55 protein-coding genes and 1 pseudogene (2 of these 56 only partly in view) are annotated in these 55271 nt (G+C 64.0%); 28 read left to right on the forward strand and 28 right to left on the reverse strand.

Features of this window, described 5'->3' with window-relative positions:
- Nucleotides 1-548: the final stretch of a calcium-binding protein gene (locus tag RRX38_RS22895; RefSeq protein ID WP_315960766.1), read on the forward strand. Its footprint begins 3178 nt before the window's first position; 548 of the gene's 3726 nt are visible here — the last part of the coding sequence; the start codon falls outside the window, past its left edge; it ends in the stop codon at nt 546-548.
- Between the two features lie 101 nt (nt 549-649).
- Here the strand turns inward: RRX38_RS22895 and RRX38_RS22900 are convergent, their stop codons facing one another.
- The 3 genes from RRX38_RS22900 to RRX38_RS22910 all read right to left on the reverse strand — a co-directional run bounded on the left by RRX38_RS22900 (nt 650) and on the right by RRX38_RS22910 (nt 4292).
- A complete protein-coding gene (locus RRX38_RS22900; protein WP_315960767.1) occupies nt 650-1618 on the reverse strand; it encodes a hypothetical protein in 969 nt (322 codons plus the stop codon).
- Nucleotides 1619-1739: 121 nt separating this feature from the next.
- Nucleotides 1740-3659 (reverse strand): hypothetical protein, encoded by a 1920-nt coding sequence (locus RRX38_RS22905; RefSeq protein WP_315960768.1) that lies wholly within the window; start codon nt 3657-3659, stop codon nt 1740-1742.
- 84 nt (nt 3660-3743) lie between these two features.
- On the reverse strand, nt 3744-4292 hold the full coding sequence (locus RRX38_RS22910) for a hypothetical protein (protein WP_315960770.1): 549 nt from the start codon (nt 4290-4292) through the stop codon (nt 3744-3746).
- A gap of 273 nt (nt 4293-4565) precedes the next feature.
- On the opposite strand from RRX38_RS22910, the gene RRX38_RS22915 reads away from it, so the two are divergent.
- Entirely contained in the window at nt 4566-5759 is a 1194-nt protein-coding gene (locus RRX38_RS22915; RefSeq protein ID WP_295475608.1) for a DUF2252 family protein, read from the forward strand.
- A gap of 9 nt (nt 5760-5768) precedes the next feature.
- Here RRX38_RS22915 and RRX38_RS22920 read toward each other — a convergent pair whose 3' ends face one another.
- Entirely contained in the window at nt 5769-6944 is a 1176-nt protein-coding gene (locus RRX38_RS22920) for an MFS transporter (RefSeq protein WP_315960771.1), read from the reverse strand.
- A gap of 94 nt (nt 6945-7038) precedes the next feature.
- Between RRX38_RS22920 and RRX38_RS22925 the strand changes: the two genes are divergently transcribed.
- Entirely contained in the window at nt 7039-7941 is a 903-nt protein-coding gene (locus tag RRX38_RS22925; RefSeq protein ID WP_295475613.1) for a LysR family transcriptional regulator, read from the forward strand.
- A 246-nt stretch (nt 7942-8187) separates the two neighbouring features.
- Here RRX38_RS22925 and arsH read toward each other — a convergent pair whose 3' ends face one another.
- From arsH to RRX38_RS22945, 4 genes are read right to left on the reverse strand one after another with little or no spacing between them, the layout of a single operon-like run.
- Nucleotides 8188-8889: an arsenical resistance protein ArsH gene (arsH, locus tag RRX38_RS22930; protein WP_315960772.1), complete on the reverse strand. Its 702-nt coding sequence runs from the start codon at nt 8887-8889 to the stop codon at nt 8188-8190.
- An 11-nt stretch (nt 8890-8900) separates the two neighbouring features.
- Entirely contained in the window at nt 8901-9371 is a 471-nt protein-coding gene (locus RRX38_RS22935; protein ID WP_315960773.1) for an arsenate reductase ArsC, read from the reverse strand.
- Nucleotides 9372-9398: 27 nt separating this feature from the next.
- Nucleotides 9399-10682 (reverse strand): arsenic transporter, encoded by a 1284-nt coding sequence (locus tag RRX38_RS22940; RefSeq protein WP_315960774.1) that lies wholly within the window; start codon nt 10680-10682, stop codon nt 9399-9401.
- Nucleotides 10683-10702: 20 nt separating this feature from the next.
- The gene (locus RRX38_RS22945; RefSeq protein WP_315960776.1) at nt 10703-11050 is read right to left on the reverse strand and encodes a metalloregulator ArsR/SmtB family transcription factor; all 348 of its coding nucleotides are present in this window, start codon (nt 11048-11050) and stop codon (nt 10703-10705) included.
- A gap of 100 nt (nt 11051-11150) precedes the next feature.
- On the opposite strand from RRX38_RS22945, the gene RRX38_RS22950 reads away from it, so the two are divergent.
- The 3 genes from RRX38_RS22950 to RRX38_RS22960 all read left to right on the forward strand — a co-directional run bounded on the left by RRX38_RS22950 (nt 11151) and on the right by RRX38_RS22960 (nt 13879).
- On the forward strand, nt 11151-11504 hold the full coding sequence (locus tag RRX38_RS22950; RefSeq protein WP_315960777.1) for a hypothetical protein: 354 nt from the start codon (nt 11151-11153) through the stop codon (nt 11502-11504).
- Nucleotides 11505-11531: 27 nt separating this feature from the next.
- Complete coding sequence (locus RRX38_RS22955) at nt 11532-12779, forward strand: DUF4303 domain-containing protein (RefSeq protein ID WP_315960778.1); 1248 nt, start codon at nt 11532-11534, stop codon at nt 12777-12779.
- A 122-nt stretch (nt 12780-12901) separates the two neighbouring features.
- Nucleotides 12902-13879 carry a LysR family transcriptional regulator gene (locus RRX38_RS22960; RefSeq protein WP_315960779.1) on the forward strand — a complete coding sequence of 326 codons (978 nt, stop codon included), beginning with the start codon at nt 12902-12904 and terminating at the stop codon, nt 13877-13879.
- Between the two features lie 16 nt (nt 13880-13895).
- Here the strand turns inward: RRX38_RS22960 and RRX38_RS22965 are convergent, their stop codons facing one another.
- Complete coding sequence (locus RRX38_RS22965) at nt 13896-14357, reverse strand: RidA family protein (RefSeq protein WP_295475636.1); 462 nt, start codon at nt 14355-14357, stop codon at nt 13896-13898.
- 273 nt (nt 14358-14630) lie between these two features.
- Here RRX38_RS22965 and RRX38_RS22970 point away from each other — a divergent pair, with 273 nt between their 5' ends.
- The gene (locus tag RRX38_RS22970) at nt 14631-15317 is read left to right on the forward strand and encodes a hydrolase (protein ID WP_315960780.1); all 687 of its coding nucleotides are present in this window, start codon (nt 14631-14633) and stop codon (nt 15315-15317) included.
- A gap of 184 nt (nt 15318-15501) precedes the next feature.
- Nucleotides 15502-15891, forward strand: a complete 390-nt coding sequence (locus RRX38_RS22975; protein ID WP_315960781.1) for an AraC family transcriptional regulator — start codon at nt 15502-15504, stop codon at nt 15889-15891.
- A gap of 237 nt (nt 15892-16128) precedes the next feature.
- Here RRX38_RS22975 and RRX38_RS22980 read toward each other — a convergent pair.
- The 5 genes and pseudogenes from RRX38_RS22980 to RRX38_RS23000 form a co-directional block, all read right to left on the reverse strand.
- A pseudogene (locus RRX38_RS22980) lies at nt 16129-16657 on the reverse strand (Bro-N domain-containing protein).
- Between the two features lie 531 nt (nt 16658-17188).
- Complete coding sequence (gene rarD / locus RRX38_RS22985; RefSeq protein ID WP_315960783.1) at nt 17189-18079, reverse strand: EamA family transporter RarD; 891 nt, start codon at nt 18077-18079, stop codon at nt 17189-17191.
- Between the two features lie 193 nt (nt 18080-18272).
- Nucleotides 18273-19208, reverse strand: a complete 936-nt coding sequence (locus tag RRX38_RS22990; protein ID WP_315960784.1) for a LysR family transcriptional regulator — start codon at nt 19206-19208, stop codon at nt 18273-18275.
- Nucleotides 19209-19416: 208 nt separating this feature from the next.
- Nucleotides 19417-20037: a hypothetical protein gene (locus RRX38_RS22995; RefSeq protein ID WP_315960785.1), complete on the reverse strand. Its 621-nt coding sequence runs from the start codon at nt 20035-20037 to the stop codon at nt 19417-19419.
- A gap of 186 nt (nt 20038-20223) precedes the next feature.
- Nucleotides 20224-20547 (reverse strand): hypothetical protein, encoded by a 324-nt coding sequence (locus RRX38_RS23000; RefSeq protein WP_315960786.1) that lies wholly within the window; start codon nt 20545-20547, stop codon nt 20224-20226.
- 209 nt (nt 20548-20756) lie between these two features.
- Here RRX38_RS23000 and RRX38_RS23005 point away from each other — a divergent pair, with 209 nt between their 5' ends.
- Entirely contained in the window at nt 20757-20993 is a 237-nt protein-coding gene (locus tag RRX38_RS23005; protein WP_315960787.1) for a hypothetical protein, read from the forward strand.
- A gap of 280 nt (nt 20994-21273) precedes the next feature.
- Here RRX38_RS23005 and gstA read toward each other — a convergent pair whose 3' ends face one another.
- Nucleotides 21274-21885: a glutathione transferase GstA gene (gstA, locus tag RRX38_RS23010; protein ID WP_315960789.1), complete on the reverse strand. Its 612-nt coding sequence runs from the start codon at nt 21883-21885 to the stop codon at nt 21274-21276.
- A gap of 322 nt (nt 21886-22207) precedes the next feature.
- On the reverse strand, nt 22208-22816 hold the full coding sequence (locus RRX38_RS23015) for a LysE family translocator (RefSeq protein ID WP_315960790.1): 609 nt from the start codon (nt 22814-22816) through the stop codon (nt 22208-22210).
- A gap of 237 nt (nt 22817-23053) precedes the next feature.
- Between RRX38_RS23015 and RRX38_RS23020 the strand changes: the two genes are divergently transcribed.
- Both RRX38_RS23020 and RRX38_RS23025 read left to right on the forward strand, forming a co-directional pair.
- A complete protein-coding gene (locus RRX38_RS23020; RefSeq protein WP_315960791.1) occupies nt 23054-23923 on the forward strand; it encodes a LysR substrate-binding domain-containing protein in 870 nt (289 codons plus the stop codon).
- 471 nt (nt 23924-24394) lie between these two features.
- The gene (locus RRX38_RS23025) at nt 24395-24862 is read left to right on the forward strand and encodes a hypothetical protein (protein ID WP_315960792.1); all 468 of its coding nucleotides are present in this window, start codon (nt 24395-24397) and stop codon (nt 24860-24862) included.
- A gap of 332 nt (nt 24863-25194) precedes the next feature.
- Here RRX38_RS23025 and RRX38_RS23030 read toward each other — a convergent pair whose 3' ends face one another.
- On the reverse strand, nt 25195-25734 hold the full coding sequence (locus RRX38_RS23030; protein ID WP_315960793.1) for an AAA family ATPase: 540 nt from the start codon (nt 25732-25734) through the stop codon (nt 25195-25197).
- Nucleotides 25734-26345: an alpha/beta fold hydrolase gene (locus RRX38_RS23035; RefSeq protein WP_315960794.1), complete on the reverse strand. Its 612-nt coding sequence runs from the start codon at nt 26343-26345 to the stop codon at nt 25734-25736. The genes RRX38_RS23030 and RRX38_RS23035 overlap by 1 nt, the downstream gene beginning before the upstream one ends.
- Nucleotides 26346-26483: 138 nt before the next feature.
- Here RRX38_RS23035 and RRX38_RS23040 point away from each other — a divergent pair, with 138 nt between their 5' ends.
- From RRX38_RS23040 to RRX38_RS23055, 4 genes are all read left to right on the forward strand, one after another.
- Nucleotides 26484-27194, forward strand: coding sequence for a YafY family protein (locus RRX38_RS23040; protein WP_315960795.1), 711 nt, complete (start codon nt 26484-26486; stop codon nt 27192-27194).
- 45 nt (nt 27195-27239) lie between these two features.
- Entirely contained in the window at nt 27240-27548 is a 309-nt protein-coding gene (locus RRX38_RS23045; RefSeq protein ID WP_315960796.1) for a hypothetical protein, read from the forward strand.
- Nucleotides 27549-27617: 69 nt separating this feature from the next.
- Nucleotides 27618-28133, forward strand: a complete 516-nt coding sequence (locus RRX38_RS23050; RefSeq protein ID WP_295475688.1) for an AAA family ATPase — start codon at nt 27618-27620, stop codon at nt 28131-28133.
- A gap of 26 nt (nt 28134-28159) precedes the next feature.
- Nucleotides 28160-28783 (forward strand): SMI1/KNR4 family protein, encoded by a 624-nt coding sequence (locus tag RRX38_RS23055; protein WP_315960797.1) that lies wholly within the window; start codon nt 28160-28162, stop codon nt 28781-28783.
- Between the two features lie 23 nt (nt 28784-28806).
- Here the strand turns inward: RRX38_RS23055 and uraH are convergent, their stop codons facing one another.
- Nucleotides 28807-29217: a hydroxyisourate hydrolase gene (gene uraH, locus RRX38_RS23060; protein WP_315960798.1), complete on the reverse strand. Its 411-nt coding sequence runs from the start codon at nt 29215-29217 to the stop codon at nt 28807-28809.
- Between the two features lie 14 nt (nt 29218-29231).
- Complete coding sequence (locus tag RRX38_RS23065; RefSeq protein ID WP_315960799.1) at nt 29232-29723, reverse strand: heme-binding protein; 492 nt, start codon at nt 29721-29723, stop codon at nt 29232-29234.
- Nucleotides 29724-29870: 147 nt separating this feature from the next.
- Here RRX38_RS23065 and RRX38_RS23070 point away from each other — a divergent pair, with 147 nt between their 5' ends.
- Together RRX38_RS23070 and RRX38_RS23075 are read left to right on the forward strand one after the other, a co-directional pair.
- Nucleotides 29871-30542: a heavy metal response regulator transcription factor gene (locus RRX38_RS23070; protein WP_295475709.1), complete on the forward strand. Its 672-nt coding sequence runs from the start codon at nt 29871-29873 to the stop codon at nt 30540-30542.
- Nucleotides 30539-31906, forward strand: a complete 1368-nt coding sequence (locus tag RRX38_RS23075; protein WP_315960800.1) for a heavy metal sensor histidine kinase — start codon at nt 30539-30541, stop codon at nt 31904-31906. Before RRX38_RS23070 ends, RRX38_RS23075 begins: the two co-directional genes overlap by 4 nt.
- A 15-nt stretch (nt 31907-31921) precedes the next feature.
- On the opposite strand, the gene RRX38_RS23080 is transcribed toward RRX38_RS23075, so the two are convergent.
- Nucleotides 31922-32629: a CPBP family intramembrane glutamic endopeptidase gene (locus tag RRX38_RS23080; RefSeq protein ID WP_315960801.1), complete on the reverse strand. Its 708-nt coding sequence runs from the start codon at nt 32627-32629 to the stop codon at nt 31922-31924.
- Between the two features lie 158 nt (nt 32630-32787).
- Here RRX38_RS23080 and RRX38_RS23085 point away from each other — a divergent pair, with 158 nt between their 5' ends.
- The 4 genes from RRX38_RS23085 to RRX38_RS23100 all read left to right on the forward strand — a co-directional run bounded on the left by RRX38_RS23085 (nt 32788) and on the right by RRX38_RS23100 (nt 35240).
- The gene (locus RRX38_RS23085) at nt 32788-33243 is read left to right on the forward strand and encodes an NUDIX hydrolase (RefSeq protein ID WP_315960803.1); all 456 of its coding nucleotides are present in this window, start codon (nt 32788-32790) and stop codon (nt 33241-33243) included.
- Nucleotides 33228-33752, forward strand: a complete 525-nt coding sequence (locus RRX38_RS23090) for an AAA family ATPase (RefSeq protein ID WP_315960804.1) — start codon at nt 33228-33230, stop codon at nt 33750-33752. Before RRX38_RS23085 ends, RRX38_RS23090 begins: the two co-directional genes overlap by 16 nt.
- Nucleotides 33753-33993: 241 nt before the next feature.
- The gene (locus tag RRX38_RS23095; protein ID WP_315960805.1) at nt 33994-34383 is read left to right on the forward strand and encodes a GFA family protein; all 390 of its coding nucleotides are present in this window, start codon (nt 33994-33996) and stop codon (nt 34381-34383) included.
- 89 nt (nt 34384-34472) lie between these two features.
- Nucleotides 34473-35240, forward strand: coding sequence for a hypothetical protein (locus RRX38_RS23100; protein WP_315960806.1), 768 nt, complete (start codon nt 34473-34475; stop codon nt 35238-35240).
- Nucleotides 35241-35297: 57 nt separating this feature from the next.
- On the opposite strand, the gene RRX38_RS23105 is transcribed toward RRX38_RS23100, so the two are convergent.
- Nucleotides 35298-36773, reverse strand: a complete 1476-nt coding sequence (locus tag RRX38_RS23105) for an efflux transporter outer membrane subunit (protein ID WP_315960807.1) — start codon at nt 36771-36773, stop codon at nt 35298-35300.
- Between the two features lie 88 nt (nt 36774-36861).
- Between RRX38_RS23105 and RRX38_RS23110 the strand changes: the two genes are divergently transcribed.
- The 5 genes from RRX38_RS23110 (at nt 36862) to RRX38_RS23130 (ending at nt 44285) form a co-directional block, all read left to right on the forward strand.
- Nucleotides 36862-37479 carry a TetR/AcrR family transcriptional regulator gene (locus tag RRX38_RS23110; protein WP_315960808.1) on the forward strand — a complete coding sequence of 206 codons (618 nt, stop codon included), beginning with the start codon at nt 36862-36864 and terminating at the stop codon, nt 37477-37479.
- Nucleotides 37480-37569: 90 nt separating this feature from the next.
- A complete protein-coding gene (locus tag RRX38_RS23115) occupies nt 37570-38676 on the forward strand; it encodes an efflux RND transporter periplasmic adaptor subunit (protein ID WP_315960809.1) in 1107 nt (368 codons plus the stop codon).
- On the forward strand, nt 38673-41765 hold the full coding sequence (locus tag RRX38_RS23120) for an efflux RND transporter permease subunit (protein WP_315960810.1): 3093 nt from the start codon (nt 38673-38675) through the stop codon (nt 41763-41765). The genes RRX38_RS23115 and RRX38_RS23120 overlap by 4 nt, the downstream gene beginning before the upstream one ends.
- 16 nt (nt 41766-41781) lie before the next feature.
- Complete coding sequence (fabF, locus tag RRX38_RS23125) at nt 41782-43062, forward strand: beta-ketoacyl-ACP synthase II (protein ID WP_315960812.1); 1281 nt, start codon at nt 41782-41784, stop codon at nt 43060-43062.
- Nucleotides 43062-44285, forward strand: coding sequence for a multidrug effflux MFS transporter (locus tag RRX38_RS23130; protein WP_315960813.1), 1224 nt, complete (start codon nt 43062-43064; stop codon nt 44283-44285). The genes fabF and RRX38_RS23130 overlap by 1 nt, the downstream gene beginning before the upstream one ends.
- On the opposite strand, the gene RRX38_RS23135 is transcribed toward RRX38_RS23130, so the two are convergent.
- From RRX38_RS23135 to RRX38_RS23160, 6 genes are all read right to left on the reverse strand, one after another.
- Nucleotides 44286-44951 carry a hypothetical protein gene (locus RRX38_RS23135; protein WP_315960814.1) on the reverse strand — a complete coding sequence of 222 codons (666 nt, stop codon included), beginning with the start codon at nt 44949-44951 and terminating at the stop codon, nt 44286-44288.
- Nucleotides 44948-46234, reverse strand: a complete 1287-nt coding sequence (locus RRX38_RS23140) for a M48 family metallopeptidase (RefSeq protein ID WP_315960815.1) — start codon at nt 46232-46234, stop codon at nt 44948-44950. The genes RRX38_RS23135 and RRX38_RS23140 overlap by 4 nt, the downstream gene beginning before the upstream one ends.
- A 208-nt stretch (nt 46235-46442) precedes the next feature.
- Nucleotides 46443-48218: a S8/S53 family peptidase gene (locus RRX38_RS23145; RefSeq protein ID WP_315960816.1), complete on the reverse strand. Its 1776-nt coding sequence runs from the start codon at nt 48216-48218 to the stop codon at nt 46443-46445.
- 69 nt (nt 48219-48287) lie between these two features.
- Nucleotides 48288-49541: an arsenic transporter gene (locus RRX38_RS23150; protein WP_315960817.1), complete on the reverse strand. Its 1254-nt coding sequence runs from the start codon at nt 49539-49541 to the stop codon at nt 48288-48290.
- Nucleotides 49542-50029: 488 nt separating this feature from the next.
- Nucleotides 50030-52204 (reverse strand): TonB-dependent siderophore receptor, encoded by a 2175-nt coding sequence (locus RRX38_RS23155; RefSeq protein WP_315960818.1) that lies wholly within the window; start codon nt 52202-52204, stop codon nt 50030-50032.
- A 211-nt stretch (nt 52205-52415) separates the two neighbouring features.
- The gene (locus tag RRX38_RS23160; RefSeq protein ID WP_295475753.1) at nt 52416-53138 is read right to left on the reverse strand and encodes a pirin family protein; all 723 of its coding nucleotides are present in this window, start codon (nt 53136-53138) and stop codon (nt 52416-52418) included.
- Nucleotides 53139-53364: 226 nt separating this feature from the next.
- Between RRX38_RS23160 and RRX38_RS23165 the strand changes: the two genes are divergently transcribed.
- Nucleotides 53365-54315 carry a GlxA family transcriptional regulator gene (locus RRX38_RS23165; protein ID WP_295475756.1) on the forward strand — a complete coding sequence of 317 codons (951 nt, stop codon included), beginning with the start codon at nt 53365-53367 and terminating at the stop codon, nt 54313-54315.
- Between the two features lie 180 nt (nt 54316-54495).
- A protein-coding gene (locus RRX38_RS23170; protein WP_315960820.1) for an ATP-binding protein crosses the window boundary here: on the forward strand, nt 54496-55271 show its 5' portion. 673 nt of this gene lie beyond the right edge of the window; only the first 776 of its 1449 coding nucleotides appear in the window; the start codon lies at nt 54496-54498; the stop codon falls past the right edge of the window.

A 55271-nucleotide genomic window follows, 5' to 3' on the forward strand; every position in this document is an offset into this window, starting at 1 on the left:
GCCAGACCAACGGCCCGCAGGCAGACACGCTTTATGGCGGTAGCGGTAACGACAATATCGTGACTGCCGCAGATGACCGAGGCAGCCGAGCGTATGGTGAGGCAGGTGCTGATGTTATCACTGTCGTACACGGCACGGCCGACGGCGGCGATGGCAATGATGTGTTGACTGGTACTGGACTTGATTTTTCACTATTCGGCGGCGCGGGTGATGACAAGCTAGTGCTCAAGGCCAGCGGCAGGGCAGAGGGCGGGGAAGGTGATGACACCTATACGGTCGATACCAGTGCTTTGGTAACAATCCAGGACACAGGCGCAAGCCGGGGCGATAAGCTCGTTCTATCTTATATCCGCAGCGTTGATCTTCTAATGGATCGTATCGGTGCCGACCTCTATCTGCACAGGTCTAAATACACAGCAGGGGAGGAGCCTAAGGAGGGCGTATTGCTCAAGGACTGGTTCGCGGGTTACAACACCATCGAACAAATTCAGACCTCTGATATCCAGTTGATCAGCCTGCCGACCAGCTCAAGCGCGATGTTCGCGTGACGGTGTAATCAAGGCTCCCATAGTCAAGAGATGAGCCTGAAAAGATGAAAGGGGCGGCCTAATAGGCCGTCCTTTTTTATGAACGAGCCATGTGGCGTTGCCTATCTCAGTGAACTAGTCCCATACACCCACCGCAGACTCAGTTGAGTCATGAACCACAGCAGCGCCAGCAGCACCAGCCAGAAGATCAGCAGCAGCGACAGCACCAGCATCTGCGAGCCACTGAGCAGCGCGGTGAACAGCACGAAGCACAGTGCCAAGGCCACCGACAGCCAGATGGACACGCACAGCAGCATGCTCACCAGCAGACGGCCGATGGCCAGGTACGACAGCTGTGGCGGCAGCGCCTTGTGTGCGGCCAGCAGCGCGACCAGGCCGTACAGCAGGCCCACGGCGCTGCCGACCGGGATCAGCCAGTCACCGTTGTAGGCGCTGCTGTTGGCCATGGGCACCAGGGTCAGCAGCTTGACGTAGATGGCGCTGAACAACAGCGCACAGGCGAGTGCCGCTTCACCTCGATTGACCACGCCTTGCCCCGGCTGGACCAGGCCCTTGATGCGCATCAGGTGCAGGCTCAGCCACAGCGGCAGCAGGGTGGTCAGTACGAACGACAGCAGGTTCAGGGGTTGCATCAGCACCGTGAAGTCGGGCGCGTCGGCCTGGTTTTCGGCCCAGCCTGCCAGCAGCCACCACAGCATGTTGTAGAGCACCGCCACCAGCACGGCGGCGGTGACATAAAGCCCCAGGAACATCATGATGAGCCGCTTCGGCCGGGTGACGTCGACAAGGTTGTGGCGTTGCAGGTACCAGCGTGTCATCAGCAAGGCACAGCAGCCATCGACGGCCAGGCCGCCGGGCAGGTAGGCGGCGACCTGCCACAGGTTGTTCAGGTAGGCCGTGAAATGCTCGTGCGGCAGGGTGAACCACATCACCACCCAACGCAGCACCAGCGCGACCATGCTGAACGCCATGATGGCGAGCAGCATCTGCACGGGCAGCCGCGAAGGTGCAGCAGGTTTGAGCGTGGCGTTGGGGGCAGCTTGGGTAGCGGTTGGCGGCGTGTCGTACATGCTGAGTGCTTTCACAATGTTTAGCGGATGCCGGCAGATATACCGGCATCGCGCTCGCCTGTGAAGCGTGTCGAGCCTGTGGCGCTATCCCGTGTGAATGGCAACACGGTTCCCTGAATGCTCAGGCCGTAGTGGGGCGGTAGACCAAACGCAGGCTCAGTTGCGTCAATGGCCACAGCAGCCCGAGCAGAATGAACCCGAACGGCAGGGTGTAGAACTCCGCGTCACCGTAACGGCGACTGTCGATCAGGACGAACAGAAAGGACCCCATCTGTGCCAAGACCACCAGCCAGACCACCATGCACACGGCCAGGCTGCCCAGTAGACGTCGTACCTGCAGGCGCGGCAACGGCTGCGCGAAGAACCGGTAGGCAGCGGCCATTGCGACTGCTCCATACAGGAGCCCGGCCAGTTGGCTGACCGCGATGGCGCCCCTTAACTCGTAGGTCGAATCAATGAACGTCAGCGCCAGCGTCAACAGGGTCTGGTAGGCCAGATGGAACATCAGCCCGAACAGCAGGGCGGCTTCAGCCCGCGTGACCGGGCTTGGTCCGGACTCTACCTGACCATGGGTGCGCGTCAGGTGCAGGCTGAGCCACAGTGGCAGCAGCGCGAGGAGCAGGAAATGGCCTTGATTGAGCAGGATGCGAGGCAGACGCGCTATATGTCGAGTCTCGCGGTCGTCCAGCCAGGGCCGCAAGAGTTGCTCCAGCAGTTGGTAGAGCGTGCCGAGACCGAAGTAGAGGATCAGATAGAGGATTAAATAGAGGATAAAGAACAGTGCCAGCCAACGCCCGGGCCGTATGAGTTGCTTCAGGCCATGGCGTTGCATGTACCAGAGGACCAGCAGCAGGGCGCAGCCTGTTTTAGTGGCCAATTCCGCAGGCCAGGTCGCCGCCCACTTCCACAGGTCGTGCAGGTAGTACTGGAACATTTCGGGGGGCATCTGCAGCCAGCGGCGAAACCAGCGGGAGGCAATCGACAGCGCAGAGCAGATCATCAATGCGATCATCGCCTGAACAGGCAGTTGGCGCAGCAGGCCTGGTTCGCCCGGCACCCGTGGCGCGCGCTGACAGGGCTCGCCCGGAGCAGGCGAATTGAAATGTTGCAGCGCGTGCTTTGTCAGCGCCCAGAGCAACATCGCCAGCGTCAGCGCAGAGAGTGGAACGAAGCCCTTTATCAAGAATTCAAGGCCGAGATGACCCAGCATGGCCAGCCCCCAATAGAGCTGCGCAACTGCCGCCAGCCAAAGCCCGGCGCACAGTGTGACGCGGTAAAGCAGGCGGCCGACAGGCAGTGCCGCTGTATACGGTGCGCAGTGCCTGAGTGCGGCGATGCACGCCACCAGGGCGTATAGGGCGCAGATCATATGAGCGAGCGCCCACGCATCGCTCGAGTGGTAGCCGTTGGTGATCCATTTCAGCCAGTCGAGAAATTTGGTGCAGAACAGGCTGAACGTCAGGCCGAAGGCCAGCGCCAGTTCAGTGCGTCCGACGGCGCTACGTCCGGCTTCGAAGTGCCCCGAAATGCGTGCAACGTGCAGGCTCAGCCACAACGGCAGCAGGGTGGTGAGCACGTAGAACAGTATGTTCATAGGCTCTTGGAGCAAACCGATGAGCGTTCTGCTGAGTACTGGGTCCTGCATGTCGATCACAGTCTGCCAGAACATTCTGTAAAGCCGGTTGAGGACGATACTGCTCAGCAGGTTGAGGCTTGCGAGTAGCGCGATGGTTCTGGTGTAGCCAGTGAGATCCAGCAGGCCATGATGCTGCAGATACCAGCGTGTCAGCAGCAGGGCAAGGCAGCCCTCAAGGGCCAGGGCGCCCGGCCAGGACATGGCCGCGTTCCAGATATCCTCCACGGAGCGCTGAAAGTCTTCAGGGGAGTCGTTCAACCATCCGCAGAGGTAGCGGACCGCGATGTTCAGGAGGCAGCAGATCATCATCACCACCATCAAACGCAGCGGTAGCGGTGACAGTGTTCGGCTTTGCGTGGGTAAGCCGGATACGTTCCGGCCGGCGAGGGCAGAAGGGCAATGCATGTTGGAGGTCTTCCGTGAGGCGTGCGTCAGCGCGCCATCAGGTGGCGGCGCTTGGAGCGGGGTTATGAAAGTTGTCTGTGCGCGTTAGCGCGAAGGCGGCGGCAGCCATTGCGAGCCGCCGAGGCGGGGGCGCAGCCAGGTGATGACCGACAGGGCGGCCGAGAGAATCAGCAGGTACTCGAAAAAGCGGAAAGGCACCACCAGCCAGCTGCTCAGTTCACGCACCACCTGGCCTTCGGCATCGACGAAACGGAAATCGTAATTGACCCCGGTGCTGCTGCTGCCGTGGCTGATGTCTTCATGGGTTTGCAGGTGCGTGCCGGCGGGGGCGAACAGCCATTCCAGCGGCTGGTTGTAGAGGTAGTTGCCACGGGCATCGAGCAGCATCGCCACGAAGGCGACGAAAGCGATCAGGATCGCCGCCGCAGCGGGCTTGGCCCAGGTGATGCGGAATTTCCACATGGCCGCACTGAACGCCACCAGAATGCCGATGCTGGCCACGCCATCGATGAAGATGGCACCGTGGAAGAACAGTGCGACCAGCAGGCCGAAGACGCCAAAGGCGGCGATGAGGGCAGTGGCGATGCCGAAGATGTAGAGGACGGTAGCGAGGCTTGAGCGTGGCTTTTTCATGGGGGCGATTCTAACCCACGCCTGCACTGGGATCCCAGGCGCACGCTGCGCCGGGTCGTTACGCTTTTAGACGGACCGAGGACCTCGGTGGCCCTGTCAGCCGGCGGAAAGCGACGCGGGTGATCGGCTTGTCAGGGCAGGCTGGCGCGAGTGGCGGCCTGAATGGCAGCGACTCCTCTGGCGTGAGAAAAACCACTCTGTTGCTGACACACCTTGAAACATTCGTGACGGTTCTGCGGTCAACCGCCTGTCTCGTCCACTGCCTGGCCTTTCATGAAAACACCCGACCCCGCCCGCCGCCTGCCGCAGCTCAACCAATTGCGTAATCTGAAAATGGCCCGCTCCGCCCACGCCTATGTGCGCGGCAGTACCGTGCAGTTCTACGAGTGGCTGCAAAGCCAGCCGGGCCGACGTTTGCCACGCGGCCCGGCGGTGTGGATCTGCGGGGATTGCCATGCCGGCAACCTCGGCCCCACCGGCGACCTCAAGGGCGGTATCGACGTGCACATCCGGGACCTGGACCAGACCGTGGTCGGCAACCCGGCCCATGACCTCGTACGCCTGGCGCTGTCGCTGGCCACCGCTGCGCGGGGCTCCGACCTGCCAGGGGTGACCACTGCGCGCATGCTCGAAGAAATGATGCGTGGCTACGAGCTGGCGTTCCAGACCAGCCTCGACCACGAGCCGCCGCGCCCGCAGCAGGTCAAGGCCGGCATGCGCAGCGCGGTGCGCCGTACCTGGAAGCACCTGGCCCGTGAACGCATGCAGGCCAGCCGCCTGACCCTGCCGCTGGGCAAGCACTTCTGGCGCCTGAGCAAGGCCGAGCGCCAGGCCATCGAGGTGCTGTGCCAGACCCCGGAAATCCACGCACTGGTCACCGCACTCAAGGGCCGCAGTCATGACGACGAAGTCGCGCTGCTCGACTGCGCCTACTGGGTAAAGGGCTGCAGCTCTTTGGGGCTGCGTCGCTATGCGGTGCTGCTCAGCGTCAGCGATGGCGAGGATGAAGACTACTGCCTGCTGGACATCAAACAGGCGGTGGCCGCCGCTGCACCGCGTGCCGCCCGCGCCGGTATGCCGCGCGACAATGGTCGGCGCGTAGTGGAAGGCGCCCGGCAACTGTCACCCGGCCTGGGCAACCGCATGCTCGCCGTGCGCCTGCTGGAGCATTCGTTCTTCATCCGTGAACTGCTGCCTCAGGACCTCAAGCTGGAGCTGGACCAGCTCGACCCGCGCCAAGCCATGGAAGCGGCCAGCTACCTGGCCCGAGTGGTCGGCCAGGCCCATGCCCGGCAAATGGACCTGGAAACCCGCCTGGACTGGATCAACGACCTGCAGAACAACCGCACCCGCACCCTGGATGCGCCGTCGTGGCTGTGGAGCAGCGTGGTGGAACTGGTCGGCGCCCACGAGATGGGCTACCTCGCGCACTGTCGGCGCTATGCGCTGGAGCAGGACGCCGACTGACCCACTGCCTCAAACAGCATCCAGCCCGTTGCAAGGCGCCTGCCGGCCACGGGCACTGAAGGCCCAGACCATCAGCAAGCCCAGCGTTGCCATGGCGGCACCGGCCAGGGATATCGCCGGGTAGCCAAGCCCGGCGTTGATCACCGCGCCGCCCAGCGCCGCACCGATGGCGTTACCCAGGTTGAAGGCGCCGATGTTCACCGCCGAGGCCAGGTTCGGCGCGTCGTGGGCGGCTTGCATCACGCGCATCTGCAGCGGCGGCACCAAGGCAAAACTGGCGATGCCCCAGAGCAGAATCGCCAGCGCTGCCGGCAGTGGCCAGCGCATCAGCACGGTGAAGGCCAGCAGCACCGCAATGAGCACTGTCAGCGACACCACCAAGGTGCGCTCCACCGAACGGTCCGCGGCCTTGCCGCCCCAGATGTTGCCCAAGGTCAGGCCGATGCCGAACAGCACCAGCATGCCGGTAATGAACGGTGTATCCGCATGGGTCTCGCTGTGCAGGATCGGCGCGATGTAGGTGAACACGGTGAACATCGCACTGGAGCCCACCACCGTCAGCGCCAGTGCGGCGAGCACCGGGCCACGGCCCAGCACGCGGATCTCGGCCAGCACGCCGTCGCTCTTGCCCAGCGGAATATTCGGCAGCGCGAACCACAGCGCGGTCATCGCCACCAGGCCCAGCCCGGCGATACCCCAGAAGGTGGTGCGCCAGCCGAGCATTTCGCCCAGCCAGGTGGCCAGCGGCACGCCGCCGATGGTCGCCAGGGTCAGGCCCATGAACATCGCCGCCACTGCCCCGGCACGTTTGTCCGGCGCCACCACGCTGGCGGCCACGATCGAGCCGACGCCGAAGAACGCACCGTGGTTGAGCGAGGTCACCACCCGAGCGATCAGCAGGCTCTGGTAGTCGGTGGCCAGGGCCGACATCAGGTTGCCCAGGGTGAAAATCGCCATCAGGCCGATGAGCAAAAGCCGGCGCGGAATGCGCCCGGTGGCCAGGGTCATCAGCGGGGCACCGATCAGCACGCCCAGGGCATAGGCACTGACCAGCAGGCCAGCCGCCGGAATCGACACGCCGAGGTCATCGGCGATGCCCGGCAGCATGCCCATGGGCGCGAACTCGGTCACGCCGATGCCGAAGGCACCCATGGCGAGTGCGGCAAGGGGAGGGTTGATACGCATGGAAGTCTCCTTATCTGTGCTGCAAATGCTACGATCCGCGTTTTGCAGGCGGTAGACCGTTCTGCGGACAATCACCTTTGCGTGGGAGGCACAAATGGACCTCAATGGCCGATCTGGCGAGCTGCTCGTGTTTGCCCAGGTGGCCCAGGCCGGCAGCCTCTCCGCTGCCGCCCGGGCCCTGGGTCTGACCCCTTCGGCGGTCAGCCGCATCATCGCCCGCACCGAACAGCGCCTCGGCACCCGGCTGCTGCTGCGCACCACCCGCGCCATCACCCTGACCTGCGAAGGCGAAGCCTACCTGCGCGGCGCCCGGCGCATTCTCGCCGACCTCGACGAAGTGGAAGACGCCATCGCCGACCAGAGCGTGCCCAAAGGCCGCCTGCGGGTCAGCGCCGCCCTGGGCCACGGCCGCGTGACAGTGGTGCCGCTGATCGCCGCCTTCAGCGCCCGCTACCCGCAGATCACCGTCGACCTGAGCCTGAGCGACGAAGTGGTTGATATCCTTGCCGGTGAAGCCGACGTCGCCCTGCGCTTCGGCCACCTGCCCGACAGCCCACTCACCGCCCGCCCCATCGGCAGCAACGGCCAGGTCATCGTCGCCTCGCCGGCTTACCTAGAACGCCACGGCACCCCGCGCCAACCCGAAGACCTCGCCAACCATAACTGCCTGCGCTTCAACTTCCGTCGCAGCGAACCCGACTGGCCCTTCATCCGCGACGGCCAGATCTTTCGGCTCAAGGTGCGCGGCAACATCGAATGCAGCAGCGGCGAGGCGCTGGCGCAACTGGCCAGGCTGGGGGCAGGTATCGCGCGGATCGGCGCTTTTACCGTGGTAGACGAGTTGCAGCGCGGGGAGCTGGTGGCGCTGCTGGAGGACTTCAATCCGGGGGATCGGGAGCCGATTCATGCGGTGTTCGTGGGCGGGGAGGCGATGCCGGCGCGGGTGAGGGTGTTTGTGGATTTTTTGCTGGAGATGAGTGCTGCGAGCGCTGGGTAGATGGGGTTCGGCACCGGTTTAGTGTTGAGCACCCCAAGGCGCCATCAGCGGCCTGAAGCGGTTATCCGCTATCGGGCAGATGCCTGTGCTCATGGAGGGGGACGCAATGCTGTCATTCGTGGGCGCGGGCTGAGGACCGACACGTACGCCAGATTTTCTGGGGGGGCTGGATACAGACGCCTTGTCATCGCCGGCTCAAACCGCCTCGCTGCGAAGCCAACCCCACATTGATCACGAGCCGGCTCCTCAGATTGAACCTTGGTTTACGCGGGCAGAAAGTTGCTCCGCCGTTTCCTTGCGCTCCGAATAGCGATCCACGAGGAAGTCCTTCTGATCGCGCAGCAGCAGGGTGAACCTCATCAGTTCTTCCATGACATCGACCACACGATCGTAGTAGGCAGAGGGTTTCATGCGATTGTCCGTGTCGAATTCCATGAAGGCCTTGGGCACCGACGACTGATTGGGGATGGTGAACATCCTCATCCAGCGACCCAGAACCCGCAATTGATTGACCACGTTGAACGACTGCGAACCGCCGCATACCTGCATGACGGCAAGCGTTTTGCCCTGGCTGGGCCTGACCGCATCCAGCGCCAGGGGAATCCAGTCGATCTGCGCCTTGAATACGGCGGACATGGCGCCGTGCCGCTCCGGTGAGCACCAGACCTGTCCCTCCGACCACAGCACAAGATCACGCAGTTCCTGCACCTTGGGGTGTTCGACAGGTGCATCATCGGGCAGGGGCAGGCCGGAGGGATCGAAGATACGGGTCTCGGCACCGAAGTGTTGAAGCAGTCGTGCGGCTTCTTCGACCAACAGGCGGCTGAAGCTGCGCTCACGGGTGGAGCCGTGGAGCAACAGGATCCGCGGCGGGTGCTGACTGGGTTCGACGCGGCAGGAGAACTGGCCGATCAGGTCGTGTTCAACGTTCGGAAGTTCAGCGGTCATGGAGAAGTCCCTCAAAGTTGGCCAATACGCTCCAGCTCGCGATGCAGCTGGTCACGGCTCAAGCGGCCGAATGGCAGCGCCAGGAAGGCGCGGCAACGGCGTTCGATCTGCGCGAGCGTGGCATTGAAAGCAGCTGAAATCTCGGCGTCGTCGCCCTGCACATCGGAAGGGTCTTGCAGCCCCCAGTGCGCCTTGAGTGCCGGGCCGAGGTACACCGGGCATGCTTCACCCGCTGCTTTGTCGCACACGGTGATGACGATATCGGGCGGGTTGGCCTCGAAGGCGTCGTTACCCTTGCTGCTTAAACCCACGGTCGCAATGCCTGCCTCTTGCAGCGTTCGCAGGCTGCGAGGCAGCACTTCACCCTTGGGGAAGCTGCCCGCACTCACGGCCTCGAATCCATCAGGCGCAAGATGGTTGAACATCGCCTCTGAAAGAATGCTGCGGCAGCTGTTGGCTGTGCACATGAACAGGACTCGCATGCTAACTCCTGCCGCCAATGGCGGACGTCAAAGGCTCAAGCGCCAGGCAAGCGCCGAAAGGGTGATGAACAGAATGGGGAGGGTCAGCAAGGCGCCCACCTTGAAGTAGTACCCCCAGCTGATGCGGATGCCTTTGCGCTCAAGGACATGCAGCCACAGCAAGGTCGCCAGGCTGCCGATGGGCGTGATCTTCGGGCCGAGATCACAGCCAATGACGTTGGCGTAGATCATCGCCTCGCGCACCAGGCCGGAGCTGCTGCTGGCTTCGATGGACAGCGCACCGATCAGTACGCTGGGCATGTTGTTCATCACCGACGACAGCAGGGCCGACAACAGCCCGGTACCGAGCGCAGCGGCCCACAGACCCTGTTCGCCCAGCCGGTCGAGCACGGCTGTGAGGTAGCCCGTAAGGCCCGCATTGCTCAGGCCGTAGACGACCAGATACATGCCCAGCGAGAACACCACGATTTGCCAGGGCGCCTCACGCAGTATGCGGCTAGTCGAAATGACCTGCCCTCTGGACGCCACCGCGAAGAGGATGGCCGCACACACAGCCGCGACCGCGCTGATCGGCACGCCCACGGGCTCCAGGGCGAAAAGCCCGACCAGCAGCAGCGCCAGCACCCAGCAGCCACATGCAAAGGTGCTGCGGTCGCGAATGGCGGATGACGGTGGTTTCAGATCTTCCAGGGCGTAAGCGGCTGGCACTTCACGGCGAAAGTAGATGAACAGCACCAGCAGCGTCGACGCCACGCTGGCTGCGGCAACCGGCAGCATGATCGAGGCGTATTCGGCGAAGCCCAGCCTGAAGAAGTCGGCAGAAACGATATTGACCAAGTTGGAGACCACCAGCGGCAGGCTCGCGGTGTCGGCAATGAAGCCTGCCGCCATGACAAACGCCAGAGTGGCGCCGGCGGAAAAGCGCAATGCCATCAACAGCGAAATGACGATGGGGGTGAGGATCAGCGCGGCACCGTCATTGGCGAACAACGCCGACACGGCGGCGCCCAGCAACACGATGAACGCGAAGAGACGCCGACCGTTGCCGTTCGCCCAGCGGGCCACGTGCAAAGCCGCCCACTCGAAGAAACCGGCCTCGTCCAGCAACAGGCTGATGATGATGATTGCGATGAACGTGGCGGTCGCGTTCCACACTACCGCCCAGACAGTCGGGATGTCCTGAAAGGAAACTGCACCGACCATCAGCGCCAGGGCGGCGCCCATCGTTGCACTCCAGCCAACCCCCAGGCCTCGGGGCTGCCAGATGACCAGAACGAGGGTGAAGACAAATACAGCGGCGGCAATGATCATTCCAGGACTCCCGGCAAACATCAGCAGCAACGGGAGGCGCGCTGGGGGCGCCCATCCATCTGGCTCAGGCGCGCGTTGCTGTCGCTCAGCCAGGCCGCGTTGCCTTCCGATGTAATGCGCAGCACATCGTTGAACCACACGGGGAGTTCGGGATTGAGCCGGTAGTACACCCATTGTCCCTGCCGACGATCAAGCAGCAGCCCGGCAGCACGCAGCTGCGCCAAGTGGCGGCTGATCTTGGATTGATTGTCTTGCAGGGCGCACATCAGCTCGCAGACACAGAGTTCTGCGTGTTCGGCGATCAGCAGGGTGGCGCGAGCACGGGTCTCGTCTGCCAGGCACTTGAAGGCTTCGTGTGGGGTCAGCATGATGACTACATATGTGGAAAGTCGAATATGTGGATATTCACATATAAGGCTGCGACTGACCAACACGTGTGAAGAAAATTACAAAGGCAGGCGCATACGCATGAACGACATTGAAATACTGTCCTGGTCTCCGGACGGCCGCTACCAGGTCCAGGCGACCCCATGGGAAGCCGGCCACTCGCACTGGCTGTTGCCACCGCACATCATCGATACCCAAACCTCGGACCGGGTGTTTGGCTTCGAGGATCCGCGCTGGTCAGCAGACCTCAGTACCTGGCTGAGCCCGATCCGCGTCGAACTCAAGCTGCGCAAATACCCCGGTCATCGGGCACCTCTGGGGATCACGGTGATCATTGAATGTCTGCTGCGTACCGCTGAGTATGGCGATGGCACGCACATCGAATTGGCCCGCCTGGAAAGCACTCTTGAAGGGATGCTCGACCGGCTCGGCTGAACGCACTCGTCAGCAAGGACCTGAATGATGAACTGGAAAGCTCTGGAGCAGGCGCTGTTCGACGCTGCCAGACAAACCCTGCAAACGCTGCTCGATGAGGGCGGCAGCCCTTTGTATGCCGCCGCCTTTCATGCCAGCTACCGGGAGGAAGAGGCGGACCTGTCGCTGCCCAGCTTTGCCGCAAACAGCCTGCAGGCTCTCTGCGAAGACCACCCCGAGGAGACAGATGAAAGCTTCAGTTCGGTGAAATGGAACCCGGTGGACTGGCGTTGGGACTGGGAAATCTGCGAGGGCGAGCCGTTCACACGGCTGGATGACGAGCTGCAAGCCCACGCCAACCGGTTTGGCCCGCGCCAATGGCAAGCGGCTGAGCGGCGCTTTCTGGTCACCGTCAGCCGTGCTGCCAGGGCGCTGGGCCGCCATTTTGCTCAGCATCCGGGGGTGACGCCCGGCTTCGTGGTGTTTTTTCATGACTTTGCCGGCGATATCGCCCTGGCCAAGCGCAGCATGACCCGCCAGCAGTTCGAGCGTAACTTCTCTGTCGAACGGGCCATCGAAAACACTCGGCGCGAAGTGGCTGCCTTGCCGCTTGCCGAGCAGGCCGCGTTCTACGTCAGCCGCCTGCATTGTGCCGATGGCATTTCGGGGGAAGAGGCCGAGCGCTGGCTGATTGCCAATGGCCGCCCCGCACAGGCCGCGCTTATCGAGCAACTCAACGAGCATGCAGAGCCCACCGCTGCCGCGTGCATTCTCGGGCTGGCCGGCCTGGCGGATGCGCCCGTCATCCAGGCCCTGCGCCGGCAGGTGATCGAGGCTGATGAACAGCCGACTCGCAACTGGTGCGCCAATGCCTTGGGCTACCTCGAGGACTTTGACTGGTTGATGCAGCAAGCGCCGGACATTGCTGTCGCGGGCATCTGCGCCAACTTCGACGGTTTCCGCTGGCGGGGCGTGCAGCCGCCGGTCCTGAACTACAGGCCCGTTGAGCGTTTGCTTGATCAACGCCTTGAGGTTCACGCTGCGGTTGAAGAGGCCCTCGAAGACCTCTACGCGCAGATCGATACCACCACCGCCGATGTGAGTGAAGCCCTGCGCGGTCTGCTTTCACCCCACGTCGCCATTCGGCGACACGCGGCCAGCGGCTTGAACAACCGTGACCTGCAACCCGACGACGCGCTGCGAGCCATCGAGGGACTGCGTCGGGCAACACAGGATGACGATGAGTCGGTGCGACGCGTCGCGAGCGTGGGCCTTGAAGCCATGCAGCGGCGTTAGGCCATGGCTCGCCGGGTCGTGACCTTTGTCATCGGTTCGTTGTTTCCAGGCCAGTCGAGCGTGCCTTGGTTCATCCACACGCTTTTCGTATGATTGCCGCCCGATACCTGGAATCTGCTGGCGTGAAATCGTTAACTGAAAGTGCCCCAACGAGCCCGGCTTCCGGAGGCAGTGCCCCGTGGGACTTGAGCCGTGCGGTCAGTCAGCTGTCGTGGGACGATCTGCGGATCATCAAGACCCTCAGCCACTACGGCAATCGCGCCGACACGGCAAAGAAGCTGGGTATCAACGTCTCCACCGTGTCCAGGCGCGTGGCCCAGGTCGAGAAGACCCTGGGCGTCGCGCTGTTCGATCACCGGCGCTCGGGTTATATGCTCACGGCCGAAGGGGAGGAGCTGCGCGCCCTGGGGGAGCGCGTCGAACTGGATATCGTGAGTGTCGCGCGACGCGTATCGCGAGTCGGCGAAGGGCCGCTGGGCAAACTGCGCATTACCACCAGCGACTCGCTGCTGCTGTATTTCCTTACGCCGATCATTGCCGACTTCCGGGCGCTCAACGAGGGTATTGCCATTGAGGTACTGGTCGGCAACCAGACGTTGAGCCTGGCCCGCGACGAGTCGGATATCGCCATCCGTGCGACCCGCAAACCGTCGGAAAGCCTGGTAGGGCGCAAGCTCGCCACGATTGCCTGGGCGCCCTACGGTAGCGCCAAAGACCGGCAGACGAGCGAACCGTTTGGCGATGAGCACCCCTGGGTATCGTACTCCGGTGGGTTGTGTGCGCTGCGGGCGACCAGCTACGTGGAAAGCCGGGTGCCGGCGCACTGCATTGCCTATCGCACCGATTCGGTGGCTGCCGCCAGTGCGGCGATTGCCGCCGGGCTGGGTTTCGGTTTCCTGCCCTGCATGCTGGGCGATATCACGCCAGAGCTGGTGCGTGTCGGCCCGGTAGTGGCCGAGCTTCAGGACGAACTGTGGCTGCTCACCCACCAGGACATTCGCAGGTCGTGGCGGGTGAAGGCCTTCATGACCTTCTGTGCAGCGGCTGTTGCGCAGCTCAAGCCTCTGGTAGAAGGGCAGCGCCCGCGCCTGATCGACTAGCGCACGGGCCTGTCACTCACGCCTCGCGCGCGCCGATCACGGCCTTGCAGGCGATCTCGATCAACTGCGCGCGCTGAGCCAGCCGCGAAACGCCGATGATGTTACTCGCGCATTGTGGGCGCTCGCTGCCATACGCGGCCTTGCGAACCTTGCCCACCACGGCGAAGGCGGCGTCCATGTCCAGCACGTAGAGCGTTTCCTCGACGACGTCCTCAAGCGTTGCGCCATAAAGCGCGAGCAGCTTGGCGATGTTGTCATAGGAGACACGCATCTGTTCGCCCATGGACGAGAAATCGCTGGGTTTGCCCTCGCTGTCCAGCGGTGCGGGGGCGACCAGATTGCCTGCTTCATCGTGGTTGAACTGACCCGAGATGTAGATCTCGTTGCCCACCTTTCTGGCCTGCGGATAGCCATAGCTTTCCTCCCACGGCACACCCCAGTAAGCGGTCTTGTTGTCGAACGGTTGCGTAGCTGCCATTGCCCATCTCCTTGCTTGAAGGGCCGCTGAATTGCGGCCGCCTGATTCATCTGGACGCAGAGGCTAGCACCGTAACGGAAAATCCAATGGCGCACTTTTGCCTTCTTGGAAGCGCAATATTGCGCCAGCAAAGGCGTGATCTTTCGGTTAACTTTTTCTCGAACTCGGGGCAGCAGCCATCACGAACGCTGCTGACGACTCTGCGGCCATTTCCTGTCGACCCAGCCGCCGGGACGCCTGAACAGACAACATTCCACTGAAAGGACGCTACGCATGAACACTTCCAAAACCGAAGTACTGACCCCTTACAACAGCCAGTTGATCTTCATCGACCAGCAGCCGCAGATGGCCTTCGGCGTGCAGAGCATTGATCGCCAGACCCTGAAGAACAACACGGTCGCGCTCGCCAAGGCCGCCAGGATCTTCAACGTGCCGACCACCATCACCAGCGTGGAAACGGAGAGCTTCTCCGGCCACACCTATCCCGAACTGCTGGCTGTGTTCCCCGAGGCGCCGCTGCTGGAGCGCACTTCGATGAACTCCTGGGACGACCAGAAGGTACGCGACGCACTCAAGCGTAACGGGCGCAAGAAGATCATCGTGTCCGGCCTGTGGACCGAGGTGTGCAATACCACCTTCGCGTTGTCTGCGATGCACGACGCCGACTACGAGATCTACATGGTCGCCGATGCTTCCGGGGGCACTACCAAAGAGGCCCATGACTACGCCATGCAGCGCATGATCCAGGCCGGAGTGGTGCCGGTGACCTGGCAGCAGGTGCTGCTGGAGTGGCAGCGCGACTGGAAGAACCGCGAGACCTACGACGCGGTCATGAACCTGGTCAGGGAACACTCCGGTGCCTACGGCATGGGCGTCGACTATGCCTACACCATGGTGCACAAGGCACCTGAGCGCGTCGCCCACGGCCCGACCCTGGCCCCCGTACCGGCCGCACAGTAACGCGCCACAGCACTGCCTGGCAGCCGGATCCATTGGTACGGCTGTCCGCCAGGCAGCGCGGAACACAGCAATCAATACGCGAACAACGGTGCGCGCTGAGCACGCACCGCTGCCAGGTTGCGGCTGCGCGATCGCCGGCCCGGCTTCGATCAATCCCCCGTATTTGCGTCTCACAGGAATCGCCATGAACATGGACCCATGCACTGTGCTGCCCAACGTCGCCTGCATTTCGGCCAGGCCGCTGAGGCCCTGGCAGGAAAGGCTCGCCAAACAGATGATGTTGGATAACCTGGATACGGGGATTTCCGTGTCCGCGCTCGCCGAGGCATGCGCCATGTCGCGTAGCCACTTCACGCGCAGGTTCAAGCAGAGCACGGGGCTGGCCCCCCAGGAATGGTTGCGTCAGCAGCGCGTACGACGCAGCAAGGCGCTGTTGGCGACCTCGACCCTGCTGCTGACGGAGATCGCGGTAGCCTGTGGGTTCTATGATCAAGCGCATTTCTGCCGGGTGTTTGCCAGGGCCGAAGGCCTCACGCCGCTTGCATGGCGCCAGCTCATGCGGCTTGCCGCGTGAGCTGATGCAACGTCCGGCATCGGCACCAGAGCGGACAGGTTCATCAGCCGGATCGATCTGGCATTAATCACAATACTGTTCGCTTAAGCGGCATGTGGCCCGGTGGGAGCGGCTTTAGCCGCGAAAGCGCCAGGAAATTCACTGTATCTGTTGTGAACAGGCGGTCGCTTCGCGGCTGAAGCCGCTCCTACCCGGCCTAACTGAACTGTATTGGCATTAATCACGAACCTGTTGCGCCTATCGCTCGTTCCAGCCAAATACCCGCCGCAAAAAACCACGTCGCGCCGCCCAAGGCCTCTCCATCAAGACCCCTGGCATATCCCGCCAGCGCACCCAGTCTTCATTGCGCCAGTGCAGCACCTGCAGCGAGTTGCCCAGCCAGTCCAGGCTGTTGATGCTCGGCAGCAGCCCGGCCGTCGCCGCGCTGGTGCAGTTCGGGCAGCACTTCGTGGGTGAGCCATTGGCGCAGGCGGCGGTTCTCCGGCACGTAGTGGTGCACGAGCAGGGCGAAGACGCCGGATTCGCTGACCAGAATGCATTTCTCCCAGTGCTCGTGGCTTTCCACCCAGGCGGTGCGGCGTTGGTCGGGGTCGAGTTTCAGGGTGGCGCGTTCGTCGATGGCGCGGCCCATGAGGCGGCTGAGATCAGCCAGGCAGAACCAGCCCTGACCATCGCTGAGCATGGCGCGCAGTCGGCGGCGATGGCGGTAGAAGAGGGTGGCGTGTAGGTGTTGGCTACAGGGGGCGTTGGGGTTGATGACTTCCATGGCACAGCTCCGATGTGTACTAGAGGCTGCCAAATCGTCGCCAAACGATTTTGGGTGGCAGCTGCACGCAGGTTGGCGAACCGGGTCTAGTACTTGCACCCCGGCAGACCCGAGGGTCTCCCACGTGCAGCGGCCATAACGGAACAGCAGGCAAGGGGATGCCCGCAGCCTTACGGAAGCTGCCAAGTACTAGATGTTCAGGTCGCCAAACCCGGCTCGCTGATTTGGCAGCGAGCGGCGCGCAGGGTAGCGAAAGCGGGGGAGAGGGACAAGTGATGGCCAGCCGTGCTGGTGAGCGATTGCTCGGTGCGAGGGGCCGCGTACCCGAGCACTTCGCTAACCCTAGATGCCTGTGCTCTGGCTTTCGTTACATCAAACCCAAGAGGTCTATCATCCGCAGCGGCCAGAGCGTGCGGTCTTTTTTGGATTTTCTGGTGGCGTAAGGCTTTGGCTGGTGGGGATGAGGTTGATCTCGGTACATGTTTTAGTTTGAGGTCATCTGAAAAGCCGCTATCGGCCGGTAGGTGCGTGTCAGGCTCGCGCTGATGTCACTGAGCGTCGAATGTGCTTCGTTCCCTCCAAAATCAGGAGGCCCACCGCGAACCAAATCGGAATGTAAGTGAGCCAGTCGCTGGGGGCAATCCGCTCGCCAATGAGCAGTGCGACGGCCACCATCAGTACGGGCTCAACATAACCCAGCAAGCCGAAAAGGCTGAACGGGAGCAGGCGACTGGCTGTGGTATAGGCCATGAACGCTGCTGCACTCATTACTGCCAAAAGTGGCACCAGCGCATAGAGGCGAGGGGCTTGGTCGAAATATGAGGTAGTTGCCTGAGAGCCCAATGCGAACCAGCTTGCAATAGGAATCATGAAAAACATATCGAACCATAGCCCTCCCAAATTGGCAGTATTTAGCGTTCGACGAAGCACGAAATAGGCTGGAAATCCAAGGGCAACTAGCAGTGTTTCCCATGCAAAACCTCCCACCTGGACCACCTCATGAGTGACGCCCAGCACAGCTGCAAACCCAGCAGCTATCTGCAACCAGCTCAGTCGTTCCCGATAGAAGAGCGTACCTACCAGAAGCATTACGAGCGGAAGCAGAAAGTAACCCAGTGAAACCTGCAACCCTCTGCCGTTTATGGGAGCCCACATAAATAGCCACTGTTGAATACCAAGCAGCGCACTGCTTGCGAGCAGCCCAATTATTAAAGAGGGCTGCTGAACTAGCCGGTTAAAAATGTCACTGACGGGATTCCACTCGCGACCTAGCAGAAGAAACAACGTCACACATGGGAGCGTTAGCAGCATGCGCCATCCGAAAATTTGCTCGCCATCAAGTGGTTTAAGTAGTGTTGCGTAATAGTAAAGTCCGGCGAACGCGCAGGACGATGCAACGGACAGAGCGACACCTTTGAACACAAGGCCTCCGGAGGAAATAAGTATCGAGGTGCGTTTCGGTTTAAGGGCAATACTGGTCAGTTAGGCGCTCTTCGGCTTTTGTTGGAGAGCGCTTGCTCGCGAACGGATCAGCAAAACCCACGCATCTGCTGTGAACGTGACGCAGCCATCGCGAGCAAGCTCGCTCCAACGGTCTAACTGACCAATATTGGGTTTAAGGGGAGAACCAAGGAGCGCCGTGTGTGAACTTGCTTTCAATCCAGTTCTTGAAGGCTTGGGTTGTAGCAGGCATGAAGCGGGAAGATGGACGAACGAGGTAAACACCTCCCTCGCCACCATCAAGCCGCCAGTCAGACAGAACTCGCTTCAGTAGTCCTGCTTCTCGATCACGAGTCATCAACCACTCGCCGCCACCCAAGATACCAACACCAGCCCGTGCAGCGGCGAGTAGCGCTTCCCCATCATTCGATGTGAGAGCGCCCTGAACCGCCACCTTCTGGACACGCCCTTTCTTGAACAGCCGCCATTCAGGAAAGGATGAGAGACCACTGAATCGCAGGCAGCTGTGTTTAGCCAAATCAGCAGGTGTTTGAGGCTCTCCGAACTGTCTGAGGTATTCCGGGGAGGCGCAAAGAATGCGGCGGTGCTCCCACAGCTTTTTAGCAACAAGGCGGTTATCGCTTAACTCGCCAACCCGAATGGCGGCGTCATACCCCTCGGCAATTATGTCGACGAAGCGGTCACTGTAGTCGGCCACAACTGATACGCCTGGATTAGCCAGGAGAAACTCCGGCAACAGTGGCGCAAGCCAGAGGCGCCCCATCGCTGCTGGTAATGCAAGGCGCAGGACGCCCCTAACTTCCGAGGCCCCTTGTTTAGCTTCTTGTTGCGCATCCGCAACGCCTCTGAGGGCCTTTGCAAGGCGTTCCACTAACTGAGCTCCAACTTGTGTCATCCGGAGCTGGCGGGTTGATCGCTCAATAAGACGAATGCCGAGGCGCGCCTCCATGGCTGCCACGCGTCTTGATATTACCGATGGATCGCGCTGGAGCCGACGCCCGGCTGCAACAAAAGAGCCCTCCGCAGCGACCGCCATCAATGCAGTGATTTCATCACTGTGCTGGCTTTCTAGGAAAACGTCTAAGGACATGGCTGATTACCGGATAGGGCATTCCATGCAGTATGGAGAGACGACCTAGCGCCAGGCAATCCTGGCGATTCGCATTTCATTGATGCAACAGATGCAGCAATAGAGACAGAACCTCGCTATCGCTCAGTGGCCCGCTTATGGCCGCTAATTGTAGCCGGTAACGACAGGCAGCTATTGGTCGAAAACTGTCATTACCATCGTGCCCCCGTTAAGCCCCGATATCCCGCCGCGGCACCACACCCAATGCTTTCCTGGCCAAGAATATTGCCTTCCCCGAGACAAACACCCGGTACCGGGGATCATGAATACCGGCATAGGGAATTTCATCAGACCAACTCTGTATCCCGAGCGCGCTGAGGTCGTGTTCGAGGGCCACGGCATTGTCTCTGGACTTGAAAAAGCCAACGCAATGGTCATGACGCATGGCCGTGATGTGTTGGAAAAAGAACGTGCAGGCCTGCGACTCACTGCCTGAAACAAAAATCGGCTCTGAATCGCGACCGCGCTCCGTATAGCAGACCTGCCATTGCCCATCCTTATGGGCGAGATACCAGCCGTCTGACAGAACGCCACGGGAACCTATGGCATAAATGCCAGGGTTGCATCCTTCTTCGAAAAGGCGCTCTGCGAGCAGCTGTGTATTCATTGCATCCAAGACGTTGTCCTCGGCAGCATCAGCCTTGCCTGTGCCAGCGGTAATAACCACTGCCGCAGCATCATGATCTTTGTGCCGCAGAAAGGGCACCATTGCCAGTCTGTTTCGCAGGTCAACCTGCGCCAGTGTCGCGGCTTGCCCGGTGAACGGATCAAAATGAGGAGCAGTGGGCACTCGAGCGCCAGAAGGACGTGATCTGAGGGGAAGGTACGCTCATGAACACGAGAACGGGCAGAAGATGCCAGACTCGCCGGTGCCGTCTGCTGTTCCGTATGAGATTTGCTGAGCTCCCATCAAGCCAACAAGATCTGATGTTGGCAGGTAGCGCAGCGGGCTTGGCATGCATTGGTTTGAAAACGCCTAACGCTCGACCTCTTCGATCCGGCCACCGCAGGCTATGAATTTTTCATCGTAGTCGTCACGACAGTAATTGGACACCTGAGTGCGCGTGGGCTGTGGTGGGCAGGCGTTCGGTTCCATGGTGCATTGCTGCCTGAACATCGATAGAGAGTTGTAGAGATTGTCATAACTGGCCTGCCTGTCTCTAACGTCGCTTTCGCAGGCATTCACCTTTGCGTCGAGTTTGCGTAAGCAGTCCAGACCTTCTGAGGTTTGCGGGTCGATGTAGCGGTAGTGGGTGCAGGCACTCAGCAGTATCCCCAGCGACAGGGTGGTCAATCTCATCATCACTGTTTCGGCTTCATCCTATTCAAGCGTGTCAGTTCGACTTCAGCAGGGGAAGTCGGTTCAGCAAGGAGTGAGTCCAAGGGATTCGCTGCCGTCACCACAGCGCTCTGGCATCATGTCGAACGTCCGATTCAAGCTCTGTGGAGAACATGATGCTAACGGCATCACAGCTTGCGGCCTTGGCGCGGCAAGCCCCTGAAGATCTGATGTCCTGGTCGAGCTTTGTGGCGCAAACCGAGTTTGTCTGGCAAGACCCTGCGTGCGTCGCGGATACAGCAGGGTGGCGGACCCTCTGGTTCGAGATGGAAATCCTCAACGGGCTTGCATTAGCCGAGTGGGAAGAAGACGGCTCTGCGCGTGATTGGTCGTCGCGTTGGCGTGAAGGCTATGAGCAGGATGCGCGAGGTCTGGTTTCGCAGTTGCTTCCACTGCTGGCCGGGTAAATTGCCAGGCCTGGCGTTCATGAAAGTGGTCGATAAGGGAGTAATCAATATCCGCTGCCGAGCCACCTGAGTACGCCTGTTCTCTATCAGAAAAGCCGTTGCTGGTAGGCGGGCTTCAGCGGCTGATGCCCAGACGTTTTGAAAGAGCTATTCAGGCCACGAAAGGCTTCCCGGCTGAAGCCGGTCCCACCGGGAGCGTGTCGCCATTTGGGTACTGGCGCTGCGCGCGAAGGGCAGGGCTTTCTCACCCCGCGCTTCGCAATCATCGGCGCCGTCGCAATCAGACCGGCTGGGTCGCCGCTTCTGCCGCCATGGCTTCCTGCACGCTCGGGCGGGCCTTGACCCGTTCCACGAACGCCGCCAGTGCCGGCCAATCCTTCACATCGACGTTGAAGAACGGCAGCCAGTTCAGCACGGTGAACAGGTAGGCATCGGCCAGGCCGAAGCTGCCCAGTAGGTAGTCCTGCTGCGCCAGCTGCTGGTTGACGTACGCCAGGCGCTTGAACAGTTTCTCGCGGAAAATCGCCTTGGCCGCTTCCGGCAGTTCAGGGTTGAACAGCGGGCCGGCGCCACCATGGATCTCGGTGCTGATGAAGTTGAGCATTTCCTGCAGGCGGGTGCGCTCCCAGGTGCCGTTGGCTGGCGCCAGGCTGTTGCCGGGCACCTGGTCGGCCAGGTACTGGACAATGGCCGGGCCTTCGGTCAGCAACTGGCCGTTGTCCAGCAGCAGCGCCGCGACATAGCCCTTGGGGTTGATTTCGCGGAAGTCCCGGCCTTCCGAGGTGGCCTTGGTCTTGGTATTGACGCGGACCAGTTCGAACGGCAGGCCCAGCTCACGCAGCACGATGTGCGGGGAAAGGGAGCAGGCCATCGGGGCGAAGTACAGCTTCATGTGGATCTCCTTGCGGGCGGAAAACGTTGGGCTGTTACGGGTGAACGCTGCGCTAGCATCCACGACTTCGGAAACCTTTTGCAAAGGACTTGTCGGTGGTGAACGCCGATTTCATGTGCGGCGGCTTCAACCGCAAGCCTTTCAAGCCTGCTGAAAGGGCGGGTGTAAGACTTGGTTTTCGCTTTCAAGCGTGTCGGCAATAACCTTGATGCTTGGAGAGCGGATGACAATCTTTGTACGACAGGTCACCCAGCGAAGCCCAGAAAAAATTCGAACAGATGCCAGTGGTAATCCAAGTTTTGAAAGCCCATCGTTCAGCGAATCACCTCGGCACCACCAGACTCAACCCCAAGCCGATCAACGCTACGCCAATCACCCGGTCGATCACCCGCTGGCGAGCCAGCATGCGTTGGCGCAGGGCCTCGGCGGAGAAGAACAGGGCCACGAAGCTGAACCACACCCAGTGCGAGAACGACATGAACAGGCCGTAGGCGAAGTTGACCGCCAGGCTGTTGCTGACCTGCACCACCTGGCTGTAGGTGGCGACCACGAAGAGCATGGTCTTGGGGTTCAGGGCGTTGGTCAGAAAGCCCATCGCGAAGGCTTTGCCGGCCGATGGGTGGGGGCCGTTGGCGCTGCCCGGTTCCAGCGTCGAGCGGCTGGTCAATGATTTGTAGCCCAGGTAGATCAGGTAGGCCGCGCCCAAGGCTTTCATGGCCATGAACAGCGTCGGTGAACTGGTAATGATCAGCGCAATGCCCAGCACGGTGTAGAACACATGGACCTGCACCCCGCAAGCGATGCCGAAAGCGGCCATCAGGCCGCTGCCGCGTCCGTAGGCATAGCTGTTGCGGGTGACCATGGCGAAGTCGGGGCCTGGACTGATCACGGCCAGGATGGTGATGACGGCGACAGCAAGCAGTTCGGTCATGGGCGGGTTCCTGTGTGGCGGGCGCAGACGGGCATTTGTGTGAGGGATACGCACATAAGCGCAAGCCCGAGCGGCAGCAGGTTTGTCCAGGCGGAGCGGCTTGTTAGCCGGGTGACGGACTTCATAGTTCCCTCTAGTCAAATGTTCAGGTATAGATTTCTGCCGAAGGATGGCGATTTGTGCGCGCTCTGAAAAACGATTTATAGTCCGCCAAATCTGTGAGAAATCATCGCCTATATGAAGCTGCCAGCCCTTACGTCCTTCCAGTTCTTCAACGTCGCTGCGCAGACCCAGAGCTTCGTGCAGGCCGGGCGTCTGCTACATGTCACCCACGGCGCGGTCAGTCGTCAGGTGCGGGCCTTGGAAGACGCCATCGGCGTGGAGCTGTTCGAACGGCGTAACCGGGCGATTTTTCTCAACGACGCCGGGCGCGAGCTGTACAGCGTGACCCGGCCATTTTTCGAACAGCTGGAGGGCACCCTTTACCGCCTGCAACGCGAAACCCGCGAAGACGTGCTGGTGGTGTCCTGCGAACCGACCATCGCCATGAAATGGCTGATCCCGCGCCTGCCGGATTTCCACGCCGCGTATCCGCACCTGCAGGTGCAACTGCTCACCGCGGGCGGGCCCATCGACTTCGGGCGCTCCGGCGTGGACTTGGCGGTGCGCCGCGACGACTTCTACTGGGACGACTCGATCCACTGCGCGACCATCGGCGAGGAGTGGACCGGCCCGGTCTGCACGCCGGCGCTGTGGTCCGCCGGCCAGCCGCTCGACGGCATGCGCCTGCTGCACAGCAAGACCCGGCCCCTGGCGTGGGACAACTGGCTGCGCCTTGCTCAGGTTGCAGCGGCAGGCACCACGCGCCAGGAGTACGAGCATTTCTACCTGTGCATCCAGGCCGCAGCGGCAGGGCTGGGTGTCGGTATGGCGTCGCTGCTGATGGTTCACGGGGAGCTGGAGTCCGGGCAGTTGATCGCGCCGTTCGGCTTCATCCGCGACGGTTCGCGCTACTGCCTGCTGTCGCCCCGGCCGTTCGAGGAAAGCGCCAAATGCCGTGTGTTCCTGGAATGGATCAGTGGGCAGATGGCGCAGAGTGTGCGCTAGGTTCTGTACGAAAAGTCGGCGAGCGAAGGTCAGGCAAGGCGCAACGAGCAAAGCGAGTAACAGCCGTAGGCTGACCCGAAGGGCGAGCGCCAGCGAGTCAAAACAGGCGAGGAACGGTCGGAGTCGCGGGCGACTTTACTGGAGTAAATGAGCATTCCGACCGGGCTGGCGATCCAGCCTGTTTTTAACGCAGCATGGCCGAGCGCAGGCACTTTTCGTACAAAACCTACGGCGAGAGCAAGGCCGCGCCAGTCTGACCCTGCCCGCCATTTGCCACCCGTGGCAAGCCTATGCCGGTGAGGGACCTTTACCTGCAGCGTTGGCAAGGTGACCCGAACAGCCTGCCAAGGCCCGGTCTAGAAGGCTGGCTTCATATCCATCCGCCTCCGCAGCCTGGCGGGAACGGAATTTGCTGAACCCCTGCCCGAAGGTTTCAACCATGGACGTTGCCATCCGGCACAAGGAGTTCACGTGATCATCAGTTCCAGCTCGCTTTACACCAACCCGGCACTGGCCGCTAAACAGCAGGCCCCGGTCAAGGCGACCCCCACGCCGACCCAGGTCGCTGCACAAACCCAGGCAGAGACCACGCCGGTTGCCAAGCGTACGAGTGAAGACCTGCCGTTGCAGGCTTATGCCCTCCCGACCTGGACGACCGGGTTCTACAAGGTGCTTTCCGGCGGGGCTGAAGCGGATGCCTACAATGCCCGTTTCGACGCGGCGTCGGACACCGAACTGGCCGAGTACAGCGAGCGTCTCCAGCAGCATCTGCAAACCCTGTATGCGAACAATGGCCTGTCGGATTTGGGTGAGCGCTACAAGGCGATCACTTCGGTGCCGGGGTTGAACGAGCGCTTGAAGACGCAGTTCCACGAGTCCGTGCAGGGGGATGCGCGGTTGATGAAACTGATGAACAAGGTCGGCACCACCCTGGCTTGAGCCGCAATGCTGATCAGGGAGACCGGGTAGGAGCGGCTTTAGCCGCGAAACGACCGTATGTTCACGACAGATGCAGTGAATTTCCTGGCGCTTTCGCGGCTCAAGCCGCGAAACGACCGTGTGTTCACGACAGATGCAGTGAATTTCCTGGCGCTTTCGCGGCTAAAGCCGCTCCCACCTGGTTCTATGCCGCTTAAGCGAACAGTATTGGCTTGAGCCGCGATACTGATCAGTGAGACCGTTGGAGCTTGCTCGCGATAGCTGCGTCATGTTCACAGCAGATGCATGGGGTTTGCTGACCTGCTTGCGAGCAAGCTCCAACAAGGTCCGCATCAGGCTCCAGGCCAATCAGTCTCCAGCCAGGCTTCGATCATGGCCACGGCCTGCTGCGGTGACTGCAGCGCCGTGTCGATGCAGCGCGGCGTTTCAGCCCAGGGCTCGTACTCGTGGGCCTGCACAGATTGCCAGTCGGGCGGTGTCAGGCCCGCGATATCCGTAAGGCGGCTTTCCACTCGGCGCTGGTGTTCAGCGCGGTCCGAGCAGACCACCTGAATATCCAGTAATCGAGCGTTCGCATGGCGGGCCACCTCGCGCCAGGCCTGGCGGCTCTCGGCCACGGGGTTAACGCCGTCGGCGATGACCCTGTGGCCCAGCAGCAACTGGGTCGTGGCCAGTTCATGGGCGACCCGGTAGCCGCTGGTGCCGACATCGCCCGCCAGCACCCCGGCGTCGCGAATCGCCTGTTCGATGGTGTCTATGCGCAGGTACACCGCCCCAAGGGCCACTGCCAGTGCCTTGGCCACGGTGGTCTTGCCGGTACCCGGCAGGCCGCTGAAAACGATCAGCCAGGGTGGCGGGAGGACGGCGCTCATCACACGCTCAGGTGCTGGTCGATCAATCGCGCCACTGCCTGGGCATGGGTGAAGCCCAGGTCATGGCCGGCCTCGGCAAACACTTCCAGGCGGGCGCCGGGAATCAGCTCGGCCAGGCGTTGGCCGACCCGCAGCGGGCTGATCCGGTCTCTGCCGCCCCATACCAGCATCACCGGCATGCGCAGTTCGTGCAGGCGCGCGGAGAAGTCGGTGCGGTCGTCGAGAAACCAGCGCGGCAGGGTCGGAAAGTCGGCGGCGAACTCGTCACGCCAGTCCTCGCCGCCGAGTGCAGAAACATCCAGGCCGCCGGAGGTGACGCTCAGCACCAGGTGGCTGATCAGCTCTGGCCGTTGCAGCGCGACCTGCACCGCCACCACACCGCCCATGGATTGCGCGACCAACGCCGTGGGCCGGTCGATCTGCTCCAGAGCCAGACCGGCGAGGTCCTGCAGGCTGTTGATCGTGGTATTGCGCGGCACGTCGCCGAAGCCCGGCCAGCCCAACTGCTGGGTGGGCAACGGCGTGCGCAGGAAGTCGGCGGCAGGGCGCCAGAAGTGGGTATTGCCGGAAGCACCGGGCAGGAAGAGGATCTTTTCAGGGCAAAGCGACACGGCTCGGTTCCTTGAGTCGGAGGGCTCAACGCGGGTTGGCGGACGTTAACACACTGGGTATACAGCCGCAGGTCCAGCGTTCAAGCTAGCGCACCGCTACCCGCTCCACTCTGCTTCCATCTGCCTTGGGCCTTCACCATGCGTAAAGCCGATCGGCTGTTTCAATTGGTCAACCTGATACGTGCGCATCAGCCCATCACCGCCGAGCGCCTGGCGAGCCGGGTCGGTGTGTCGGTACGCTCGATCTACCGCTATATCGACGATTTGTCCGTCAGTGGCATTCCCATCTATGGCACCACCGGGGTGGGGTATGCACTGGATGCCGACTTCGAGCTGCCACCGTTGGCCTTGAACAGGCTGGAGTGGGACGCGCTGGTGCTTGGTGTGGAGATGCTGGCCGCCGCAGCCGACGCCGAACTGGGTGCGGCAGCGCGCGCCCTGTTGGGCAAGATCAGCGCGTCGGTGGTACGGCCACCCAACCCGGACAGCGCCGCGATCCGCGCGCTGGGCGAGATGTCGGGCCGCACACGCCTGCACCTGGCGGCACTGCGCAAGGCGATCGAACAGGCCCAGGCGCTGACCATCACGTACGCCCATGCCGACGGCGAGGTGTCTCGGCGTCTGGTCTATCCCCTTGGGCTGTTCTATTGGGGCGGCAAGTGGACGGTAGGCACCTGGTGCGAAGCCCGTGGCGCCTATCGGGACTTCCGGGTAGACCGTATCGCCGCCATCATTCCGGCTGAACAGGCGTTTGCGGACAATCCGGCCATCGACCTGCGTACCTACATGCGTTACCAGCAGGACCAGTGGGATTCTCGCGTCGGCACTGACAGTACGCTGTCAGTATGAGCCGTTGAACATGGGCACCTCGCAAACCAACCGAGGCTTTCCATCGTGTCGCATGCATCCCCTGTACTTGAACTGGCCATTTTCCAGGTGAAGGAAGATCACCTTGCCCAGGTGCCCGCGCTGCGCGCCGGCCTGCGCGAGACACTCAAGGCGTTTCCCGGCCTGATCGACTATCGCGGCTATTGCCCGATCAACGACGACCGGATCTTCGTCGACCTCGCGCTGTGGAGCTGTTTCGAGAACGCTCAGGCCGTCGCCCAGGCGTTCAATGACGGCGACCCGCGTTTCGCGGATTACATGGCCGCCATCGAGAGCCTGAGCTTCATGAGTCATTTCTCTCCCGAGCCGTGCTGAACCTCTGTTCCTGATTGCTTAAGCGTGCACGGACGGCCATGCTCTGTTTTCGATAACAGGAGGCGGATCATGGCTGAACCGGTACTTCATCTGTTGTGCGGCAAGATCGCCTCAGGCAAATCCACCCTGGCCAGTGCACTGGCGACCGAGCATTCGGCGGTCCGGCTGAGCGAGGATCACTGGCTGGCGCGTCTGTATCCGCAGCAGATCCGCTCGGTGGCCGATTACGTTGCGCACGCCCAACGCCTGCGTGAGGTGGTCGGGCCATTGGTGAGCGACCTGCTGAAAGCGGGTGTCAGCGTGGTGCTGGATTTTCCGGCCAACACGCCTGCCAACCGGCAGTGGTTGCGTGGCCTGGCCGATGCTGCGCAGGTGCCGCATCGCCTGCATTACCTGGAGGTGGACGATGCCACCTGCCGCCAGCGGCTGCACGCGCGCAATGCGCGTGGCGAACATGACTTCGCCGCCACCGATGCCGAGTTCGAGCTGATTACCCGCTATTTCTCTGCGCCCGCCGCGGACGAGGGGCTGGAGGTGATCGTGCACGGCAGTACTGAACCATTCGGTAGTCAGGCCACCCAATAGGACTTGAGCGTTCTTACGAGGTGAGCATGGCCCTATACCGTGGACTGATCCTGGACGACCCCCGTGAAGCCCCCAGCGAAGAAGCCATAGCACAGCTGGAAGCCAGGCTCGGCGCGCGGCTGCCGGATGACTATCGGCAGTACCTAGCCGCCTGCAACGCTGCCGAACAGGAATACGACGTGGTGGTGACCCTGGCCGATGGCGCGCAGGAGACCATGAGTTTTTCCCTGTTCGGCCTGGACCCGGACGAAGACTGGGAGTTCAACCCTCATGAGCTGGAGCAACTGCGTGAGGTGCCGGACTTTCCCGAGAGCGGCCTGCTGCCCATCGGCCGTGACGGCGGTTCCAGCCTGTTGCTGCTCGACCTGCGCGACGGTCGCCAGCAAGTGGCGGCCATGGTCGCCGGCCTACCGGCCTGGACCGGGCGACGCCAGAACGGCGACGAGTACGTGGTGCTGGCCGAGTCGTTCAACGATTATCTCGACCTGCTGCACATCGCTGACGCGTCCATCGAAAGCCATATCGAGCGGTTCATCATCAACCCCGACACCATCGACGCGACCCTGGATTGGCTCGACCAGGGCAGCCCCGGCTGGCGTGAGCGCTTTCGCGAACAGTGGAATGCACGGGTTACGCAGCGGCTGATCTGAATCCTGTGCCGCCGCTACGCCATTCAGTTACCGCGATAAGTGGAGTAGCCATACGGGCTGAGCAGCAGCGGAATGTGGTAGTGCGGCACGCTGCCGTCCACCTCGAAGATCACTGGCACCTCCGGGAAGAAGGTCTGGGTGTGGTGCTGCTGGAACCACTCGCCGGTCTTGAAGGTGACGCGGTAGGTGCCTTTCTCCAGCGCCTTGCCCTCCGGGTACAGCGCCGGAATGCGCCCCTGCTGGTTGGTGACGCCCTGGTTGAGCAGTTGCCAGTTCTGTCCGGTCTGTTTTTCCAGGGTCACGTTCACCGCAGCGGAGGGCAGGCCGTCCTGCAGGTTGAGCACATGGACGCTGAGCGGGTTGGTGTCGGCCAGGGCCAGGCTGGACAGGCCGCAGAGCAGGGCGCCGGCCAGCAGGGTTTGCAGTGCTTTCATGTTGATTCTCCGGGTCATTGAGGGGTGGGCATTACCTGAGCGATGGCCTTGAGTGCGCAGCCTTCGTCTTCGGCGGCGCCGCCTGAGCCGGCTACACCGAGCGCGCCGATCACCTGATCGCCAACCTTCAGCGGTACGCCACCGCCGAGCAGCAACAGTTCGCCCAGGGTGTTGAGGTTGGCGGCTTCGGGGTTGTTGCGCGCCCGTTCGGCCAGCAGGCGGGTCGGGGTCTTGGTCGACAGCGCGGTGTAGGCCTTGCGCTGCGCTGCCAGGGTGTTGTGCGGGCCGACGTTGTCGTCACGTTGCACCGCGACCAGGTTGCCGCCACGGTCGACCACCGCTGCCACGCCAGTGCGTCCTTCGGCATGACAGGCGGCCAGGGTGGCGTCGAGCAGGGCGTTGGCCAGCGGCAGGGTCACGTCCGGGCGGTTGGCCACGGGCGGCGCCGCGAAGGCGTTGGCGCCCAGCAGGGCGAGGGTGGAAAAGGCGAGTGTGCGAAGCGGCATGCCGGTCTCCTTGGGCAGGCTCTGTCGAGCGGATGCCGGCATGTTGCACAAGCCTGGATGTCAGACAGATTGCGTACGCATTACGAAGTTGTAATGCCGGTAGCAGGGCAAAACGCCTAGGCTATGCGCAACGATGGGAGGACACGCATGCGCATTCTGGTGGTTGAAGACGAGGCTAAGACCGCCGACTACCTGAGCAAGGGCCTGGGCGAGTCGGGCTATACCGTTCAGGTCGCCCGCAATGGCCTGGACGGCCAGCATTGGGTGCAGGAGTTCGACTTCGACCTGATCATTCTCGACGTGATGCTGCCCGGCCTGGATGGCTGGCAGCTGTTGCAGATCATTCGCCGCCGCTGCGCCACGCCGGTGTTGTTCCTGACCGCCCGCGACGCCGTGCAAGACCGGGTCAAGGGCCTGGAGCTGGGCGCCGATGACTACCTCATCAAGCCCTTTTCCTATGCCGAGCTGCTGGCGCGGGTGCGCACCTTGCTGCGTCGTGGGCCGCCACGGGAGACCGAGCACTTCCAGGTCGCCGACCTGCAGCTGGACCTGTTGCAGCGCAAGGTCAGCCGTGCGGGTGAACGCATCAACCTGACCAACAAGGAGTTCGCCTTGCTGCACTTGCTGCTCAGCCGTCAGGGCGAGGTGCTGTCGCGGGCGTTGATCGCCTCGCATGTGTGGCAGATGAACTTCGACAGCGACACCAACGTGGTGGACGTCGCCATTCGCCGCCTGCGGGCCAAGGTCGACGACCCGTACCAGCCTCGCCTGATCCATACCGTACGCGGCATGGGCTACAAGCTGGACCTGCAGCCATGAGGCTGTGGCCGCGCACCCTGAGCCTGCGCCTGGCGCTGCTGTTCGCCCTGTCCAGCGTCGCGCTGCTCGGCGCGGTGGCCAGCTACCTGTACCACTCGCTGGAAAAGGAGATCCGCTGGCGCGATGACCAGGCCCTGCTGGGGCGCCTGCAACACATGCAGGCGCTGCTCGACGACGCCGACAGCATCGAGACCCTGCGCGCCCGCCCACGCCTGTACCAGAACATGCTCGGCAACCGCGACAGCGTGCTGTGGATCGTCGATGGTCAGGGCCAGCGCCTGATCGAGGTCAATCCGGCGGGCCTTGCCCTGCCGAGCCTGGCGCCCGCCGCCGTGCCGCGCCTGGCCGATGCGCCGGCCAACCCGTCGCTGCGCCTGACCTGGCTCGACGTGCCGCGCGGTGGGCAGACACTGCGCCTCATCGCCGGTAAACGCAGCGACGAGCGCGAGCAGATGCTCGCCGCCTACCGCATGAAAGTCTGGATGGCACTGTCTGTGGCCGCCGTGCTGGCCTTTGTCATCGGCTGGCTGATCAGCCAGCGCAGTCTGCGCCCGGTGCGTGCGTTGGCGCGCCAGGCCGCGGGCATCGACGTGCGCAGCCTGCATGTGCGCCTTGATGGCTTTGGCCAGGTGGCCGAGCTGCAGGCCCTCAGCGAGTCACTGAACCAGATGCTGCTGCGCCTGGAGCAGGGCTTCATGCAACTGTCGCGGTTCTCCGAAGACCTGGCCCACGAGATGCGCACGCCCCTGAGCAACCTCATGGGCCAGACCCAGCAGGCCCTGGACCGCGAGCGCCCGGCGGCTGAATACCAGGACCTGCTGGTCTCCAACCTGGAGGAGTACGAGCGTCTGGCGCGGATGGTCGACAGCATGCTGCTGCTGGCCCGCTGCGAGCAGCCGCGCAGCCTGTTGCAGCGCCAGAGCGTGGATCTGCACGGGCTGGCGGAGCAGCTTTGCGATTACTTCGAGGGCATGGCCGAGGACCGCGACATTCAACTGCTCAACCACTGCCACGGCCAGTTGATCGCCGAACCTGCTCTGCTGCGTCGCGCGCTGGCCAACCTGCTGGCCAACGCCCTGCGCTACGCCGCACCGTCCAGCCCGGTGACCCTGGCCACGCACCTTGTGGGCAGCACCCTGGAGATCAGCGTACACAACCTGGGCGAGCCGATCGGCGCCCAGCACCTGCCGCACCTGTTCGAGCGCTTCTACCGCTGCGACCCCTCACGCCAGCAGCCTGACGACACCGGCGGCCTGGGCCTGGCCATCGTCCGCTCGATCATGCAGGCGCATGGCGGGCAGGTGCGCGTGGCCAGTGATGCGCAGGGGACGGTGTTTACCCTGGTGTTTGCGCTGAATGGTTAGCGCCAGAGCCGCGCATCACCCGAGTGGCGCGCCCAGCAGGCCGATGATCACGGCATGCGTGGCAATCGCCGGCACCGTGCCGTGTTTGAGGCGAACGAAGGCGCACAGAAGGCCTTCGATGAAGGTGAACAGCAGGATCGGCCAGCCGATGTCGGTGAGCACGAAGGCGAGGTAGGCATGGCAGGCGCTGAAGGCGACGGCGCTGCCCAGTGCTGCCTTGCAAAGGCCCATTTGCTGTTCCAGAGATCCTTGCAGCATGCCGCGAAACAGCACTTCCTCCAGGGCATTGCCGCCCAGTGCCAGTAGCGCGAAACCCGCCAGCCAGGTCAACGAGCCGACCTCCAGCCCCAGATACAGCCGCAAGGGCAGGCCCATGACGCAGCCTGCGGCAATGCCCATTACGATGCCACCCAGGCGAGGCCCCTTGAAGCCGACTACTGACCGCCAGTATTCCGGGAGCAACCGCGCCAACAGCGCGATCACGCCCAGAGAAGCCAGGCCCAGCGCTGCCAGTACCCCAGGATCGTGATGAAAACGCAGCGGTTCGGCACCGCCGAGCGACCATAAGCCACTGGGGGTCATCAGGTCGCGGGTGAACATGAAGGCGATGATCAGGACCAGCAGGCGATGACTGGTCTGCGTACGTGGCGTCAGAGCCAGCCACGCCGTGAACAGAGCGAGGGCCGGGATAAGGCGTCCGAAGTAAACCAGCAAGGCGTCCATGCGCGAGGCTCGTTCGTGAGTGAGGGCGGCGAGTGTAGCAGGGGGGGGAATGCGGCGGTGTTGAGGGGTAGCGCTTCATAGCCAACACACAAGAAAAAGCGCCATGCAGTCTTCTGTCGAGTATCCTGCGCGGCCATTCAAGGATGAGGTGTTTAGCCATGCGTGAAAGACAATCGGCGCGGCTGCTGGTGGCTAATCCGGCCAACGAGGTGCTGCTGTTTCACTTCCGCCACACCGACGATGCACTGGCCGGGCAGAGCCATTGGGCCACGCCGGGTGGTGGTTTGGAGGTGGGTGAGAGCTTCGAAGCGGCGGCCATTCGCGAGCTGTTCGAGGAAACCGGTATCCGCGTCGACAGCGTTGAGGCGCCGGTAGGGTTCAGGCGGTTTCCGATGATGCTGCCCAGTGGCGAGCAGGTGATTTCGGTCGAGCGGTATTACCTTGTGCGGGTGACGGACAAGACGCTGTGCCGTGACGGTTGGACCCCGCATGAGCAGCAGGTGATGGCCGAGCATCGCTGGTGGTCGGTGTCAGAACTGCGTGCCACGGCGGAGCAGGTGTGGCCGGAAACCCTGATCCAGATGCTTGAGGCAGCGTCATGCAACGTATCGTGATTCTGGGTAACGCTGGCAGCGGCAAGTCGACCCTGGCCCGCCGCTTGGGCAAGCGGCTTGGTTTGCCGGTGGTGCATCTCGATAGGTTGTTCTGGGCACCAGGCTGGGTCGAGCCGGATGCGCTTGAGTTTCGCCAGCGGGTCGGTGAGGCGGTGGCTGGCCAGGTCTGGATCTGCGAAGGCAACTATGCACGCCGAACCTTCGACCTGCGCCTGCCGCGTGCCGAACTGATCATCTGGCTGGATACCCCACGTCTGACCTGCCTGCTGCGAGTTATCCTGCGCAGCGTGCTGAATCGGCCGCGTGCCGACCTGCCGGCCGGTTGTCTTGAGAAGCTGGACAAAACCTTTCTCGAATTCCTCAAATTCGTCTGGTGCTTTGAGCGTGACTACCGGCCTGGCATCGAGTCGATGCGTTTGGCGATCGGCCCGCAGGTGCCTGTCATACATTTGCGCAGTGCTGCGCAAGTCAACGCATGGTTGAGTACATGGGGACTACCGAACAGTTAGACGCACTTCGGCTCGGTATTGGCTTTAGCCGCAATACTGTTCGGTTAGACCGGGTAGGAGCGGCTTCAGCCGCGAAGCGAGCGCCTGTTCACAGCAGACGCAGTGAATTTCCTGGCGCTTTCGCGGCTAAAGCCGCTCCCACCGGGCCGCATGCCGCTTAAGCGAACAGTATTGGCTGTAGCCGCGAAGGGGCCGGCTGCAGTGCCAAGGCTTTTCATTCGTCATTCAGGAGCAAGGTCCGGTGAACGACCACTATCAAGGCAGTTGCCTTTGCCAGTCGATCCGCTATGAGTTACTCAGCTCGCCCAGGGCCGTCAGCCACTGCCACTGCGGGCAGTGCCGCAAGGGCCACGGTGCGATGTTCGCCAGTTATGGCAGCGTACCGCGTGAGGCCTTGCGCATCGTCGTGGGGATGGAAAACCTCACTGCCTTCGACTCATCGCCGACGGTGCGCCGCGCGTTCTGCTCGCGCTGCGGTTCGACGCTGTTCTGGTCGCGCACCGAGGGTGAGTTCGCTGACTGGGTGTCTGTCGCATTGGGCACCCTGGATACGCCGTTCACGCCGGCCAAGCAGAAGCATGTGTACGTCCCCGAAGGGCAGCCCTGGTATCTGGAAGCGCCGCACGACTGAACGTCTGCTCGTCAGGAATGTGAAGAGGCAAGCAAATACAGCGGCAACACGTTAGGCTCATGGCTTTGCGAGCCTGGACCTGCCGTGTCATGACTGCCTTCTACCTCAAGCTGTTCATCACTCCCGCGCTGATGTGGGCGATTTCCTCGGCTTCGCGGCGCTGGGGTACGCAGCTCGGCGGACTGTTGTCCGGCCTGCCGGTGACCTCCGCGCTGGTGATGCTGTTTCTCAGTCTGGAGCAGGGCAGCGCCTTCGTGGCCCGGGCGGTGCCCGGTGCACTGGCCGGGCTGGCGGCGATCCAGGCGACCTATCTGTTCTATTTCCTGGTCACGCGTCGGGTGCCGGCGCTGCTCGGTTGCCTGGCGGGGCTGGGTTTCTATGCGCTCACGGCCTGGGCGATCAGCCGCCTGGGCGGTGTGGCGCTGCCGGTGCTGATCACCTTGCTGCTGGTGACGGCCATTGTCATCGTCACCGCTCGGCAGCCCGCGCCACCTGCGGCATCCGGCCCGGTGGTGCTGCCACGCTGGGTCATCCCGATGCGCATGCTGGCCGCCACCGGCCTGCTGCTGGCAATCACCGCCAGCGCCGAATGGCTCGGACCGACCGCCAGCGGCCTGGTGGCGCCGATTCCGGTGATTGCCTGGCCGCTGATGGTCTTCGCCCATGTTCAGGGTGGTCGACATGAACTGGCCGCCGTGGTGCGCGGCAACGCCATTGGCGCCGTGGGGGTGGTGGGCTTCTACCTGATGCTGGCGCACGGTGTACCGGTCTGGGGGGCGCTGCCGTCGATCGGCGTGGCGGTGTTGCTGGCGGTGGCGGTGACCTTCACGCTGGCCAGGTGGCTCAACCGTCGTTGAGCCGGCGAGGGGACGCTCGGCTTGCCGTTGGCGGCAAGCCAGGTCCGCAGGAGCAAGTCAGGGCCGGGTGGTGCTCGCCAACTGGTCATCCATCGATGCCGGGGCGTCCCAGCCACCTCCCAGGGCCCGGAATGAGGCGATGGCCGCCTGGGCGGCTTCGGTCTGCGCCTGGGCGCGGGCGTCGGCTGTGCGCAATAGCGTCTGGTCGGCGTTGAGCACTTCGATCAGGCTGGCGGTGCCGCTCTGCCAGGCCTGGAAAGTCGCCTGCCGGGCGCGGCTCAAGGCGTGTTCGCCGTCGCTCAGGGTCAGTGCCTGGGCTTCGCGATTGACCAGCGCCGAGAAGGCATTCTCGACGTCTTCACTGGCGCGCAGCACGGTCTGCCGGTAGCTGGCCAGGGCCTCGGCTTCCGCTCCCCTGGCCTGGTCGATCTGCGCATTGATGCGCGCGAAGTCAAACAGCCGCCAGCGCAGGCCCAGTGTGGCGGACGCCTGACTGGCGCCGTTGCTGAACAGATGACCGGCCGACACCGAGGTGGCGCTGCCGAGCAATGCGCCCAGCGACAGCTTGGGGTAGTACTCGCTCAGTGCGGCGCCAATGCGCGCGTTGGCTGCCTGCAGGCGGCGCTCTGCCACGATGATGTCGGGACGGCGGCGCAACAGCTCGGCCGGACTGCCTGTGGCGGCCAGCGCGGGGGGCACGGGAATGGCTGCGCCGTCGGCGAGGTCACGGCGGTGAGTACCCGGCGGGCTGGCCAGCAGCACATCAAGGGCATTCAGGGCCGTGTCCAGGCCATTCAGCAAGGCCGGTATCCTGGCCCTGGCTTCGGCCAGCTCGCCTTCGCTCTGGTGCACCTGGTACTCGGCTGCCAGGCCCTGGGCGTGCAGCAGCCTGACCTTTTCCAGCAGCGAGGCCCGGGTTTCGGCCTGCTGGTGGGCAATCCTTAGGCGTGCCTGCAGGCCACGCACCACCATGTACAGGTCGGCAGTCTGCGCGACGATGGCCAAGCGCGTGGCGGCGACGCCGGCAGCCGAGGCCTGGTACTCGGCCACTGCGGCTTCGCGGTCGCGACGCAGGCCGCCGAACAGGTCCATTTCCCATCCGGCTTCGAGGTTGAGCGCATAAGCATTACCATAGCGATCATAGCCCGGTGTACGGTCAAGCACCTGGCCCAGGGGCGTTTCTACCGACTGGTAGGCGCGTGCGGCCTGGCCGTCCACATTGGCCGACGGGAGCAGTGCCGCGTTGGCGGCGCCGACGGCCGCGCGGGCCTGTGCCAGGCGCGCCCGGGCCTGGACCAGGTCGAGGTTCTGCGCCAGCGCCTGATCCACCAGGGCATCAAGGCGACGGTCGCCAAAGCCTTTCCACCAGGTGTCCAGGGCTGCCGGCGTGCTGGCCGTGCGCCGGTCCACGGCGTCCTGGCCGAGGTAGCGCTGTACCAGAGGGGCGTCGGGTCGGTGATAGTCGGGGCCGACCGTGCAGCCGGCCGCCAGGCCTGCGCCCAGCGCCAAGGCCAGCAAACGAAAGGGAGGCATGAGGTTTCTCTTTGACTGAATGAATAGTGACCATATTATATTTTGGTCACAAGCTGTCAATCAGCTCACTACGGAGTTTCGCAACAGCATGAACGAGCATGTCAGTTCTCCTTCGCCCGAGCGCGGTCCCTCCGAGCATGGCGTGCGCGAGCAGGTCATCGAGGCGGCGACCCGTTACTTTGGCCACTACGGCTATGAAAAGACCACGGTCTCGGACCTGGCCAAGGCCATCGGTTTTTCCAAGGCCTACATCTACAAGTTCTTCGATTCCAAGCAGGCCATCGGCGGGGTGATCTGCAGCAACCGCCTGGCGATGATCATGCAGGTCGTGGATGCCGCGATAGCCGATGCCCCCACCGCCTCGGAGCGTCTAAGACGGCTGTTTCGCTCGATTACCGAGGCAGGCAGCGAGCTGTTTTTCCATGACCGGAAGCTCTATGACATCGCAGCGGTGGCCTCTCGCGAGCAGTGGCCTTCGGTGCAGGGGCATGAACAGCGCATTCGCGGGCTGATCCAGCAGATCCTCCTGGAAGGGCGTGAAAGTGGCGAGTTCGAGCGCAAGACGCCGCTGGATGAAACCACCAATGCCATCTACCTGGTCATGCGTCCGTATGTCAGCCCGGCGCAGTTGCAATACAACCTCGACTCGGCGCCAGAGGCTGCGGTGCAGTTATCGGCGCTGATCCTGCGCAGCCTTGCACCTTGAGGTCGTGCGTTTAAAAGTTCTGTGACCATTGACAGAATTGGTCACTAATCTAAAAATGGGGTCCTCCGTATTGCTTTCGAGTAGGACCCCATGCGCCTTCCGCTTGCCACTTTCGCCGTTTGCCTGTTGCCCCTCGCCCTGGCGGGCTGTGGCGACTCTTCTGTCAGCCGTGACCCACGCACTGCACCGCCCTTGGTGAGAACCGCAGCGGTCGGCAGTTTCACCGACGTCGGTCGGTCTTTCACCGGGGTGGTGGTTGCCCGCACGCAGAGTGACCTGGGCTTCCGGGTCGCTGGCAAGGTGCTGGAACGACTGGTGGACACCGGACAGAGCGTACGCCGTGGCCAGCCCCTGGCGCGTCTGGATCCCATCGACCTGCAATTGCAGGCGCGTGCCCAGCAGGAGGCGGTCGCCTCGGCTCAGGCCCGCGCTCGGCAGACCGCCGACGACGAAGCGCGCTACCGCGGCCTGGTGGCCGCCGGCGCGGTGTCTGCCTCAGCCTACGATCAGATCAAGGCCGCCGCTGATGCAGCGCGGGCCCAGTTGAGTGCCGCCCAGGCCCAGGCCGACGTGGCGCGCAACGCCAGTGGTTATGCGGTGCTGCTGGCCGACGCCGACGGCGTGGTGATGGACACCCTGGCCGAGCCGGGCCAGGTGGTCGCGGCGGGGCAGCCGGTGATCCGCCTGGCCCGCGCCGGGCAGCGCGAGGCGCTGGTGCACCTGCCCGAGACGCTGCGCCCCGCACCGGACTCTGGCGCCCAGGCGCGCCTCTATGGCCAGCCAGGCCAGGCCGTGATGGCGCGATTGCGCTTGCTCTCGGATGCCGCCGACAGCGCGACGCGCACGTTCGAGGCCCGCTATGTGCTCGACGGCCCGCTGGCCAATGCCCCCCTGGGCGCCACGGTCAGCCTGGATATCGTCGCCGACAGCCCGGCGGTAGAGCTGCTGCAGGTGCCCATCGCAGCCTTGCATGACCCCGGCCAGGGGCCGGGCGTGTGGGTCGTGACAGGCGACCCGGCCAAGGTCAGCTGGCGTCCGGTGCAGGTGCTCGGGCTGGGTGACGAGACGGCGCGGGTCAGTGGCGCGCTGAAGGTCGGCGAGTCGGTGGTGGCGCTGGGTGCGCATTTGCTGCGCGAAGGCGAAGAGGTGCGTCTGGCAGCGGTCCAGACGCTCAGCGTCGCCGAGGGTCGGCCATGAGCGACGGACGTTTCAACCTGTCGGCGCTGGCGGTGCGCGAGCGCTCGATCACCCTGTTTCTCATCGTGCTGATCGGCGTGGCCGGCGTGCTGGCCTTCTTCAAGCTCGGGCGCGCTGAAGATCCACCCTTCACGGTCAAGCAACTCACGGTGATCAGCGCCTGGCCTGGGGCCACCGCGCAGCAGATGCAGGATCTGGTGGCCGAACCGCTGGAAAAGCGCCTGCAAGAGCTGAAGTGGTACGACCGTAGCGAAACCTACACCCGGGCCGGGCTGGCCTTCACCATGCTATCGCTGCTCGACAAGACGCCACCGGGCGAGGTGCAGGAGCAGTTCTACCAGGCGCGCAAGAAGCTCGGCGACGAAGCCCGCAACCTGCCGGCCGGGGTCATCGGGCCGATGATCAACGACGAGTTTGCCGACGTGACCTTCGCGCTGTTCGCCCTCAAGGCCCAGGGCGAGCCGCAACGTCAGCTGGTGCGCGAGGCGGAAGCCCTGCGCCAGCGGCTGCTGCATGTGCCCGGGGTCAAGAAGGTCAACATCATCGGCGAACAGGCCGAGCGCATCTTCGTGTCGTTTGCCCATGATCGCCTGGCCACGTTGGGCGTGGCACCGCAGGACATCTTCGCCGCCCTCAACGGGCAGAACGCCCTGACCCCGGCCGGTTCCATCGAAACCCAGGGGCCGCAGGTGGTGCTGCGTCTGGACGGGGCCTTCGATCAGTTGGCGCAGATCCGCAATACGCCGATCAATGTGCGTGGGCGTACCCTGAAACTCGCCGACCTAGCCAGCGTCGAGCGCGGCTATGAAGACCCGGCGACCTTTAGGGTGCGCAATGGCGGCGAGCCGGCGCTGCTGCTTGGTGTGGTGATGCGCGAAGGCTGGAACGGCCTGGCCCTGGGCAAGGCGCTGGAGACCGAAAGCACGGCAATCAACGCCGAGCTGCCGCTGGGCATGAGCCTGAGCAAGGTCACCGACCAGGCGGTGAACATCAGCTCGGCGGTCGACGAGTTCATGATCAAGTTCTTCGTCGCCCTGCTGGTGGTGATGCTGGTGTGCTTCCTCAGCATGGGCTGGCGCGTAGGCGTGGTGGTGGCGGCCGCCGTGCCGCTGACCCTGGCCATGGTCTTCGTGGTGATGGCCGCCACCGGCAAGAACTTCGACCGCATCACCCTGGGGTCGCTGATTCTCGCCCTGGGCCTGCTGGTGGACGACGCCATCATCGCCATCGAGATGATGGTGGTGAAGATGGAGGAGGGCTATGACCGCCTGCGTGCCTCGGCCTATGCCTGGAGCCACACCGCCGCACCGATGCTGTCGGGGACCCTGGTCACCGCCGTGGGCTTCCTGCCCAACGGTTTCGCCCAGTCGACCGCCGGCGAGTACACCAGCAACATGTTCTGGATTGTCGGCATCGCGCTGATCGCCTCCTGGCTGGTGGCGGTGGCCTTCACCCCGTACCTGGGGGTCAAGCTGCTGCCGGACATCGCCAGGGTCGAGGGTGGACATGCCGCCATTTATGACACCCCGCGCTACAACCGTTTCCGCCGGGTGCTGACGAAGGTCATTGCGCGCAAGTGGCTGGTCGCCGGGGCGGTGCTGGGCCTCTTCGTGACCGCCGTGCTGGGCATGGGCGCGGTGAAAAAGCAGTTCTTTCCGACCTCCGACCGCCCCGAGGTGCTGGTGGATATCCAGTTGCCCTATGGCAGCTCCATCGAGAAGACCCAGGCCGCCGCCATCAAGGTCGAGGCCTGGCTGCGCGAGCAGCAGGAGGCGCAGATCGTCACCACCTACATCGGCCAGGGTCCGCCGCGCTTTTTCCTGGCCATGGCGCCGGAACTGCCCGACCCGTCGTTTGCCAAGATCGTGGTGCTGACCTCCGGCGAGCAGGCCCGCGAAGTGCTCAAGCAGCGCTTGCGCCAGGCGGTGGCCGAAGGCCTGGCCCCCGAGGCGCGGGTGCGCGTCGCGCAACTGGTGTTCGGCCCGTACTCACCGTACCCGGTGGCCTATCGGGTGATGGGGCCGGACCCGATGCGCCTGCGCGAGATCGCCAGCCAGGTGCAGGACCTGCTGCTGGCCAGCCCGATGATGCGCACCGTCAACATGGATTGGGGGCCGCGCGTGCCGACCCTGCACTTCAGCCTCGATCAGGACCGCCTGCAGGCGGTGGGCCTGAGCTCCGCCGAGGTGGCGCAGCAGCTGCAGTTCCTGTTGTCCGGCGTGCCGATCACCGCGGTGCGCGAAGACATTCGTTCGGTGCAGGTGACCGGGCGTGCCGCCGGCGACGTGCGTCTGGACCCGGCGAGGATCGCTGACTTCACCCTGGCCGGCGCGAACGGCCAGCGCATCCCGCTGGCCCAGGTCGGTGAGGTCGAGGTGCGCATGGAAGACCCGTTGCTGCGCCGTCGCGACCGCACGCCGACCCTGACGGTGCGCGGTGACATCGACGAAGCCTTGCAGCCGCCGGATGTCTCCGCTGCGCTGTGGAAAGACCTGCAACCGCTGATCGCGCGCCTGCCGGTCGGCTACCGCATCGAGATGGCCGGCTCCATCGAAGAGTCGGGCAAGGCCAGCCAGGCGATCCTGCCGCTGCTGCCGATCATGATCGCGGTGACCCTGCTGATCATCATCCTCCAGGTGCGCTCGATCTCGGCCATGGTCATGGTGTTCCTCACCTCGCCGCTGGGGTTGATCGGTGTGGTGCCGGTGCTGCTGCTGTTCCAGCAGCCCTTCGGTATCAATGCGCTGGTCGGGCTGATCGCCCTGTCGGGGATTCTGATGCGCAACACCCTGATCCTGATCGGCCAGATTCACCAGAACCAACACGACGGCCTGGATCCCTTCAAGGCGGTCATCGAGGCCACGGTGCAGCGCGCCCGGCCGGTATTGCTCACCGCGCTGGCAGCGATCCTGGCGTTCATCCCGCTGACCCATTCGGTGTTCTGGGGAACCCTGGCCTACACCCTGATCGGCGGCACCCTGGTGGGAACGGCGATGACCCTGGTGTTCCTGCCGGCGATGTACGCGATCTGGTTTCGCATCCGCCCACAGGGTGAACGCGGCCAAGACAAACAGGTTCGAGTTGAGTGACGACGAGGAAATGGCAATGAACAATCAGCAGCACACACGCATCGTGGTCACCGGCATGGGCCTGGTCAGCCCCTTGGGGTGTGGCGTCGAACACGCCTGGCAGCGCCTGCTGGCCGGGCAGTCGGGCATCGTTCGGCTGCCTGAGCACTTCACCGAGGGCACTGGCGTCAGCGTCGGCGGGCAGGTGCCGGAGCTGGCCGACGACCCGCTGGCTGGCTACAACCCGGACGCGGTGATCCCGGCCAAGGAACGCAAGAAGATGGACCGCTTCATCGAGTTCGCCCTGGTGGCCGCCGACGAAGCCTTGCGCCAGGCCGGCTGGCAGCCGCAGGGTGAGGCCGAGCAGCAGCGCACCGCGACCCTCATTGCTTCGGGCGTGGGGGGCTTCAGGGCCATGGCCGAGTCGGTGCGCACCACCGACCAGCGCGGCCCGCGACGCCTGTCGCCGTTCACCGCACCGTCGTTCCTGGCCAACATGGCGGCTGGCAACGTGTCGATCCGCCATGGCTTCAAGGGGCCGCTGGGCGCGCCGGTCACCGCCTGCGCCGCAGGCGTGCAGGCGATTGGCGATGCGGCGCGCATGATCCGCAGCGGTGAAGCGGACATCGCCCTGTGCGGCGGCAGCGAGGCGGCCATTGATCGTGTCACCCTCGGCTGCTTCGCCGCCGCGCGTGCGCTGTCCACCTCTGCCGACCCGCAGCAGGCCTCGCGGCCGTTCGACCGTGAGCGTGACGGTTTCGTCATGGCCGAAGGCGCCGGGCTGCTGGTCATCGAGTCGCTGGAGCATGCCCTGGCGCGCGGGGCGACACCGCTGGCCGAGCTGGTGGGCTATGGCACCAGCGCCGATGCCTATCACCTCACCGCCGGCCCGGAAGATGGCAACGGTGCCCGGCGGGCCATGCAGGCGGCCTTGCAGCAAGCCGGCGTGAGTGCTGCCGAGGTGCAACACATCAATGCCCACGCAACCTCCACGCCGGTCGGCGACAAGGGCGAACTGGCGGCCATTGGTGCGCTGTTCGGCACCGGCAGCGGGGTGGCGATCAGTTCGACCAAGTCGGCCATCGGCCACCTGCTGGGCGCCGCTGGCGGCATCGAGGCGATCTTCACCGTGCTGGCGCTGCGTGACCAGGTGGTGCCGCCCACCCTGAACCTGCAGCAGCCCGACGAGGCCGCCGCAGGCCTGGAGCTGGTGGCCCTTGAAGCGCGGCACATGGCGATCACTCATGCCCTGTCGAACGGCTTCGGTTTCGGCGGGGTCAACGCCAGCGTGCTGTTCCGCCGTTGGGAGGGGGCCTGATGAACACCGCCCTGGAGACTGCCGCCCGCAACGCCGAGCGCGCTGACGGGCCGACCCTGAATGGCCGGATCATCGCGCTGCTGGCTGGCCTGTCGGCGCTGAGCATTCTGTCCACCAACATCATCATCCCGGCTTTCCCGGACATGGGCGCGCAACTGGGCGTGTCAGCCCGCGAGCTGGGCCTGACCCTGTCGAGCTTCTTTCTCACCTTCGCCCTGGCGCAACTGCTGGTCGGACCCCTGGCTGACCGCCATGGCCGCCAGCGCCTGGTGTTGGGCGGGTTGCTGCTGTTCGTCATCGGTACCGCAGTGGGCGGCAGTGCGGCGACCCTGGAGATGCTGATCGTCGGCCGGATCATCCAGGCCCTGGGCATCTGTGCGGCGGCGGTGCTGGCCCGGGCTATTGCCCGCGACCTGTTCGAGGGCGACACCCTGGCCCGCGCGCTGTCGCTGACCATGATCGCCACGGCCATGGCGCCGGGTTTTTCACCGCTGCTGGGCGGGGTGTTGAACGCCACGCTGGGCTGGCGGGCGATCTTCGTCGTCGTGGGCCTGGCGGCGTTGCTCACCGCCTGGTTCTACTGGCGCAGGCTGGGCGAAACCCTGCCGCCGGAACGTCGTACACGGCTGTCGGCAGGGCAGGTCATCGTCGCTTATCTGCGACTGCTGAGAGACGGGCGGTTCTTCTTCCCGGCGATGGCCGTCAGCCTGCTGATGAGTGGCCTGTTCGCCTCGTTCGCGGCGGCACCGGCCATTCTGATGACCGGCATCGGCCTGTCGTCGCTGCAGGTCGGTTGGTACTTTGCCGCCACGGTGTTCATGGTGTTCGGCAGTGGCCTGGCCGCACCGCGACTGGCACGGCGCTTCGGTGCTCGGAGCATCACCACCCTGGGCCTGGCCACCGCGCTGCTGGCTGCCTGCCTGCTGTGGTGGGGGCCCAGCCAGCCGGGCTTGGCCTGGTACAGCACCTCGATGGTGGTGTTTCTCTGTGGCATGGGCCTGGCCAACCCGCTGGGTACCGCCATTGCCATGGGGCCGTTCGGCAAGGAGGCAGGGCTGGCTTCAGCGCTGCTGGGCTTCCTGACCATGGGCTGCGGCGCACTGACCACCTGGCTGGGCTCGGTGCTCAGTTACGCACCGGTTACCACGCTGGGCGCTACCCAGGCTGCGGTCTGCCTGCTGGGCCTGGGGCTGTTCGTCATCGGCTCGCTGCAGGCGCGCTGACTACCAGCGCGGCTGCAGTATGCGGATGGCCAGCAGCTCTTCCTTGGCCTGAGCCGCGGCGCCGTAGGACAGCAGCAGGTTGATGAGTCGCTGGGTGTCGAGCCACTGCCCACGGTATTCCAGGCCGGGCATCGACAGCTGCACCTGAGGTCGCCGCGCACGCCGCACACGCGCTTTCGGCTGCAGGGCGCCGAAGGCGTTGTGGCAGGAGGGCAGGGCGGTGCCTTCACGCAAGGTGAGGGTGATGCTCAGTTGGCGGCCTCCCTTGACCCGTGCCTGAACGATGTCGCGCAACGCCAGCTCGTTATCAAGGTTGCGAAACCACAGGCTGTTCGGGGTCAGGCGCAGCAGCGGCTGGCGGCTCGCATGGCGCTGTTGCCAGAGACCGGCGCAGAAGAACAGGCCGCAGACCACGAAAGCGCCGCCCAGCAGGCGGCTGTTCGCCTCACCGAGGCACAGGCCGCCCAGCACGAACATCAACAAGGTGACGCACAGCAGCTTCCGCTGCACACGGCGGGTCAGCACCAGGGTGGTGACGTCCGGCACGGTGGCCAGCACGCGCTGGCGCTCGGCGGCGGCGAGGTGCAGCTGTTCCACGCTGTGCTGTGCGAACGCCTCGGTCAGGGACTCGGCCATGTCGAACAGACGGGCATCGCGGCGGATCATGCAGGGGCTCCGTGTCGAGGGGTGTCCTCCGCCGGTTGCCAGGTCCCGGTCAGTTGCGCGAACCACTGGCGGTCGGCATCGGTGGGTTGGCGAGTGGCTTCGGCCAGCAGCGGCTCGTCCAGTGCGATGTCCAGCGCCACCAGGCGCTGCTGGGTAGGCGGATGGGTGTCGAACGGGTGGGCCAGGGCCTGCGTCATGAGGCTTTGGTCGAGACTTGGCGGTGTATGCCGCAAGTGTTCGCTCAGCGCCTGGACCAGGTTGCCCTGGCGGCCCTCGCCCAGCAGCTGGTCGATGACCCGGTCGAGGGCGATGACTCGCAGCAGGGCCTGGCAGAACAGTCGCTCGCCGGCGACTTCGGCGCCCGCGCGGTCCGCCAGCAGTTCCTGGGCGCGGCGCCAGTGATGCACCGCCACCTGGAAGTGATGCAGGAATTCCCCGGCCAGCCACATGACCGGGCGTTCGAACCAGCCCGGCGGGTGGCCGTCGTCGTCCAGGAGGCTGGCGAAATGCACGGACATCAGCCTGAACTGCGCCGACACCTCGCTGCTGCGCTCCGTGTCCTGGTGGCGGAAATGCCCCAGTTCGTGGCCGATGATGGCCGCGCTTTCCGCCTGGCTCATTGAGGACAGGTAGGTCAGTGGCAGGTACAGGGTGCGTCCGCTCAGTTGTTCGCCGCTGGGTTGCAGCAGCACCGGCACGCTGGTGACGAAGAACGATTGGTCGATACCGACCACGATGTGCTCAGGCCCGGGGGCGCCGACCCGCTCGGCCAGTGCCTCTACCCAGCGCCACACCTGAGGCATCTGTTCGCGTGTCAGGCGGCGGCCGAGGAAGCTCGACCCCGGCTCACCCAGGGCCTGCCAGCGCTGGCGCAGGCGCTGGACCAGGCGGACGCCGATGAGCAACCCGGAGACCACCGGTATGCCGAAGATGAGGATGGTCCAGCCGCCGTCCTTGAGGTGGTTCCAGCCCCAGTGCAGCTCATAGAGCAATCCACAGCCCAGCGACATCACCAGCAACCCGACATAGGCACTCAACCAGCGGCCCAGCGCCTGCCAGCTGCTGGCCAGATGCTCGTGCAGGAAGTCTTGCGAGCGACGCGCGCGCCAGGCATCCAGGCGCAGTTTCAGCCAGCAGGCCGGGCCGACCAGCAGGGCGGCGACCGCCAGCCAGTAGCTGAGCGTGGCCATCGGGTACTCGCCTCGATGATTTTGCAGGGTGCTCCAGGCCATCAGCGCCAGGGGCACGAGCCACATGGGCAGGAACCAGCGCCAGCGGTTCATGGCTGCGCCGCCTTGGCGGGCGCGGCCGGGCGTGCGGTTCGTGTGTTTGTGAGGCAGGCGTCTGGCCGACCTCGCGATGATCGAGCGAAGGCGGGCATCGGAGTATCCGAGCAAGGGATGGCACGCTATTGAAGTACCCCGTCGCGGTGCTGCCAAGCGCCTTGGCCGCCGGGCACAACAATCGGGCCAGTGATCACAAGCCGCGCACTCAGCGGGGTCGGTCGCGGCTCTGCACCGACAGCTCCAGCGCCTGTTGCATGTCGAGGCGCGCTGAACGGCCGACATCCGGGTCATCCAGGCGATGCTGGCGCTCCGACGGCAGGATCGGCGCGGTGAGGTCTTCGGCATCCACCGGTTCGAAGTCGTAGTTGGCGCCGATCGGCAGCGAGCTGCGGCGCAGCAGGGTGCGCAGTTGCGCCGGTTGCAGTTGCGGATTGATCGACAGCATCGCCGCGACGATACCGGCGACCATGGGCGTGGCATAGGAGGTGCCGCAGTGCACGGCGCCGGTCTGCCCGGCTTCGGTGGTGGAGGCATGGGCACAGGCGGCGGCGGTGATGTCCACGCGGCGGTCGAGGTTCGACGAACGACGCCGTACCGCATAGCCGGGGTCTTGCACGGCCAGGCCGGGACGTTCGCTGCGCTGGTGGCCGCCGACTACCAGCAGCTGGCTGGTCACGAAGGAGGACGGCAGGCGGTAGTCGTCGGTGCCGGAGAACGACGCGCCGTTGCCGGCGGAATTCACCACCAGCACGTTCGGATGCTCTTTGCGCAACCACAGGAAGAACTCTTCGAGCAGTTCCTCGTAGCCGCTCATGGCGATGCCCGAGCGCAGCAGCGAGTCCACTTCTTCGCCCTCTACGGTACGCGCGCCGACGCGGTGGATGCCCCAGCTCCAGTTCAGCACCCGCACGCCGTCTTCCACCAGGTTCACCGAGGCGGCGATGTTGGCGGTGATGCCGGCATCGGAATTGCGTTCGACGATCACCTCGAAGCCGCCGGAGGATTTATCCAGGCCGCGCAGCAGGCCGGTGTTGCCGCCGTTGTTCCAGCTGGCGGCGAGGATGCCGGCCACGGTGCTGCCATGGGCGTCGGGCTTGGCCGCATCACGGGCGTACACGCAAGTACGCGGCACTGCACAGGGGCCGAGGTAGTCGGCGAAGTCGGCGGTGTCGAAGTCCACATCGCGCTCGATCAGGCCGATGCGCACCGGCTGTGGCTGGATCGGCGCCTGGCGGCCGGGGATGCGCCGCTGGTAGTAGTTCACCGCATCGACGAAGCGATTGGCCGCCCATTCGTCCGAGTCGGCGGCAGGTTTTTCCGGTTCAGGTTCCGGTTTCGGGCGTGGTGCGGCGGCCTGCTCGGTTTCTTCGGCGGCGGACTCTTCGATCACCACGGCGTCGACGCTGACCTCGCTACCCAGGCGCAGCACCAGGGCGTCACGTTGGGTCAGGTCATGGGCGGGCACACGCAACTGGTACAGGTTCAGCGGGGCGATACTGCCCACCACCCGGGCGCCGTATTTGTCCGCCAGGCGCTGCGCCTCCTGACGGCCGTCGTGGCTTTCTTCGATGATCACGCTGACCAGGTCTACATAGGTGGTCAGGCCATCCATGTTTTGCGCCACTTCATCGGGGCGCGCGGCGACCACATGGCTGTTGCCGGTGGTCAGCCATACAGCGTTGCTTTGCCGGGCGCCGTCTTCCAGCCACAGCGGTGCGCTGTGTTGTGCCTGGGCATCGATCCGCAGGCGCAGGGTGTCGCCGTCGCGCTGCACGCTGCTGGCGGGCAATGGCTGGTCGCCCAGCCTGAGGGTGGGCGTGGTGCTGCCCAGGCCGCGCACGCCCAGGCACCAGTCCTGCTGGCGACTGTCCAGCAGGTCGCCGCAGCGGGCCAGGGTTGCCAGGCGCAGGGGTGGTTCGGCAGCGAGGGTGGGGGCGGCCAGCGCGAACAGCGTGGCCAGGGCGACGGGGCGTAAAGGCATGCAAGCGGCGTCCGGTGGCGAGTCGTGGTGTTGACTGCGCCGGGCGCCGCTTCGTTCACCGGTGGCCGCTCAGATATGCAAGGCCAGCAGCGCACCGAGCAGCGCCGGCGGCATCACCAGTACGCCCAGGCGCAGGAAGTCCAGGGCGCCGACGTGCTCGCCCTCGCGCCGAATCGCCACCAGCCACAGCAGGGTCGCCAGCGAGCCGGTGATCGACAGGTTGGGACCCAGGTCGACGCCGATCAGCAGCGCGGCGGTGGTGGCGGTGGGCAGCTGCACGATATGGCCGATGGAGCCGGCGATCAGGCCGGTGGGCAGGTTGTTCATCAGGTTGCCGGCCAGCGCCGAACCAAGTCCGGCGGCCCAGCTGGCCTGCACCGGGTCGTGGCGGGCCAGGTCGGCCAGGCCATGGGCCAGGCGTTCGATCAGCCCGGTCTGCGCCACCGCCTCGACCAGCACGAACAGCCCGGCCACCAACGGCAGGACGCCCCAGGCCACGCCCTTGAGCAGCGGCAGCGGGCTGCGCCGTTGGCCCAGGTGCACCAGGGCGGCAGTGGCCAGGCCGGCGCAGAAGGTCGGCAGGCCCAGTGGCTGGTCCAGCGCCGAGGTGCTCACCAGCACCAGCGCGGTAACCATGATGCCCAGCGCACACAGGCGGGCACCGCCCGACAGCGGTTGCAGTTCGATGGCGGTGGCCAGCGGCTGGGTGATCTGCCGACGCTGGGTCAGGCGCAGCACCAGGTAGGTGAGGCCGATGGCGGCCAGCGACGGCAGGGTGAACTGGCGCAGCCAGTCGAGCAGCGGCGGCATCTGGGTGCCGAACACCACCAGGTTGGCGGGGTTGGAGATCGGCAGCACGAAGCTGGCGGCATTGGCGATGAAGGCACAGATGAACAGGTAGGGCAGCGGCTCGGCCTTGGCGGCGCGGCAGGCGGCATACACCGCCGGAGTGAGCACCACCGCCGTGGCGTCGTTGGAAAGAAACACCGTCACCAAAGTACCGACCAGGAACACCAGGTTGAACAACCGTGTGCCCGACCCCCTGGCGTGCTGCACCGCGTACATCGCCAGCCAGTCGAACAGACCCTGGCGGCGCGCCAGTTCGGCCAGCACCATCATGCCCACCAGGAACAGGTACACATCACCGCCTTCGGCCACCGCCTTGAGCGCGGTGCCGGGGGGGATCCAGCCCAGCACCACCAAGAGCAGTGCACCGAGTAGCGCCCAGACATACTCCGGCACGCGCCAGGGGCGCAGGATGACACCACAGGTGGCGACGGCGGCCACGATCCAGATACCCACGGCAGGGTCGATGACAGGCATTCAGGTTTCTCAGGCAGGGAGCAGGGCTGGGACCGGGCGATCATGCCATGGTCCGCAGACTGCTGGAATTGACGCGCCGTGATCCTGCACAGACCCCGAGCTTGATCGGGAGTTCTTGGCCGGCGTGCAGCCGTATCCCGGCCAAGACCAATACGGTTCAGTTAGGCCGGGTAGGAGCTTTAGCCGCGAAGCGACGGCAGGTTCACGACAGATACGGTGAATTTTCTGGCGCTATCGCGGCTAAAGCCGCTCCCACCGGGCCACATGCCGCTTAAGCGAACAGTGTTGAGGCCAAGGCCAATACGGGTCAGTTAGGCCGGGTAGGAACTTTAGCCGCGAAGCGACCGCAGGTTCACAACAGATGCTGTGAATTCCTGATTCTTTCGCGGCTAAAGCCGCTCCTACCGGGCCACACAACGCCTAACTGCACTGTATTGCGGCCCAGCCGCCCCTGCCAGGGCTGGCAAAGGGGCTGCGCGAACCCGGCTTCAGAAGCTGTACTTGGCAGTCAGCATCAGGTTGCGCGGCGCGCCGTAGGTGTCGCCACCGTAGCTGGTCGAGTTGGAGATCGACGAGTAGTACTTGCGGTCGAAGACGTTGTTGGCGTTGAGCTGCAGGTCGAGGTTCTGGTTGACCCGGTAGCCGGCCATCAGGTCGGTGACCGCGTAGGCGCCCTGTTCCAGGCGGTAGCTGCCGCCGTCGGCCAGGGCGATGTCGTTGTACAGGCGGCTCTGCCAGTAGACGCTGCCACCGACGCGCAGTTTTTCCAGCGGGCCCTGCAGGTGGTAGGTGGTGGTCACTTTGAACAGGTGTTCCGGGGTGTCGGTGTCGAAGCGCTGGTTGACGTTCTGCGGATTGGCGGCGTCCTTGAGGGTATGCACCCGGGCGTAGGTGTAGCCACCGCCGACCTGCCAGTTTTCGGTCAGCGCGCCTTGCAGTTCCAGTTCGATACCCTGGCTGCGGATCTCGCCGGAGGCTTCCGCGCAACTGGCTTGCGGGCAGTTCGGTACCACCACGTCCACCGCACGGTTTTCCTGGTCGATGCGGAACAGCGCCAGGCTGGCGTTCAGCGCGCCGTCGAAGTACGCGCCCTTGATGCCCACCTCGTAGTTCTTGCCCACGATTGGCCGTACCGGGCTGCCGGAGGTGTCCTTCTCACTCTGCGGGGTGAAGATGTCGCTGTAGCTGGCGTACACCGAGTGGTGCTCGTCCAGGTCGTAGATCAGGCCGGCGTAGCGGGTCACGTTGCGGGTGACCTTGTAGTCGCCGTCGCCATCGCGGTTGTCGTAGTCGTACCAGTCCAGGCGGCCACCGAGGATCAGCTTCAGCGGGTCGGCGAGGCTCAGGCGGGTGGTCAGGTACACGCCGTCCTGGGTGGTCACCGTGCGGGCGTTGTTGGTATGGGTAAAGTTCGGCTTGCCGCCGTTGAGCGGCCAGTTCAGGTCATAGGGGCTGTAGTTGTGGGTGGTCATGTCGTAGATGCGCTTGCTGGCGCCGACCACCAGTTCATGGGTGCGGCCGAAGGCCTGGAACGGGCCGCTGGCGAAGGCATCCACGCCGGCCTGGTTCTCATCGTAGGTGGCCTGGTAGACGGTACGCGCCAGGCTGTTGTTGACCCAGCGCGACTGATACGAGCCGGAGAACAGGGCGTTCTGCTCGGCATAGTTGGCGTTGACCTGCAATTGCCAGTCGTTGGCCAGGCGCTGGCGCAACTCGGCGAACACCGTGTTGATTTCCTGGTCCTTGTTTTCCCAACTCGTGCCGGGGTTGTAGGAGCGCGGCAGGTCCAGGTGGTGGCCGTCCAGGCCGACCATCGAGGCGCCCCAGAAGTAGTTGGTCTTGTCCTTCTGGTGCGAGAAGCCCAGGGTCAGGGTGGTGTCGTCGCTGAGGTCGGCCTCGGTGACGGCATAGAACAGGCCGTGGTCTTCCTCGGCGCGGTCGATGAAGCTGTTGGCGTCGCGGTAGGAGGTCACCACGCGGCCGCGCAGGGTGCCGCTGCTGTTCAGCGGGCTGGAAGCATCCACCTCACCCCGGTAGTCGTCCCAGCTGCCCAAGGCGCCGGTCAGGGTCACCTTCTGCTCGGCCAACGGGCGCTTGCGCACCAGGTTGACCGCCGCCGAGGGGTTGCCGGCCCCGGTCACCAGGCCGGTGGCACCGCGCACGATCTCGACGCGGTCGAACATCGCCAGGTTTGGCTGGGCGCCGACGCTGTTGCCGTTGTAGCCGCTGGGGATGCCGTCGTACATCAGGTTGTCGATGTCGAAACCGCGTGCCGAATAGGTCTGTCGGCCCGGGCCGCTGGAATAGTCGAGAAACAGCCCCGGTGTGGCCCTGACCACGTCGTTGATGCTGGTCATGTCCTGGTCGTCCATGCGCTGGCGGGTGATCACCGTCACGGACTGAGGCGTTTCGCGCAGGCTCATCGGCAGCTTGGTCGCCGTGGCCATGCTGCCGGTGGTGTAGGACTGGCTGCCTTCGGTGGTGCTGCCCAGCTCGGCCGGCAGGGCGCTGCTGTCGATGGCGATCGCGCCCAGGCTGAGGCTGGCCGGTTTATCCGGGGAGGTTTCGGCGGCCCAGGCTTGGCCTATCGAGGCCATGCAGATGGCCACGGCCAAGAGATCACGGGACGGGCTGAAACGCTGCCGAGCGATACGACGCGACATGAAAGGGGCTCCTGATGAACTGCTAAGGCTTATGGTTATGAGAATCGTTAGCAATAATTGTGTCAGGATCTGTCGGTCTGTAAAAGCTTGTTAATCGAAAATTTCGATGGCAGAGGCGCTGGCAGGACCGACGCAGGGCCTTCGCGGAAAGGAAAACGCCGCGAATCCGCGGCGTTGGAGGGAGTGAAGACACGGGTTTTGCGTGTCGGGGTCATGGCCGGCTGGGGCGTTCCTGGGCACGCAGGTCGAACACCAGTACTTCGGCATCGGTGCCTTGGCTCAGCTCCAGAAGCTGCTCGTCCCGCACCTTGACGCCGTCACCGGCATTCAGGGCCTGGCCATTCAGGGTCACGCTGCCGCGCGCCACATGCACATAGGCGTAGCGGTCGGCGGCCAGTTGCAGCTGCGCCTTTTCCGCGCCGTCGAACAGGCCGGCATACACTCGCGCGTCCTGGCGCACCTGCAGCGAACCGTCCTGGCCGTCCGGCGAGATGATCAGCTTCAGCTGGCCGCGTTTGTCTTCGGCGCTGAAGTGCTGCTGCTGGTAGTTCGGGGTGGCGCCGCTGACGTTGGGCACGATCCAGATTTGCAGGAAATGCACCAGTTCGTCATGCGAATGGTTGAACTCGCTGTGCGCCACGCCGCTGCCGGCGCTCATCAACTGCACGTCGCCAGGGCGGATCACCGAGCCAGTGCCCAGGGTGTCCTTGTGTTCCAGCGCACCTTCGAGCACGTAGGAGAAGATTTCCATGTCGCGGTGCGGGTGCTGGCCGAAGCCCTTGCCGGCCTGGACACGGTCGTCGTTGATCACCAGCAGGTCGGAAAAGCCCATTTCCTGCGGGTTGTAGTAGTTGGCGAAGGAGAAGGTGTGGTGTGAGTTCAGCCAGCCATGGTTGGCCGCACCGCGTTCGGAAGCCTTGCGAAGAGTAAGCATGATGGAATCTCCATTCTTTGCCGACCCTGCTGATTCAGGTGTCGGTGTGTTGGAAGCAAGGTTACCGCCGAAGCACTGTCGCAATAAGTAGCTCAATCATGAATGACTGTCACATTTGAGTTGACAGTTTTCGATGCGCATCTGACTATCTGTTAATTCTTGTAAACAGCTGTGTACGACTGGGCCCTACCTTGATGACTCTCTCTGACGCCATGACTGCCTGCCCATGAAAACCATATTCATGCTGGTCTTTCCGGACTTGCTGCTGCTGGACATGTCCGGACCGCTGGAAGTGTTTTCCATCGCCAACCGCTACCTGCCGGCCGAGGATCATTACCGCATCGTTACCGTCGGTTCCGAGCCGGGCGGGTTGCGTGCCTCCAACGGTGTGGTGGTGCACGCCGACCTGACCCTGGCGCAGGCCAGCGAGCCCTGCGACCTGCTGCTGGTACCGGGCGGTCCGGGGGCCTATGACCGGCACATGCCGCAGGTGCTGGCCTGGCTGCAAGAGGCCGTGCAGCGTGCCGACTGCTATGGCTCGATCTGCACCGGCGCCTTCATCCTCGGGGAGGCGGGCCTGTTGGACGGGCGGCGGGTGACCACTCACTGGCATTACACCGAGCGGCTGATCAAGCGCTTTCCCAAGGCGCTGGTGGAAACCGATCACATTCACCTGCAGGACGGCAAGCTGCTGACCTCCGGCGGGGTGACTGCCGGTATCGACATGGCCCTGGCCGTGGTCGCCCGTGACCATGGCAAGAAGGTCGCCCAGGACGTGGCCAAGGTGCTGCTGGTGCTGATGAAGCGCCAGGGCGGGCAGGCGCAGTTCAGCCCGTTGATGAATACCCTGGCGGGGCCGGAGACCTTGTTGAACCGGGTGCAGAATCAGGTGCTGGAGCAGCTTGAAGAACCCTTTACCGTCGAGCGCATGGCGACGCTGGCGAACATGAGTGCCCGGCACTTCTCGCGGCTGTTCGCGCGTGAAATGGGCATGACGCCCATGGAGTTCCTGCAGAACGCGCGTATCGATCGTGCCCGCAGCCTGCTGGAAATCACCGACCTGCCACTCAAGACCATTGCCTACAAGAGTGGCTTTGGCAGCGTTCGGCACATGCGCCAGCTGTTCAATGCCCGGCTCGGGCTGACCCCGGTGCAGTACCGCGAGCAGTTCAGCTGACCGGCTGAGTGTCGCGCTGGCCGTGCCTTTCAGGCGGGTGTCCGCATAGGGCACCGCAATGACCGGATCGAGTCCCCCGCCGCGATTGTTTCGATTCCCCTGGCTGCGAAGATAAACACTCTCTAATTCCTGACCATCAGGCGCTGTGCGGACACGTTCGGGCAGTGCGTGGGAGTGCGCATGAACAGTCTGGTCGCTCTTTCTGCCGAAGCGGTGCTGGTGTTCGGTCCCTACGTGTTCAACGTACGGCGCCGCCAGGTGCTGCGCGACGGCACGCCTCTGCCACTGGGCGGTCGCGCCCTGGATATCCTGCACGCTCTGGTGACGCGTGCCGGTACGGTACTCAGCAAGCAGGAACTCATCGAACAGGTCTGGCCCGACTCGGTGGTCGAGGAAGTCAACCTGCGCGTGCAGATCGCTGCCTTGCGACGCTCGCTGGGAGGTGGGCGCAATGGCCAGCGCTACATCGCTACCGTCGCGCCACGTGGCTACAGTTTCATCGCTCCGGTGAGCCACGCCGTCGAAACGGGCAAGCCTGGCACTGACGCGACCTGCTCGCTGCACAACCTGCCGGCGGCCCTGACCCCGATGATCGGCCGGCATGCGGAGCTGGCGGCGCTGGCGCACCAGTTGGCAGCCAGACGCCAGATAACCCTGGTCGGGCCTGCCGGGGTGGGCAAGAGCCGTCTGGCCTGCCGCTTGGCCGAATTGCGTATCGGCCTGTACCGCGACGGTGTCTGGCTGATCGATTGCGCCACGCTCGGGCCAGGGCAGTTGTCGTCGCGCCTACAGACGCTGTGGCCGGCCGGGACGGCGCAGGCCACCCTTCAGGGCCTGTTGCTGCTCGACAGCGCCGAGTGCCTGTCGGCCGAGTGCCGGCAGGTGCTGCTGCAGTGGTGTGCGGCTGCGCCGCAGCTGACACTGCTCGCCACCAGCCGACGGCCCTTGAATATTCC

Origin of the sequence: Pseudomonas sp. DTU_2021_1001937_2_SI_NGA_ILE_001, assembly GCF_032463525.1 — a bacterium.
GTDB lineage: Bacteria > Pseudomonadota > Gammaproteobacteria > Pseudomonadales > Pseudomonadaceae > Aquipseudomonas.

What these genes read in the sequence shown, in the direction of transcription:
- RRX38_RS22900 (WP_315960767.1), bottom strand. Translation starts at nt 1,618, where the DNA reads ATGTACGACACGCCGCCAACCGCTACCCAAGCTGCCCCCAACGCCACG.
- RRX38_RS22905 (WP_315960768.1), bottom strand. Translation starts at nt 3,659, where the DNA reads ATGCATTGCCCTTCTGCCCTCGCCGGCCGGAACGTATCCGGCTTACCC.
- RRX38_RS22910 (WP_315960770.1), bottom strand. Translation starts at nt 4,292, where the DNA reads ATGAAAAAGCCACGCTCAAGCCTCGCTACCGTCCTCTACATCTTCGGC.
- RRX38_RS22915 (WP_295475608.1), top strand. Translation starts at nt 4,566, where the DNA reads ATGAAAACACCCGACCCCGCCCGCCGCCTGCCGCAGCTCAACCAATTG.
- RRX38_RS22920 (WP_315960771.1), bottom strand. Translation starts at nt 6,944, where the DNA reads ATGCGTATCAACCCTCCCCTTGCCGCACTCGCCATGGGTGCCTTCGGC.
- RRX38_RS22925 (WP_295475613.1), top strand. Translation starts at nt 7,039, where the DNA reads ATGGACCTCAATGGCCGATCTGGCGAGCTGCTCGTGTTTGCCCAGGTG.
- arsH (WP_315960772.1), bottom strand. Translation starts at nt 8,889, where the DNA reads ATGACCGCTGAACTTCCGAACGTTGAACACGACCTGATCGGCCAGTTC.
- RRX38_RS22935 (WP_315960773.1), bottom strand. Translation starts at nt 9,371, where the DNA reads ATGCGAGTCCTGTTCATGTGCACAGCCAACAGCTGCCGCAGCATTCTT.
- RRX38_RS22940 (WP_315960774.1), bottom strand. Translation starts at nt 10,682, where the DNA reads ATGATCATTGCCGCCGCTGTATTTGTCTTCACCCTCGTTCTGGTCATC.
- RRX38_RS22945 (WP_315960776.1), bottom strand. Translation starts at nt 11,050, where the DNA reads ATGCTGACCCCACACGAAGCCTTCAAGTGCCTGGCAGACGAGACCCGT.
- RRX38_RS22950 (WP_315960777.1), top strand. Translation starts at nt 11,151, where the DNA reads ATGAACGACATTGAAATACTGTCCTGGTCTCCGGACGGCCGCTACCAG.
- RRX38_RS22955 (WP_315960778.1), top strand. Translation starts at nt 11,532, where the DNA reads ATGAACTGGAAAGCTCTGGAGCAGGCGCTGTTCGACGCTGCCAGACAA.
- RRX38_RS22965 (WP_295475636.1), bottom strand. Translation starts at nt 14,357, where the DNA reads ATGGCAGCTACGCAACCGTTCGACAACAAGACCGCTTACTGGGGTGTG.
- RRX38_RS22970 (WP_315960780.1), top strand. Translation starts at nt 14,631, where the DNA reads ATGAACACTTCCAAAACCGAAGTACTGACCCCTTACAACAGCCAGTTG.
- RRX38_RS22975 (WP_315960781.1), top strand. Translation starts at nt 15,502, where the DNA reads ATGAACATGGACCCATGCACTGTGCTGCCCAACGTCGCCTGCATTTCG.
- RRX38_RS22990 (WP_315960784.1), bottom strand. Translation starts at nt 19,208, where the DNA reads ATGTCCTTAGACGTTTTCCTAGAAAGCCAGCACAGTGATGAAATCACT.
- RRX38_RS23000 (WP_315960786.1), bottom strand. Translation starts at nt 20,547, where the DNA reads ATGAGATTGACCACCCTGTCGCTGGGGATACTGCTGAGTGCCTGCACC.
- RRX38_RS23005 (WP_315960787.1), top strand. Translation starts at nt 20,757, where the DNA reads ATGTCCTGGTCGAGCTTTGTGGCGCAAACCGAGTTTGTCTGGCAAGAC.
- gstA (WP_315960789.1), bottom strand. Translation starts at nt 21,885, where the DNA reads ATGAAGCTGTACTTCGCCCCGATGGCCTGCTCCCTTTCCCCGCACATC.
- RRX38_RS23015 (WP_315960790.1), bottom strand. Translation starts at nt 22,816, where the DNA reads ATGACCGAACTGCTTGCTGTCGCCGTCATCACCATCCTGGCCGTGATC.
- RRX38_RS23020 (WP_315960791.1), top strand. Translation starts at nt 23,054, where the DNA reads ATGAAGCTGCCAGCCCTTACGTCCTTCCAGTTCTTCAACGTCGCTGCG.
- RRX38_RS23030 (WP_315960793.1), bottom strand. Translation starts at nt 25,734, where the DNA reads ATGAGCGCCGTCCTCCCGCCACCCTGGCTGATCGTTTTCAGCGGCCTG.
- RRX38_RS23040 (WP_315960795.1), top strand. Translation starts at nt 26,484, where the DNA reads ATGCGTAAAGCCGATCGGCTGTTTCAATTGGTCAACCTGATACGTGCG.
- RRX38_RS23050 (WP_295475688.1), top strand. Translation starts at nt 27,618, where the DNA reads ATGGCTGAACCGGTACTTCATCTGTTGTGCGGCAAGATCGCCTCAGGC.
- RRX38_RS23055 (WP_315960797.1), top strand. Translation starts at nt 28,160, where the DNA reads ATGGCCCTATACCGTGGACTGATCCTGGACGACCCCCGTGAAGCCCCC.
- uraH (WP_315960798.1), bottom strand. Translation starts at nt 29,217, where the DNA reads ATGAAAGCACTGCAAACCCTGCTGGCCGGCGCCCTGCTCTGCGGCCTG.
- RRX38_RS23065 (WP_315960799.1), bottom strand. Translation starts at nt 29,723, where the DNA reads ATGCCGCTTCGCACACTCGCCTTTTCCACCCTCGCCCTGCTGGGCGCC.
- RRX38_RS23070 (WP_295475709.1), top strand. Translation starts at nt 29,871, where the DNA reads ATGCGCATTCTGGTGGTTGAAGACGAGGCTAAGACCGCCGACTACCTG.
- RRX38_RS23075 (WP_315960800.1), top strand. Translation starts at nt 30,539, where the DNA reads ATGAGGCTGTGGCCGCGCACCCTGAGCCTGCGCCTGGCGCTGCTGTTC.
- RRX38_RS23080 (WP_315960801.1), bottom strand. Translation starts at nt 32,629, where the DNA reads ATGGACGCCTTGCTGGTTTACTTCGGACGCCTTATCCCGGCCCTCGCT.
- RRX38_RS23085 (WP_315960803.1), top strand. Translation starts at nt 32,788, where the DNA reads ATGCGTGAAAGACAATCGGCGCGGCTGCTGGTGGCTAATCCGGCCAAC.
- RRX38_RS23090 (WP_315960804.1), top strand. Translation starts at nt 33,228, where the DNA reads ATGCAACGTATCGTGATTCTGGGTAACGCTGGCAGCGGCAAGTCGACC.
- RRX38_RS23100 (WP_315960806.1), top strand. Translation starts at nt 34,473, where the DNA reads ATGACTGCCTTCTACCTCAAGCTGTTCATCACTCCCGCGCTGATGTGG.
- RRX38_RS23105 (WP_315960807.1), bottom strand. Translation starts at nt 36,773, where the DNA reads ATGCCTCCCTTTCGTTTGCTGGCCTTGGCGCTGGGCGCAGGCCTGGCG.
- RRX38_RS23110 (WP_315960808.1), top strand. Translation starts at nt 36,862, where the DNA reads ATGAACGAGCATGTCAGTTCTCCTTCGCCCGAGCGCGGTCCCTCCGAG.
- RRX38_RS23115 (WP_315960809.1), top strand. Translation starts at nt 37,570, where the DNA reads ATGCGCCTTCCGCTTGCCACTTTCGCCGTTTGCCTGTTGCCCCTCGCC.
- RRX38_RS23120 (WP_315960810.1), top strand. Translation starts at nt 38,673, where the DNA reads ATGAGCGACGGACGTTTCAACCTGTCGGCGCTGGCGGTGCGCGAGCGC.
- fabF (WP_315960812.1), top strand. Translation starts at nt 41,782, where the DNA reads ATGAACAATCAGCAGCACACACGCATCGTGGTCACCGGCATGGGCCTG.
- RRX38_RS23130 (WP_315960813.1), top strand. Translation starts at nt 43,062, where the DNA reads ATGAACACCGCCCTGGAGACTGCCGCCCGCAACGCCGAGCGCGCTGAC.
- RRX38_RS23135 (WP_315960814.1), bottom strand. Translation starts at nt 44,951, where the DNA reads ATGATCCGCCGCGATGCCCGTCTGTTCGACATGGCCGAGTCCCTGACC.
- RRX38_RS23140 (WP_315960815.1), bottom strand. Translation starts at nt 46,234, where the DNA reads ATGAACCGCTGGCGCTGGTTCCTGCCCATGTGGCTCGTGCCCCTGGCG.
- RRX38_RS23145 (WP_315960816.1), bottom strand. Translation starts at nt 48,218, where the DNA reads ATGCCTTTACGCCCCGTCGCCCTGGCCACGCTGTTCGCGCTGGCCGCC.
- RRX38_RS23150 (WP_315960817.1), bottom strand. Translation starts at nt 49,541, where the DNA reads ATGCCTGTCATCGACCCTGCCGTGGGTATCTGGATCGTGGCCGCCGTC.
- RRX38_RS23155 (WP_315960818.1), bottom strand. Translation starts at nt 52,204, where the DNA reads ATGTCGCGTCGTATCGCTCGGCAGCGTTTCAGCCCGTCCCGTGATCTC.
- RRX38_RS23160 (WP_295475753.1), bottom strand. Translation starts at nt 53,138, where the DNA reads ATGCTTACTCTTCGCAAGGCTTCCGAACGCGGTGCGGCCAACCATGGC.
- RRX38_RS23165 (WP_295475756.1), top strand. Translation starts at nt 53,365, where the DNA reads ATGAAAACCATATTCATGCTGGTCTTTCCGGACTTGCTGCTGCTGGAC.